Consider the following 52,231-nt stretch of genomic DNA (forward strand, 5'->3'; position numbering starts at 1 on the left):
TAAGCTCTGAAATCGTCATGTGTCGAAGCCCTCAGGGGCTTCGAACATCGGCGTTCAGGCCGCTGTCGCAAAGGTGGCGCCGGGACATCGCTTACGATCCGAAAAACCCCGGCGATACTCCAAGCGCGGACACTCGAGCCCCAAATGCGCCTCAGAACCACTCGGGCCTCGCCATCAAGCGCAATCTCGCACGAGATAGACCACCGGCAGGCTGGCTCGGCTGAACGCGGTTGGGCCCTTCGCCCGGCCTAACTTGGTTAGCGCTTGGCCAACACCGGGATTGGCCGGGTCCAAGACCATGACTTCACGATCGTCTCACCGGCACCGCTCCCGATTGGGAGCCCAACCCGCTCTCGCCATCCCATTCAGAAGGAGTCGGCATCGAGAGCCATCACGGACTCGGGGCTGGCGTTAAGCGCGACTTCCAATCCGATAGTCTCCGGCAGCACGCGCTCGGCAAAGAAGCGTGAAACCGCAATCTTTCGGCGACAAATTCGGTCGCCAGCGTCGGACATCGCCGCCGTTTTGGCCATTCTTGTCCACATCCAGCCATAGGCAACCAGTGCGAAGAGCCTGAGATAACCTGTTGAGGCGGCCCCAGCGGCGAATGGATCGAGACGGCCGGAAAGCAGCCGCTCAGTGGCTCGTTCAAGCCGCTCAAGTGCTTCGGTTGTTGCTCCGACGATAGCATCGGCATTCCGACAGGTCACGGGCGACTGAAGATCCTGCTTGATAAGGGCGAAGAAGCGGCTTGGCAGCGCCCCATCCTCCATCGGTAATTTGCGTTGGACCAAGTCGATGGCTTGAACACCATTGGTGCCTTCGTAAATCTGGGTGATGCGGGCATCGCGCACGAATTGCTCCATGCCCCATTCGCGGATGTAGCCATGACCGCCGAAAACCTGCTGAGACAACACCGCCGTCTCAAAACCGAAATCCGTGAAGGCTGCCTTGACCACCGGGGTCAGGAGCGCAACCAGGCCATTAGCACTCTTGCGCGCCCCCTCGTCTGGATGACGCGCCGCGATATCCATTTGCATGGAGGTCCAAATGGCCAGCGCGCGGGCGGCATCCGCATAGGCGCGCCCCCTCAGCAGCATATTGCGGACGTCGGGATGTTCGACGATCTGAACCGGCCCCCTGGAGCCGTCGAGCGAGCGGCCCTGTAGGCGCTCGCGGGCATACGCGGTGGCCTTCTGGTTCGCCACTTCTCCAATCCCGAGTCCCTGGATGCCAATAAACAAGCGTTCAGCATTCATCATGGTGAACATGGCATTGAGGCCGCGCCCCACCTCGCCTACGAGCCAACCAGTGGCCCCGTCATAGTTCATGACACAGGTCGGCTGACCATGGATGCCCATCTTGTGCTCCAACGAGCCAACGGACATGCCATTGCGAGCACCCAGGCTACCGTCGTCATTGACGAGGAATTTGGGCACCAGGAACAGGCTGATGCCTTTGACCCCTTTCGGCGCATCCGGAAGGCGCGCCAGCACGAGATGGATAATGTTGCCGCCGAAATCGTGATCGCCGGAAGAGATGAAGATCTTCGTCCCAGTGATTCGATACGAATCGTCTACCGAAGCTTCGGCGCGCGTGTTCAAAAGGCCAAGATCAGTGCCGGCGGACGCTTCCGTAAGCGCCATGGCGCCGGTCCACTCACCAGATATCATCTTCGGCAGGTAACGCTGCTTCAGGGCATCGCTGGCGTGAATGGAGATGGCTTCGGCTGCACCGCGGGTCAACCCGGGGAAAAGACCAAAGGACAGGTTTGCAGATGAAAGCATTTCATCGAGCAAGACTTGCATCACGCGCGGGAGGCCCTGCCCCCCGAACTCAGGGTCGCCGGAGAGCCCGCTCCAACCAGCGTTGATGAACGCCTTATAGGCTTCGGAAGTGCCATCGGGTGTAAAAACTTGGTCGTTTTCCAGTCGACAACCTTCTTCGTCGCTTGGCCGATTCAAAGGCTCAAGCACGGCGGCGCAAAACTTGCCGGCTTGCTCCAGTATGGACACAGCAAGATCAGCGTCGATCTCCTCGTACCCCGGAAGAGTTTTCATCGTTTCGTTGAAATCGAAGACTTCATTCAAGAGGAAACGGATATCATCAACCGGCGGGATATAGGCTACCATTCTGTCATTCTTTCCGTTCAATACCAAGTCATCAGCCGTCTCCGGCATTTGTGTGTCTCGAGGTTGAAAGCGTGTCGAACGGGCCGGCAGCACCGGCTTTCCGGCGCCCTCTCTGCATCATCACTCCGCGATGCGTAAAACTGCGCGCTCGCCAATTTTTCGGATCGCGTCTTGAGATAATCCGTCAAGCCGCCGAGGTGAGCAGAGCCAATGATTATGTGTTACGCTAAATAAAGCGAGACGCACAGCGTCAGAAAAACATCGATAGAAACACGTGCAGGAGCATCTCTGCACGCCTCGATCGATTTTGGACAACGATTTCATATCACGGTTTGCCAACACCTCAGTCCACGATGTCGGCGCGGTCAGGCAGTGCCATCATCGTGGCTGTCATGGTCGCGAGCAGTTTTGTGGCGCCATCCGCGGCAAATCCATATGCTTGCCCGTCAGCCACGATGATCGTGCGGCCGGGCTTGATCACCGAACCGCGAAACAAAAATCGCTCTCCTTTGCCTGGAGCGAGGAAATTAACCTTGAACTCAACGGTCAAAACCGCTGTATTCTCCGGCATAAGAGAGTAAGCTGCATAGCCGCAGGCCGAATCCAGCGCAGTTGAGAGAATTCCACCTTGAATGAATCCGTATTGCTGGGTCAGTGAATCGCAATAGGGCATCTCGATTTCCACCATGCCCGGGGTCACAACCGTCAATGTTGCGCCGATGGTAGACATCGCATTCTGGCGTGAGAATGATACTCTTACACGCTCTTCGGAGTTCCTCGATACAGTTGCAGTGGATGACATCAAGCGCTTCCCCAGTCGGAGCGGCCATTCAGAAGACGTTCGAGCTTCACGCGAAAAGATCTCGCAACACGAGGCCGATCAACGTCCTGACATTTGAGCAATGATTGGATGAGCGCCCTTGTCATTGGTCCTTTCTGTCGACCAGAAAGGGCGCATCGGCAGGGAGCTCACCTGCGGTAATAAATTCCAGATGATCGACCTTGAGTCGCGTGAGTTCCCTGAACCGGCCCAGCACCCATCCGGTTACCGTATCGCGGTCGGCGTCGGGGGCCAGAACAAGTCGCAGCGTGATCTCTTCACGATGCCCCGGCCGACTGATGACGGCCTGAGCCCGTGCAACTCCCGGACTTGCAATGGCGAGTTCATCGATCTGCCTTGGGTAGATGAAGATTTCACGCGCCTTCACAGCCTGGCCGACGCGCCCCTGCAGCATGCCGATGCGATGGACGGTGCCCTCCTCGGTCAGGGCAGTAGCAAAGGCGACGTCTCCAGTACCAAAACGGATCAGCGGCCAGCCCGGCCTCAGCGTGGTGACGACGATCTCTCCAGACTCTCCCATCGGCAGAGGAACGCCGCTAACCGGGTCACATATCTGCACGATGCGGTCTTCGTGGATTTCATAACCCTCAGAGCCATTATTCTCGAAACCGATAACGCCGAAATCAGCCGTCGCATAAACCGAAAACGTACGGATGCCATAGCGCTCTTCAAGCCGGCGCCGCTTGCCCATCCAGTCGCCGAATTCGCCGCCGAGCAGCGCTGTTTTGACGTTCCATGCCTCCGGCAAAGCGTACCCCTGGCCTTCGATCGTCTCGGCGAGCGTGATAAAAAATGCCGTCGAGCTGCAGATGCAGGTCACGCCAAGGTCCATGATCAACTTGGCCTGCGCCTCGCTGCCGCCGGTGCCGGCCGGAATGACGGAGGCTCCCCTGTCGCGCAAGCCGTCGTCGAGCAGGAGGCCTGCGGGAACCAGATGATAAGACCATGTGTTGAGCACGCGATCACCGCGCCCAACTCCAGCCGCGGCAAAAGCACGCGCAAATCCCAACCCATCATTCTCGCCTCTCATCTGCGGCTCATTGATCGGACCGGGGGATACGAAGATGCGGGCGATATCCTCGTTCTGTGCAGCAAGGAAGCCACCGAAGGGCGGACTCTCGCGCTGTCGATCAAGCAGCCGCTCCTTTTTGAGCACGGGCAAGCGCGACAGATCATCCGCCGTCCGCAGATCATCCGGCCGAATGCCGGCGCGGTCGTAAATCTCGCGAATGGCCGGAGCGCGCTTGTAGGCTTCAGCCTGGCTCTCCCGCAAATTCGCAAACATCGTTTGTCTCTTCATATCGTTCTCACCCAACTATAAGACGTTATCATGATTAGACTGACACATTTTCGAGAACAACACAGGAACGGTAACGCAAAAATAGAGAAAAATAAGTTTTTTTGGAAATTATTCTCAAATCAAGGCAAAGTTTTGCAGAATTCAAAATTCCACAAATACCTAAACCCATCTTTTCTTGCGGCGGTACCATTTGACGCTACTGAATCTGCCGCGCTCAGAAGCTCCCGCCCCCAGATAGAATTCCTGGACGTCCTGATTGCCCCTCAGCTCCGCCCCCGAACCTTCGAGCACCACCTTCCCGTCCTCCATGACATAGCCCTGGTCCGCCACAGCAAGCGCAAAGCTCGCGTTTTGCTCGACCAGGAGGATCGTCAGCCCCTCCTCACGATTGAGACGCCGGACGATCCCGCATACTTCCTGGACGAGCAGCGGCGACAAACCCATCGAGGGCTCGTCCAGCATCATGATCCGGGGGCCCGCCATCAATGCGCGGCCAATCGCCAGCATCTGCTGTTCGCCGCCGGACAGATATCCCGCGACCTGCGTGTGCCGCTCCTTCAATTTCGGAAAGTATTCATAAACAAGCTCCCGGCGCGACGCGATCTTGCGAGAATCCTTTTCCAGGAAGGCGCCGATGCGAATATTTTCTTCGACCGTAAGGTCCTGGAAAATGCGCCTCCCCTCCATCACCTGCACGAGGCCCGACGCCACTCTTCGATCAGGCGACATGTGGGTGATGTCCACGCCGTCGAAGGTGATGCGTCCGCGCGTGACCTCTCCTTCCTCTGACGCGAGAAGTCCCGACACCGCCTTCAGCGTCGTCGACTTGCCCGCGCCATTCGCGCCAAGCAATGCAGTCACTGCGCCGCTTTTCACCTGAAGGGAGAGGCCTTTCAGAACCAGAACGTAGGTATCATAGACGACTTCAATATTCTCGATTGTCAGCATTTTGTCGTCACCTGGCGAATGGATATACGTTCCAATAGGTCTTGATACGCTGCCAACGCGCTGCAAGACCTGCCGGTTCGGCAACTAGGACAAAGATAATCAATGCTCCAAAAAGCCCCTCGCGCAGGAAAGCCAGGGTGCCCGCCACAGCCGCAGGATCAGCGACAAACAGCGCGGCCCCCTCCGAGAGCGCTTCCGGAAGCAGGGTCACAAATACGGCACCGAGCACGCAACCAAGGGCGCTGCCCAAACCGCCGACAATAATCATGACCAGCAGGCTAATCGACAGCCCCAGCGTGAATTGCTCGGGCGTGACATAGCCGACATACTGCCCCCACAAGGCGCCCGCCACACCTGCCAGGAATGACCCGATGGCGAAGGCGATGAGCTTGCTGCGGAACAGGTTTATGCCCATGATCTCCGCGGCGAGATCGTGATCGCGCACTGCCATCAACGCACGGCCGGTAGCCGTTCGCGCGAGGTTTCTCACGAAGAGCAGCGACAGGGCCGCTATTGGGAGCAGGATCCAATAGAAGGCTGTGTCGCCCGACAATTCATGCCCGAACGCAGATGCCGAACCAGCGGACATGCCGTTGCTACCTCCGGTGACGGACGTCCAACTCCGGAACACGAACTCCAGAATGAACTGCGCCGCCAGCGTGGCTATCGCCAGATAGAGCCCCTTCAGTCGCACCGATGGGACGCCGAAAAAACTCCCGACGAGCGCCGTGAACAAACCCGCGATCACGATCGCTGCGAAAAAGGGAACGCCCAAGACGCTTACGAGATAGGCTGAAGTATAAGCACCGACCCCAAGAAAGGCGCCGTGTCCGATCGAGATCTGGCCGGTAAACCCGGTAATCACGTTCAGCCCTAGGGCGGCGATCACATTGATGAATATCAAGTTGGCAAGGCCGAGCTGATAACCGCTCGCCACGAAAGGAAACACAAGAACGAATGCTGCGGCTAACGCAATGCGAAACCGCGTCAATTTTGTCGGAAACAAACGAATGGCCTGCGCATGGCTGGTGATGAACTCGCCACTGCTCATTGCTCAGATCCTTTCAATATCGTGCTGGCCGAATAATCCATAAGGTCGGATCATCAACACCAACACGAGAACAACGAACGCTGCGACGTCCCGAAAGCCGTCCAGGTCAAACACGCTCTTGAAGACACCATCGGCAACGTTCTCGAGTACGCCGATGAGAACTCCGCCGACAGCCGCACCTACGATTGAATCGAGCCCACCAAGGATGACGACCGGGAAGACCTTCAATCCGAAGGCGGAAACGCCGAGGTTTACGCCGTTGATCGTTGCGATCAACATTCCGCCGACCGCCGACACGACACAGGCAATCGCCCAGGACAGCGCAAAAATCTGACCGACATTAACCCCCATCGCCATGGCCGCCTGCTGATCCGACGAGGTGGCGCGCATAGCTAGCCCCAAACGCGACCAGCGGAAGAATGCCGCGAAGGCGCACATCGCCAACACGGAAAACGCCATGCTGAACAGATAATGGTAAGACACCGGCGTTCCCCCGATGCTCACCGCTCCGTCGGGAATGGGAGTTGGAAGAACCCGCACGTCGACTCCGAAGATGGCCCCGACGATCGCCTTGAGTACGATACCAAGCCCAAGCGTGATCATGATGACCGAGACGATAGGGTCGCCGATCACCCGACGCAGAACAACGCGCTCGATCACATACCCCAACAAGGCGCAGACAATGCCCGTCATCAGGAATGCCGCCCAAAACGGCAGCTTGTAGTCGACCGTCAGAAACAGGCAGATATAGGCTCCCACCATCATCAATTCACCTTGAGCGAAATTGATAACACGTGTGGTCTTGTAGATTACGACAAAACCAATCGCTGTCATGGCGTAGACAGAACCGACAACAATCCCGCTCACACACAGCGATATTAATGCATCTAGGGACATAACATCTCCCGGATTTTTAAATCTTCTTCAAGTCTCTGCACACGACCAGACCTGTACGAAATCTCGATCGATAGACGTGCGGTCTTATTTTCGACCCCGTAAAGATCTTCGATCACGCTTCGGTATTTTTCCGAAACAGCACTGCGCCGTACCTTATTGGTGCGCGTCAGCTCGCCATCGTCAGCGTCGAGCTCCTTGGGAAGCAGAACGAACCTTTGGACGCGGAAGCTCTCCGGCAGGCGCGAATTAAGCTTGTCGAGATGCCTGGCCACGAGCTCGTATACCTTGGGATGAGCGGCAAGATCCCTATAGGTCGTGAACGCGATCTGATTGTTTTCCGCCCAGAGGCTGACCAGCCTGGCGTCGATGTTGATGAGCGCGACCAAGAAGCTTCGACCATCGCCGAAAACCACGGCCTCCTGCACGACAGGGATGAACTTGATCTTGTCCTCGACGAACTGCGGGGAGAAGCTGGTACCGTCAGCGAGATGGCAGAGATTGCGCAGCCGGTCGATCACGACCAGGTGGCCTGATGCCTCGTCGATATAACCCGCGTCGCCAGAGTAGAGCCAGCCATCGACCAGCACCTTCTCCGTCTCTGCAGGATTGTTCCAATAGCCGGCGAAAGACGCCTTGCTGCGCGTCTGGATTTCGCCACTCTCCGCAATCCGGATTTCGGTATTCGGGAGCGGCTGGCCTACAGTCTCGAAATTTATGTCGCCAGCCTGGTGCATGACCGAAATGCCACAGAGTTCGGTCTGTCCATAGACCTGCTTCAGGGGGATGCCCAAGGCATGGAACAGCCGGATGGCATCCGGCGCCAGACTGCCCCCTCCCGTCATCGGAACCCGCATGCGTGCAAGGCCCAGAGTGTCCTTGAGATGCCTGAACAGCAACAGCTCGCCCACAATGCGCCCGAGCTTCACCAGCAGAGGCACATGCCCCTTCCCGGCCCGTTCGGCTTCGACGGCCGCCGCGTAACGCTCGCCCAGCGGCAACAGAAGGTTGTAAGCCGCGCGCTTGAACGCGGTCGTATCGTCGATCCCCGAGCGAATTTGCGAGGCAAGATTTTGCCAGTAGCGCGGAGGCCCAACCAGAAACTGCGGCGAGATATCATATATATCCTGCTCAACTGTCTCCAAATTTTCTGGGAAATTGACGGTAAAATGCGCAGCAAGATGACAGCCAACGATCGTCATCTGCTCGCCCATCCAGGGCATCGGCAGCGCGGAGAGGTAATTGTCACCTCGATTCTTCTTATCGACCGAGTTCATCCCCGCAGCCATTATAGTCATCGCCGAATAGGTGATGCAGGCGAGCTTCGGCCCCCCTGTGGTCCCCGAGGTCACTGCGAGCAGCGCCAGGTCGTCGATGGAGGTTTGGCCGATCAAGCGCTCAATCTCGGCCACCGGTATGGCCGCAGCCTCCGCTTTGGCCCACAAGGCACCCAGATGCATCACACGTGGATCGCGGTATTCACCGAGCCCCTTCGGCTCGAAATAGATGATCGCGCGGACGGATGGCAGGTTCCCGCGGAGGGAAAGCAGCTTGTCGACTTGCTCCTGGTCTTCGGCAAAGACGACCGTGGCTTCGCACTGATTTATGACGTACTCGATCTCGGACGCGACCGATTCGATATAGATGCCGACAGCGACGGCGCCGACCGCGAGTGTGCCAAGTTCAGCATAGAGCCACTCCTCGCGATTTGCCGCGATAATGGCGACACGGTCACCATGCTTCAGGCCGCACGCCAGCAGGCCGCGCGCCGTGTCGATCATTCGGCGCGCATAATCCTGCCAGCTAATCTCTTGCCATATTCCGTATCGCTTCTGCCGCAGCGCCACGGCAGAAGCCGGAAGCGTCCGCGCATTGTCGAGCAACTCCTGTGGAAAGGTCTTCACGCCCGCGCCTCCACCATCGTCTCAAACATGCCCGGCTCGCCCAGATAAGAGCGCTGTACTTCGGCATTGGAAGAGATGTCATCCGGCGTCCCCTCAGCGATGACAGAGCCAAAGCTGAGAACGGTTATATGCTCAGACAGATCCATAACGACCTTCATGTCATGCTCGATCATGACGATAGTCACGCCCATGACTCGATTAACGTAGAGGATATACTTTGCCATATCCTCCTTTTCGGTCAGCGTCATGCCCGCCATCGGCTCGTCAAGCAGCAGCAACCGGGGCTTCATTGCCAGAGCGCGTGCAAGCTCGATCTTTTTTTGTTGGCCATAAGCAAGAGTGCCTGCGGGCCGGTGCCGAAGCGGCTGTAGCTCCAAAATGTCGATGATCTCCTCGACCTCGGCGCGAGCTTCGATTTCGCGTCGACGGCTCGGCCCCCAGAACACGCCATCGAGAAACACATTCGGTTTGAAACGACGATGGCGCCCCACCAGAATGTTATCGATGACATCAAGATGCTTGAAGAGCGCTAGATTCTGGAATGTCCTCGAAATCCCGTGAGACGCACGCATCGCCGGAGACTTATGGGTCAGATCGTGACCGTCGAAACTGATGCTTCCCTCGCGGGGTCGATAGCGCCCGCTGATGCAATTGAGCAGACTGGTCTTGCCGGCGCCGTTGGGTCCAATGATGGAAACAAGAGCGCCGGCCGATACTGTGATCGACGCATTGCGGAGAGCCTTGACCCCGCCGAACGACAGAACAAGGTTCCGGACATCAAGCAACGTCGTGGCCATGTCAGACTACCCGGGCTTTTTTGAAATATTCCGGCTCGCCGGCGGGCCAGACATCGCCCCACATCTGCTGCCCGCCATCCACCGTGATGACCTCGCCATTGAGAAAGGCGCCTGTTGGGCCAGCCAGATAGGCTACAGCGCCCGCGATGTCCCATGGTGACCCGCAACGCAACATGGGGTTGGAGGCAGCGAACCGCGCGGAGGCCTCGGGCGGGTAGACACGAAACCCGGTGCTCTCGATCATACCCGGAGCAACACAGTTGACCCGGATTCCATGGGGGCTCCATTCAACCGCCACCGACTTCGACAGATAGATCACACCCGCACGCGCCGCGCAGGTGTGCGCGACTTGCGGCATGCCGCGCCATATGTCGGCGACGATATTGACAATCGTCCCTGGGCGACCTTGCGCAACCCAACGCTGCGCAGCGCTTTGCATCATGTACCAGGTGCCGTTGAGATTTGTGTCCACAACAGCGTTCCATCCCTTCTTCGAGATGTTCAAAGCGTCCTGAGGAAACTGGCCGCCAGCATTGTTGACGAGAATATCAAGCCCCTGCCCGCCGCTGGCTGTATCGATCAGTCGATCCACCGCTTCCGGATCCCGAATGCTCATCGGCACCGCGGTAACGTCCGCCCCGAGACCGGTGAGAAAGTCGCTCGCATTCGTCAGCTTCGCCGGATCACGGCCACAGATAACCAGCGACGCGCCGAGGCGGGCGAACAAGGTGGCGATTGCCAACCCGATGCCGCTTCCGGCTCCCGAGACCAGAGCCACCTTGCCCTTGAAAAGCTCCGGGGCAAACGCGATCGGCAGCGATGCCAGCTCCTCGGGTGCAGGCCCGAAGGATGAGGGATTGTCAGCCATGTCCACCTTCACTCGTAGCGCTTGGCCACTTCTTCGAGCATCACCTCGGTGGCACCGCCGCCGATGGACAGGATACGCGCGTCTCGAACCATGCGTTCGATGTCGCTTTCGCGAATATAGCCAAAGCCGCCATGGAATTGCTGGCAGGCGTAGGTGACTTCATTGACGAGTTCGCCTGCCAGGGCCTTGACCATCGACACTTCACTGACGCACGGGATCTCGCGCTCCATGAGCCAAGCAGCGTGGTAGACCAGCTGACGCAACGCTTGGACACGTGCATCCATCATGGACAGCCGATTACGCACGACCTGCTTGTCCCACAGCGTGCCGCCAAAAGCTTTGCGGTCCTTGACGTAGCGACGGGTCAACTCAAGCGCACGCGCGCATTCGCCAGCAGCGATCGCTCCGATAACCAGTCGCTCGTTCTGGAAATTGCTCATCACCGCATAGAAGCCGCGGTTTTCCTCTCCGAGCAGCGCTTCCGCCGGAAGTTGGCAATCAGTGAAAACCAGTTCAGCGGTGTCCGAACAATGCCAACCAAACTTTTCGAGAGGCCGCGCCACCTCAAAGCCCGGCGTGCCCTTTTCGACGATGAACATCGATATCCCTCGCGACCCCTTTGCTTCCGGGTCCGTTCGGGCGGCAACAAAAAAGAGGTCGCCATGAACACCATTGGTGATGAACATCTTGCTGCCATTGAGCACCCAGCCATCGCCGTTCCGGCGGGCATTGGTGCGCAGAGCCGCCACATCTGACCCGGCGTCCGACTCGGTCACCCCGACGGCAGTGATCGTCTCGCCAGAGATGATCTTCGGCATGTACTTGTCGAGCTGAGCCGGATTGCCAAAATGCGCGATGTGAGGCGAGGCCATATCCGTATGGACAAGAACCGTCGCACTGAAGCCGCCAAAGCCAGATTTACCAAGCTCTTCCGCAAGAATGACCGTGGAAAGTTGGCTGAGCTCGGAGCCACCATAGCAGCTGGGGTAGCGAATGCCGAACAGTCCGAGTTCGCCCATCTTACGCAGAACATCGCGAGGAACGAACCCCGCCGCTTCCCAGGCGCGCCCATTCGGCCTGACTTCGTTCTCCACAAACCGTGCGATTTGCTCGCGTAGCGCGTGGTGCTCTTCAGTAAAATAGATGCTGTCCACTGACGTTTCCTCGATTTATCTTATTGATATGCAGCTAGAAGTGCCTGGCCTGACTTGCTGTTATTGAGTAATCCAAGTTCGTCGCACAATGACTGTCCCGCTATGGCCATCCGCTGCGCATCGATACCCGTGTCGATTCCATGAGCAGCCAACAGGACCAGCACATCTTCGCTGGCGACATTACCCGTCGCTCCCGGTGCGAACATGCAGCCGCCGAGCCCTGCCGTAGCGGCGTCGACCGCGCGGATGCCCGCGAGCAATGCGACATCCAGGTTTGCGATCGCTTGCCCATGGGTGTCATGAAAGTGGCATCCCAACCGGTCGGCCGGGACACGAGCCAGAACGCGGTTCAGGAGCTCGCGCGTTTTCGGCGGCGTTCCGTGACCGTTCGTGTCCGCGAGATAGACGTCGTCGACTCCGAGCTGGAGCAGCGTGTCACACAACTCCGCCACAACTTCGAAATCAGTTGGTCCTTCGTACGGGCAGGCGAAGCAGCAGGATACATAACCGCTGATGCGCGTCTTGCCGTCGCGGCGCATCCGTTCAATCTCGACGATGCGAGCGAGCGCGCCAGCCCTGTCGCAACGCTGGTTGCGCTCAAGAAACGTATCGGACGCCGCAATGACGACGCCGCCCCAATCGAGATCGGCTTCCAGAAGTCGATCCATCCCGCGGCTATCCAGCACCACTCCGCCATATTGGACGCCCGCGGCACGCGGCAACTGCCCGCACAACTCGTCGGCATCGGCCATTGTTGGAACCAATTTCGGATTCACGAAACTGGCCACCTCGAGCCGCGTGCATCCGGCAGCGATCAGAGCTCGAACCAGTTCGATCTTGCGCTGCGTCGGCACGACGGTTTTGAGGGCTTGCAGGCCGTCGCGCACCACGACATCGGTCAGTATGGCGGTTTCAGGCACGGCTCTGCCCCTCAGGCGTTACTGGCGAAGCTGACGAGGAGACGACCCATCTCCACGGTATCACCGGGCCGACAGGTCACCTCGCCGATCGTCCCAGGGCCTATGGCCACGAGACGATGCACCATTTTCATGGCCTCGAGGACGACGACAACGTCACCTGTTTCAACCCTGTCACCGGCCGTCACCGGCACCTCGATGACGAGGCCAGGGATCGGTGCGACAATGTCCAAACCGGCCCTGCCTTCCGGGCCGCCCGTAGCCGCCTGGGTCGGTGCTTCCACGGCCCGCAGCATGCGTTGTGCAACACCGCTGCGAATTTCATATTTGGCGCCAAACTGGTCGACATCGACCGAGTATGCCCGGTCGCCGGCACGTAACAGAATTCGTCCACCGTCGCGGCGCGCGTCGAACATCTCGTCTTCGCCTGCACCCTCGACCCGGTATTTGCCCTTCCGCCCATGCACTACGACGCGGTGGCTCTCGCCGGTGTCGTCCACGATGTTCGTGACCAGATGGGACGAACTTCCCGCCCGCTCCAGCAGACGCCACCCAGCGAGAGACCCCCATGGGTCATCGCCGTGCCGAGCCTTGAGCGCATCCTCGGCCGCAAAGGTTCCCGCCACGGCAGCCGCCACGAGCGCATTCTGCAGTTCCTCGGCAGGAACGACATCTTCCCAAGGTCGGAAGGAATCGAGAAAGCGCGTCGTTACTGTACTGGAGCGGAACTCGGCTGTTTTCAGGATGGCCTGCAGATAGGCCTTGTTTGTTTCGAGACCATGCAACTCGAACCCGTCCAGGGCCTTGAGCAGGCCGTTGCGGGCCCGTTCCCGATCTTCTCCCCAGACTAGGAGTTTCGAGATCATCGAGTCGTAATAGGGCGTTACGCTGCTGCCGGCGGCGACGCCGGTGTCCATGCGGAAGCGCTGGCCATGCCCCATCTCGGCAACTGCAGTCAGCCGCTCGATGCGACCTATGGACGGCATGAAATCGCGTTCGGGCTGCTCGGCATTGAGTCGCGCTTCAATGGCATGGCCATTGACGCGAATATCGATCTGCGCGAACGGCAGCACGCCCCCCTCGGCCACGCCCACCTGCAGAGCCACGAGATCCAGCCCGGTCACCATCTCGGTGACCGGATGCTCGACCTGGATGCGCGTGTTCATTTCCAGAAAGTAAGCTTCTCCAGACGAGGCGTCGTAGAGAAACTCGACCGTTCCGAGCGAACTGTAGCCAATCGCCTTGGCCAGACGCACCGAGCTGTCAAACAACTGATGGCGCAGCTCTTCGGAGAGATTTGGAGCAGGAGCCTCCTCCACGACCTTCTGATGTCGACGCTGCAGCGAACACTCGCGATCGAACAAATGGACTACGTTGCCATGGCTATCGCCGAGAACTTGAACCTCGATGTGCCGGCCGAAGGGAACGAAACGCTCCAAAACAACTCGCGCGTCACCGAATGCCGTCGAAGCCTCGCGGCGCACCAGATCAAGCGCGACGGAAAAGCCGCTCGCATCGTCGACGATACGAATTCCCTTGCCGCCGCCGCCGCCGCTCGCCTTGATCAGCAGAGGAAATCCGACGTCCGCGGCCGCTGCCGTCAGCGTCTCGTCGCTCTGGTCTTCCCCATCATAGCCGGGAACAGTGGCAACGCCGTGCTCCTTAGCAATCCGGCGCGCCTGGAGCTTTGAACCCATCGCCACGATGGCGTCGGGACTCGGGCCAATGAAGATCAGGCCTGCATCTGCGCAGGCCTGCGCGAGCACGGGATTCTCTGACAGGAAGCCGTAACCCGGATGGATCGCGTCCGCCCCTGTTTCGAGGGCAGCGGCAATCAATTTTTCGGGCAACAGATAGCTGCGGCTCGCTTCGGCAGGGCCGATGCCCACGGCCTCGTCGCAGGCACGCACATGCAGCGCGTCGCGGTCCGCCTCTGAATAGACCGCCACCGAGCCGATTCCCAGGCTCCGGCAGGTTGCAGCAATACGGCAGGCGATTTCGCCGCGATTGGCGATCAGGATCTTGTTTATCACGCGCGCCATGAAGGAACCGTCTTGCCGAGGAATGATTTGATGCCTTCGCGACCGCATTCTGTTTCCCACGCATCGGCGAGCCGATCGGCGGTGTAGAGAATGTTGTCCTGCTCGCTGTGCCCATCAACATAGGCGATCAGCGACTTGGTGATGCTGATCGCCTCTGGAGCGGCCTCGAGAAAGGTCGCGACTTCGCGTTCGACAGCGTCCTCCAATTGTTCGTCGGCGACGACCTCGTGAACGATACCCAGCTTCTGGGCGTCCATGGCGGAGAACCGCCGCCCCGACAGGGCGTATCTGCGCGCCTGGCTGGCGCCCATGCGACGGACGACATAAGGGCCGATGTTTGCCGGCACCAAACCGAGCCTGACCTCACTCAGCGCGAACGAGGCGCTTTGCGCGGCGACTACGGCGTCTGCCGTGCAGGCGAGGCCGACACCGCCTCCGAACGCAGCACCGTTGACCCGTGCGACCACCGGCTTCCCAACGGTATCGGCGGCGTACAGCATGTCCGCGACGGCGCGGCTACCGAGCACGCGCTCACTGCGGCTGGAATTGTTGATCGCCTGCATCCAGGCAAGGTCGCCGCCGGCGCAGAAGGCCTTCCCGGTGCCGGTCAGCACGATCACCCTTACATTCAGGTCGCGACCGCAGTCGTGAAACGCATCCTTCAGGTCGCGCAGGAGGGCATCGTTCAGCGCATTTGCGGCTTCGGGGCGGTTGAGCGTGATGCGGGCCACACCCCGTCGATCGGTCTCTACGATCAAAGTCTCGTACATTACTGCACCCTACATACGGAAAACGCGAAAGCGCGCCGGCGCCCGTGGCACGCGATCGGCAAGGCTCAAACACAATCCGAGCACGTCTCGTGTCTGCCCTGGTTCGATGATGCCATCATCCCAAAGGCGCGAGGTGGCGTAGAATGGGTCGCTCTGGGTTTCGTATTGCTGGCGCACGCCCAGCTTGAGCTCCTCAAGCTCTTCCTCGGTCCCCCCCTTGAGGCCGCTGCGGCGGATATCGACCAGCACGGTCTCCGCCGTTTCCGAGCTCATCGTCGCGATCTTCGAGTTTGGCCAGGCGAACAGGAAACGCGGCTCAAATCCGCGCCCGCACATGCCGTAGTTTCCAGCGCCAAAAGAGGCTCCGATCAGCACGGTGTATTTCGGCACGGTTGCGCAAGCGACGGCGGCAACCATCTTGGCACCATCCTTGGCGATGCCGGCCTCTTCGGCTTGCTGGCCGACCATGTAGCCAGTCGTGTTCTGCAAGAAGAGCAGCGGCGTGCCACGCTGGTTGCACAGCTCGATGAAATGTGTGGCCTTCAACGCGGATTCGGAAAACAGGATGCCGTTATTGGCAACGATCCCAATCGGATAACCATGGATAAAGGCGAAGCCGGTGACGATCGTCGTGCCGTAGGCGGGCTTGAACTCCTGGAAGTCGCTGCCATCGACAAGGCGCGCGATCACCTCGCGAACGTCATAGCCAACCTTGTAATCGGTCGGGACAATGCCGGACAACTCTTCCGGATCATACAAGGGCGCGCTCACAGGCCGACGGTCGAACGTATTCTGCCTGGGCCAATTCAGGCTCTCAAAAATGGACCGAACCGCGCTATAGGCCTGCTCCTCGGTGTCCACCATCAGATCGGAGACGCCGGACTTGTAGGTATGGAGCTCCGCGCCTCCCAGGGTTTCAGCGTCGACGATTTCCTTGAGGGCAGCCTTTACGATGGGCGGGCCACCGAGGAAAATCCGTCCAATCCCCCTTACGATAATCACCTCGTCGGATAGGGCCGGCACGTATGCGCCCCCTGCCGTACAGCCGCCAAGAACAACCGAAATCTGCGGCAAACCAGCCGTCGACATCTGACACTGGTTGAAGAAGGACTTCCCGAAATGGTCCTTGCCGGGGAACGAGCGGTCCTGCGTTGGCAGGAAAGCGCCGCCTGAATCAACCAGGTACAGACAAGGGAGGCGATTTTCCTCGGCAATCCGCTGAGCCCGAATATGCTTTTCCACGCTTTGAGGGAACAGCGTGCCACCCTTTACGGTGGCGTCATTGGCGATAATCATGACATGGATGCCATGAATCATGCCGATGCCGGTCACAATTCCCGCGCCGGGAGACTGATCGTCATACTGTCCGAACGCCGCGAGGGTCGATAGTTCGAGAAACGGCGAGCAGGGATCGACGACGCAGTTGATGCGATCGCGAACCAGCATCTTGCCCCGATCCAGATGGCGACGAATCTCCCGCTCACGATTACCCGACACCACCCAGGACTGACGCTCCCGCAGCAACTCGGCCAATGCCGTATTGTCGGCGTGGTTGCGTTGAAAATCGGCGCTGGCTCGGTCGATCCGCGTCTTCAATTTGGGCATGATACCGGTCTGATCGTGAGGGTGAGGGACCGCGAGTGGCGCGGCAACGGGCCACTCGCCTAAGAAATCGGCCAGGAGCCTATTTGCCGAGCCAGTCGGCGCGCCGTTCGAGCACCACTTCTCCCAACAGGACCGGCTTTTGATCGGCGATCCGGTAGATGAATACGGTATCGCCCGAGCGATGATCGGTTGGGGAATAGACCAACGGCGGCATCAGCCCGCCGACATCGATCGGCTTTCCGGAATCGAGCGCCGTCTTGATCCCCTCGCCAGTCAGGTTGCCGGCCGCGTCAGCGGCTTTCATGCCATCGCCAAGGGCAATCATCGCCACCCAGCCCCGCAGGAAGTTGTGATCGTCCACGTCACCTGGATTTTCGGCAGCAGCCCTCACTGCAGCCTCGACCGGCAACCCGCGCGCGCTCAGCGCGGCGATCTGAACCGAGACCAGTCCCTCGATGGCAGGGCCGGCAAGCTTGATCAGATTGGGGTCGTAGGTCCACACACCGCCGTAGAAGCTCGTGTTGAGCCCGACCTTCTTCGCATCACGCACGATGGGAGCGACCGTCGAGGCGATCTGCTGGAGCCAAATATAGTCCGGCTTCAAATCCTTGAGGCGCGTTACCGCACTGACCGCATCCAACGCGCCCGGGTTGACCACTTCCTTCCCGACGACCTTGATCTTGAGCTCGGCGGCATAGCTTTCAATCGCCGGAAGGACACTTTTGCCGAACGCATTGTCCGTATAGATGATCGCGAGCGTCGGCCGACGCGTCGTGTCGGCCCAGTTGTCTGCGATATGCTTCAATCCGGCGCGAGCCTGGCTGGAATAGTCAGCACCAGCAAAGTAATTGTAAGGAGCGCCCTTGGGATCGGCGAGACTGGCCGCGTAGGATGCCGAGAACCAGGGCATCTTGTCCTTCGCCACGGTCTCCATGAGAGCCTCAGTGTCACCGCTACCGAACCCCTGGATGGCGACAGCCCCGGCGCCCTTCAGCTTCTTATAGGCCGTGAATGCGCGCGGGATCTGATAGCCGTAATCCTCAACCAGGGCGGTGATTTTCTTGCCATTGATGCCGCCATTCAGGTTGATCGAGCGAATAGCCGCCTGCACGCCCTTTGCATACGGAACGCTTTGCGTCGCAACCGGACCGGTCGCGTCGTAAATCACTCCGACCTTCACATCCTGCGCGCGCCCCTCGGACGACATCACAGAAAGCGCCATGCTCATGCCTAGTGAGAACTTCAAGAGCCCGTTCATCGCCACCTCCCTTTGACTACCTAACGTTTGTTCTGTAGTAAAGACACACGCTGCGCTTTGTCAATCGAGCTTTTCACCCGACTGGCGGTGACAGTTGCCCAGCCGCAATTCCGAAGCCGTAGTTAAGGTCGCAAGCCCCCCCCCCCGGAGGAGACATTCAAATGAGCAACAAGGCAGCGATTCCTTGCCCTGTCAGACCTGCAGGCTACGGCGAAGCGGCTCCCCCCTCTGTGGCTGGACAACAGCCGTGAGTGGCCCGCTCGCCGGCATTCGCATCATCGAGATGGCAGGCATCGGCCCCTGCCCTTTTGCGGCAATGCTGCTCTCCGACATGGGAGCCGAAGTCATTCGTGTGCATGCAAAAGGCGCGAAGCCTGTCCTGCCATTGCTGAACACGCGCTACGACGTCCTCGCGCGCGGACGGCGTTCGATGGCGATCGACCTTAAGAAGCCCGGCGCCCGTGGGGTCCTGCTCGACCTTATCGAAAAAGCCGATGCCCTCATCGAAGGATTTCGGCCTGGCGTCATGGAAAGGCTCGGCCTCGCGCCGGACGCCTGCCTCGAACGCAACCCGCGGCTGGTCTTCGGCAGAATGACCGGATGGGGCCAGGAAGGCCCGCTCTCGTCGCGGGCAGGTCATGACATCAATTACATTGCCCTGTCGGGCCTGCTCAACGCAATCGGTCGCAAAGGCGCGCCGCCCGTCGTTCCGCTCAATGTGGTGGGCGATTTCGGCGGCGGAACCCAGTTCGCATTTGGCGTAGTCTGCGCTCTTCTTTCAGCGCGAATGACCGGCGCGGGGCAGGTCGTAGATGCCGCGATGACCGATAGCGCCGCACTTCTCGCCGCGATGGTGTTCGGGTTCAAAGCAGCGGGCGCGTGGTCGAGCGAACGACATGACAATCTGCTCGACGGCGCCGCGCACTTCTACGACACATATGAATGTGCGGACGGGAAATTCGTCGCGGTCGGCGCGATCGAGCCACAATTCTATGCAGAATTTCTCTCGCTACTCGGAACGGGAGACCAAGCCTTTGCGAAGCAGCATGACAAGGAAAGCTGGCCGCAGCTGAAGCAGCAGTTGGCTGAGATCATCCGGACCAGGCCGCGAGACGACTGGGCGGCCTTGTTCGAGAACGCGGATGCGTGCCTGAGCCCGGTGCTTGATTGGGACGAAGCCATCCAGCATCCGCACAACCGCGATCGGGGCTCGTTCATCGAGATTGCCGGCGTGGTCCAGCCGGGACCGGCCGTACGGTTCAGCGGCACGCCTACGGTGGTGCCGCGCGCACCCTCTGCCCCCAGCGAACATACCGAAGAGATCCTGCGCGCCTGGGGCACGTCTCCCGAGGCGATCTCCGCGCTGCGGCGGGCAGACGCCATCTGATCGAAGCCCGATCCCTGGAGCGATTTCGGCTGGCGCAACGACCTTGGGACGACTCCCTTCTAAGCTGTCGTCCCACCTCACTATGGAAAGAAGCAATGCGAAGGATCGACGCGAAGATGCCGCCTATGCCCCTGGAGGACGCCCCGCGATACCCGTTCGTCGACGCGCCTGGCCCCGGCCAAATATTCGAGGTAGCGCCCGGTATCTTCTGGGCACGCATCCCGCTGCCCTTCCAACTCAACCACGTCAATGTTTACCTTATCCAGGACGACGAGGGCTGGGCCATCGTCGATACGGGGATAGCGCATGATGACGCCAAGGCCGCATGGGAGGCGCTCTTGTCCGGCCCTTTGGCAGGATGGACAATCACGAAGGTGATCATCACTCATTATCACCCCGACCATATCGGGCTGGCTGGCTGGCTTTGCGAACGCTTCAACGTTCCGCTTCTGACCAGTCAGGCGTCATATCTCAGCTGCATCAATCTTGCCCTCGATCCCGGCGCGCTAGAAGCACGACCCTACCGCGACTTCTACGTGCAGCATGGCCTGACGGAGGAAATGGCGTCAATCGTCAGTACGCAGGGCCATGCGTATCAAAGAATGGTTGCGCCTTTGCCGCTAACCTTTCGCCGGCTCGTGGCGGGAGATCATCTCCTGCTGGGCGGGCGACGGTTCGACGTCCTTTCAGGCGATGGCCACGCACCGGAGCAGATCATGCTCTTTTCGCCCCAAGACCATATCCTGCTTGCTGCCGATCAGGTCATCGCAAAGATTACTCCCAACATCAGCGTCTGGGCTATCGAACCGGACGGAGACCCGCTGGGCTTATATCTGCGTTCGCTTCACGCTCTGATGTCCAGCCTGCCGGCGGATACGCTGGTTCTGCCCGGCCACCAGCTGCCATTCATCGGCCTCCATCACCGTTGCTCGGAACTGATCAGTCATCACCAGCACCGCTGCGCCCTTATCACGGACGCCTGCCGGTCCAAATTCATGACTTTGGCGGAGCTCTTGCCGGTGCTTTTTCCGCGTCCACTCGACCCGCACCAGCGCGGCTTCGCTTTCAGCGAGACACACGCGCATGTAAACCGCATGGTTGCCGAAAAAATTCTCGTCTGGAGATATCACGACAACTTGCGACAGGTCGCCGCGGCGCCGACCGGCTGCGGGCAGTTCAAATAGGTTTTTTAATCACCAAATATTCGCCTATGTGAAATTAATACATGAGTTTTACTTATCGCTATGGCCAGATTTACTTAAAAAATCGATATCGTCTCTGTCGAAATCAAATATTTTTGCAGATAATTTTTTGAAATCTCGCAATGCGCCGACTTGCTGGCGCGCTCCAAAACTGCTCTAGAGCTGAAAATGGCCGGGAAATCGAAATCCTGAGAAACTCGCTAATGATCGAAAATGGGCCCTACTTGACAGAAATTCACCAAAATCTATGTAGCCTCCAGAAAATCGGAAATGCGATCTCGACAAAATGACACTGGAGCAATCTTCACCCGATATGCGGCAGCGGATATTGGACGAATCCGCGAGACTTTTTTCGGAAAACAGTATAGCGTCTACGTCAATGCGCCAAATTGCGAAAGAATGTGGCATCCAGGCTGGCAGCCTATACTATCATTTCAAATCCAAGGATGAAATCGTTGCCGAAGTCCTCGAATTGGGTATTGAGCTCATCGCCAACGCCGTGAAAGCGGAGCTTGAGCAATTGGGCAAAGATGTCGGGTTTTCCGATAGGTTCCATGCGGCAATCCGTGCGCACCTCAACGCATTTTTTCTGCACCGTCACTATACGGCCACCCATATTCGCGAGTTCAAGCAGGCTCCGCTTGGCGCCCGAACGAAAAATATTAAAACCAGAGACGCGTACGAGCAGCTTTGGGCCGATCTGTTTGCCCAAGGTGTGCGCGAGGGTGTTGTGGCGACCGATGTCGACCTGCGCTTTGCCCGCCTCCTGCTACTCAGCTCGATGAACTGGGCGCTTGAGTGGTTCAAGCCTAAAGGGCAGCGTAGCTTTGATGAACTCGGGACGACGATCGTCCGAATCTTTTTGAACGGCTGCTCGGCGCGAACCGACGAGTAGAGCATCTTCGGTCGAAATGGCCGCCAGCTTGCCTGAAAAGAGCTTTTCCTCGTTTTAACGAAGCGCGAAAATGCTCTAGCTGAAAGCCACCCTGCCGACGTGTCGTCATTCAGCGGCAAGTCTTGACACGGCGCGGCGCCAGCCCCGGCTCACCCGATCAAGTTATCGGACGGCGCGAGGAAAGCCCGGCTGCCGCAATCCGCCGAACCACGACGCTAGTTCCGCTGCATTCCTCACGCCGACCTTTTTCATGATCCGTGATCGATGCGTCTCGGCGGTGCGCACGGATATGCCGACTTCCTGCGCAATGCCGTGATTGCTCATGCCTTGCGCGACGAGCCCGACGATCTGCAGTTGCCTTCTTGTCAGGGCCGGGCGGGCAACGGCCACAGGCCAGCTTATAGGCTGAATCAACCAGATTGCATGTGAAGTCGGGTTGTTACGGTTTAGCGCCTTTCCGTGCACACGACACCAGAATCTCTCACCATCCGACTTGCTCATGAAGCGCTCATCAACGTGGAAGAGTTTGTTTTCGAGGTTCAGCTTCCAGCTTTTTCCTCTGCTTATGTATTCATCATCATTAGGATAGATAATGCGGAAACTTTTCCCGATAATTTGTTGTTTTTCATACTCAAAAAGCTCGCAGAACGCTTGATTGCATTCCCTCATCACCCGAAACGACCCGATTACGGCGGGGAGCGGGATGTCTTCAATGCCAAGGGAAGCGTCCCGACGAAGTGCCAACATGTAGTGTTTCTACTACTCCGTCGTCCACAGGTCCATGGCTAAGTTCTCCGCATCGCATTGACGGTTGAGAGGCGCCTGACGAAGGAGCCTGCCCGATGTGATGGGGGGGGAATCGCCCATGCGCGACGCTGTTATCGTTTCGACTGCCCGCACACCGATCGGCAAGGCTTATCGCGGGGGCCTCAACGATACACCCGGCGCCACGCTCGGCGCCCACGCGATCAAGCATGCGCTCGCACGTGCAGGGCTCGACGGCGCCGAGATCGAGGACGTGGTGCTGGGCTGCGCCATGCAGGAGGGCACGACCGGCCTCAATGCTGCTCGCCGTGCGCTGCTGGCGGCTGGCCTTCCGGCAACGGTTGCGGGCACCACGATCGACCGCCAATGCTCATCGGGCCTCAATGCAATGGCAGTACTGGCCAACGCGATTCGCAATGACGGTCTGACCGCCGGTATCGCAGGTGGGCTGGAATCGATCAGCCTCGTGCAAAACGAGCATCGCAACACCTTCCGCCTGATCGACGAGAATGTGATGGCAGTGAAGCCTGACGTCTACATGCCGATGATCGACACAGCCGAGGTTGTTGCCAAGCGCTACGGCATCAGCCGCAAACAGCAGGATGAATACGGTCTGGAAAGCCAGCGACGGGTCGCCGTCGCCCGCGAGGCCGGCCGGTTTTCGTCCGAGATCGCGCCGATCACGGCGCGTATGGCCGTGATCGACAAGGAAACCAAGCAGGTCAGCCACCGCGAGGTGGAGATCGCTCATGACGAGGGACCGCGCGGTGATACGACCGCTCAGGGCCTTTCCGGGCTCAAGCCGGTGCGGGAAGGCGGCACGGTCACGGCCGGCAACGCCAGCCAGCTGTCTGATGGCGCATCGGCCGCCGTGATGATGGACGGGCGGGAAGCCTCGAAGCGTGGTCTTTCGCCGCTCGGCATCTTCCGCGGGTTTGCCGTTGCCGGTTGCGAGCCCAACGAGATGGGTATCGGCCCGGTCTTCGCTGTGCCGCGACTACTCGAACGCCACGGCCTCAGTATCGACGACATCGGACTCTGGGAGCTCAACGAGGCCTTCGCCGTGCAGGTGCTCTACTGTCGTGACCGGCTCGGGATCGCCCCCGAAACGCTGAACGTCAACGGCGGCGCAATCGCCCTCGGCCACCCCTATGGCATGAGCGGCGCGCGGCTGGCGGGCCACGCGTTGATCGAAGGCAAGCGGCGCGGCGTTCGCTACGCCGTCGTGACCATGTGCGTGGGCGGCGGCATGGGCGCTGCCGGCCTGTTCGAGATCAACTAGGGACAACCGGATGACCGCTCCGCTTTGGGAACCATCTCCTGACAGAATCGCCTCCGAACCGATGACGGCCTTCATGCGCCGTGCAGCTGAAGTATCCGGGAGGCCTATTGTCGACTACGCTGCGCTACACCGATGGTCGGTCGAGGACCGGGACGCCTTCTGGAGTCTGATTTGGGATTTCTGCGGTGTCATCGGCGAAAAGGGAACCCGCGTTCTTCAGGATGGAGCCGCAATGCGCGGCGCGCGGTTCTTCCCCGACGCCCGGTTGAACTTTGCCGAGAACCTGTTGCGCCGCCGCGGTAGCTCCGACGCGATTATATTCCGCGGAGAGAATAAGGTCGCTCGCCGCTGGTCCTGGGACGAACTTGCGGCCATGATGTCGCGCATCCGCCAGCTATTCGAGGCCCATGGCGTTAAGGCAGGCGACCGTGTCGCTGGGATGATGCCAAACATGCCGGAGACCGTGGCGGCCATGCTCGCTACCGCGTCACTGGGCGCGGTCTGGTCATCCTGCTCGCCCGATTTCGGCTCACAGGGCGTGCTCGATCGCTTCAGGCAGATCGAGCCGGTGATATTCATCGCTCCGGACGGGTACTGGTACGCCGGCAAGCAGAATGACGTGTCGGCCAAGGTCAAAGAGATCGCGACAAAGCTGCCATCGGTCCGCGCGACTATCATCGTCGACTATCTCGGCACGGCGCGGCAGGTGGCACCCACCATCCCCGGCGCGATGTCGCTGGAGGACGCAATAGCTCCCTACACGACGAAGACGATCGATTTCGCGCGACAGCCCTTCGACCACCCCCTCTATATCCTGTTCTCATCAGGCACCACCGGCATTCCAAAATGCATCGTGCATTCGGCGGGCGGCACGCTGATCCAGCATCTCAAGGAGCAAAAGCTGCATGCCGGCGTGCTGCCGGGGGAGCGCTTCTTCTGGTTCGCCACTTGCAGCTGGATGATGTGGAACTGGTTGGTATCAAACCTCGCCAGCGAGGCGACCCTGCTGCTTTATGATGGCTCGCCGTTCTATCCGCAGGCCAACGCAATGTTCGATTACGCCGAAGCCGAAAAAATGACCTATTTCGGCACCTCTGCCAAATATATCGATGCGGTGCGCAAGGCCGAGTTAAACCCGAAAAAGACCCATGATCTTTCGAGCCTGAAAGCTATCCTTTCGACCGGCTCGGCTTTGGCGCCGGACAGTTTCACCTATGTTTATTCGCACATCAAGGACGATGTTCACCTAGCCTCTGTCTCCGGCGGAACGGACATTGTGGCCTCTTTCGTCACAGGCATTCCAACCGAGCCAGTGTGGATCGGCGAAATCCAGGGACCTGCCCTCGGCATGGCTGTCGATGTTTGGAACGATGACGGGTGTCCGGTACGCGGCGAAAAGGGCGAGCTGGTCTGTACCGCAGCGTTTCCTTCGATGCCGATCGGCTTTTGGAACGACCCCGATGGCGCGAAGTATCGATCAGCTTATTTCGAGCGGTTCGACCAGATCTGGTGCCACGGCGACTTCGCTGAATGGACACAGCGCGGCGGCATGATCATCTATGGGCGCTCCGATGCCACTTTGAACCCGGGGGGCGTCCGCATCGGCACTGCGGAAATCTACAATCAAGTCGAGCAGCTCGAGGAAATCGTCGAGGCGCTCTGCGTCGGGCAAAGCTGGGAAGACGATGTCCGCGTCGTCCTGTTCGTGCGCCTTGCAGCGGGTGTTTCGTTGGATTCAGCGCTGACTCAGAAAATCCAGACCCAGATCCGCACCGGCGCGAGCCCACGGCATGTCCCCGCCCGCATCGTCGCCGTTGCCGACATCCCCCGCACTAAATCGGGAAAGGTCACAGAATTGGTGGTTCGCGACCTTATCCACGGCCGCATGGTGACGAACAAGGATGCGCTGGCAAATCCGGAGGCACTGGACTTGTTCGTGAATCTGCCAGAGCTTCAAACATGAATCATGTCATGAGAACGATACGACACGCCTTGCCCTGAGGCTCAGCTGATCCAGCTTTGCAAAGGAGGCCTAAGGCAACCCCAACCGGCCATCACAACACACAACGCAATTATGCTGCGGAGAACTGGGTTTCGTGGGAAAAGCTTGGTGGCATCATACCGGCTTCCTTCAAGATCGCCTTTTGGAGGCCAATTTGGACGACCGGATCGGCTTTTTGGATTCTGAATGGGAATTGATCGACCCGTTACTGCCGCATGAGCGCAGGCGCGGATGCCAACCGCTCCTGCGTTGCCTGGCAGCATGAGAATCCACGGCAAAGCTGGCCGAGGCGCAGTTATCGAGCGCCTCGGCCAGCTTTGCATCAGACAGATCACACCGGACCAACGGCAACAATGCCTTGAACACCGCAGAGGCGGCCCGGAAGGACGGCGCCGGCCTTACTTGCCGGCTTTGGCGAGTTCGGCGTCGAGTTCCGGCAGGACGGTGAACAGGTCACCGACGAGGCCGTAATCGGCGATCTGGAAGATCGGGGCTTCCTCGTCCTTGTTGATGGCGACGATGACCTTGGAGTCCTTCATGCCGGCGAGATGCTGGATGGCGCCAGAAATGCCGACCGCGATGTAGAGCTCGGGCGCCACGACCTTGCCGGTCTGGCCGACCTGCCAGTCGTTCGGGGCGTAGCCGGCATCGACCGCGGCGCGCGAGGCGCCCATCGCGGCGCCGAGCTTGTCGGCGACGGGCTCGATCACCTTGCCGAAATTCTCGGCGGAGGCCAGCGCGCGGCCGCCCGAGATGATGATCTTGGCCGAGGCCAGTTCCGGACGGTCGGACTTCGCGACCTCCTCGCCCTTGAAGGACGAGTTGCCGGGGTTCTCGGCCGCCGAGACGCTCTCGACCGTAGCCGAGCCGCCTTCGCCCGCCGCCGCGAAGGAGGCGGTGCGGATGGTCAGCAGCTTCTTGGCGTCGGTCGACTGCACCGTCTGGATGGCGTTGCCGGCATAGACCGGGCGCTCGAAGGTGTCGGGCGAGACGATCGCGCTGACATCCGAGACCTGCATCACGTCGAGCAGGGCGGCGACGCGCGGCAGCACGTTCTTGCCGGTCGTGGTCGAGGGCGCGACGACGGCGTCGTAGCCGTCGGCGAGCTTGGCGATCAGCGCGGCGAGCGGCTCGGCCAGGGCATGGCCGTAAATCGCGTCATCGGCGAGCAGCACCTTCTCGACGCCGGCGAGCTTGGCGGCCGCATCGGCCGCGCCCTTGGCGCCCTCACCAGCGACGAGGATGTGGACGGGCGCGCCGAGCTTGGCGGCAGCCGTCAGCGCCTTGGCGGTCGCGTCCTTGACGGAGGCGTTGTCGTGTTCGGCGATCAGCAGCGTGGTCATCAGATCACCCCGGCGGTCTTGAGCTTGGAGACGAGTTCGGCAGCATTGGCCACCTTGACGCCGGCGGAGCGGCCGGCGGGCTCGACCGTCTTCAGAACTTTCAGGCGCGGCGCGACATCGACGCCGAGCGCTTCGGCCGTGGTCTCGTCGAGCGGCTTCTTCTTCGCCTTCATGATGTTCGGCAACGAGGCATAGCGCGGCTCGTTGAGACGCAGGTCCGTGGTGACGATCGCCGGGAGCTTGAGCGAGACCGTCTGCAGGCCGCCATCGACCTCGCGGGTGACGTCGACCGAATCCGTGCCGAGCTCGACCTTCGAGGCGAAGGTTCCCTGGCCCCAGCCGAGGAGGGCGGCGAGCATCTGGCCGGTCTGGTTGCAGTCGTCGTCGATCGCCTGCTTGCCGAGGATGACGAGGCCGGGATTCTCCTGCTCGACGACCTTCTTCAGGAGCTTGGCGACGGCGAGCGGCTCGACGATCCCGTCGACCTTCACCAGGATGCCGCGATCGGCACCCATGGCGAGGCCGGTGCGGATCGTCTCGGCGGCCTGCGCCGGGCCGATCGAGACCACGATGACCTCAGTCGCCTTGCCGGCCTCCTTGAGGCGCAGCGCCTCCTCGACGGCGATCTCGTCGAACGGGTTCATCGACATCTTGACGTTCGCGAGCTCGACGCCGGACCCGTCCGCTTTCACGCGGATCTTCACGTTGTAATCAACCACCCGCTTCACGGGCACCAAGATCTTCATCAAAGTATTCTCCTACTCTGCCGCGGTTCGCTGGGCGTAGCCGAGGCGCTCGTTCAGTTCCTGCAGCAGCTTCTCGGCGGCGTCCGCAATGACCGTTCCGGGCGGGAAGATCGCCGAGGCGCCGGCTTCGATCAGCGCTTCGAAATCCTGCGGCGGGATGACGCCGCCGACGACGATCATGATGTCGGGCCGGCCGGCCTTGGCGAGCGCGGCCTTCAATTCCGGCACCAGCGTCAGATGCCCCGCCGCCAGCGACGAGACGCCGACGATATGCACGTCGTTCTCGACCGCCTGCCGCGCTGCTTCGTCGGGCGTTGCGAAAAGCGGGCCGATATCGACGTCGAAGCCGAGATCGGCGAAGGCCGAGGCGATGACCTTCTGGCCGCGATCGTGCCCGTCCTGGCCCATCTTGGCGACGAGGATGCGCGGGCGGCGCCCGTCCGCCTCCTCGAAGGCCTCGCACATCAATTGGACGCGCGTGACGGCTGGGTTCATCTCGCCGACCTCCCGCTTGTAGACCCCCGAGATCGCCTTGATCTCGGCCCGGTGGCGTCCGAAGACCTGTTCCATCGCCATGGAAATCTCGCCGACGGTGGCCTTGGCCCGGGCGGCCTTGACCGCAAGATCGAGCAGGTTGCCGTTGCCGGCCGCGCCATTGGTCAGTGCGGTCAGCGCAGCCTCGACCTCGGTCTCGTTCCGCTCCGCCTTGAGGCGTTTCAGCTTGTCGAGCTGCTGGGCGCGTACCGCGGCATTGTCGACCTTGAGCACGTCGATCGCCGCTTCGTTGTCGGGCTTGTAGCAGTTGACGCCGATGATCGCCTGCTGGCCGCCATCGATGCGCGCCTGCGTCTTGGCGGCGGCCTCCTCGATGCGCAGCTTCGGGATGCCGGCCTCGATCGCCTTGGCCATGCCACCCAGTTTCTCGACCTCCTGGATATGGCCCCAGGCCTTCTCGGCGAGCTCGGCGGTCAGCCGCTCGACATAATAGGAGCCGCCCCAGGGATCGATGATCCGAGTCGTGCCGCTCTCCTGCTGCAGCAGAATCTGGGTGTTGCGGGCGATGCGGGCAGAGAAATCGGTCGGCAGCGCCAAGGCCTCGTCGAGCGCGTTGGTGTGCAGCGACTGGGTATGCCCCTGCGTCGCCGCCATCGCCTCGATCATCGTGCGTGGCACGTTGTTGAACACGTCCTGCGCCGTCAGCGACCAGCCGGATGTCTGGCAATGGGTGCGCAGCGGCAGCGACTTCTCGTTCTGCGCGCCGAAATCCTTGACGAGCTTGGCCCAGATCAGCCGGGCGGCGCGCATCTTGGCGACTTCCATGAAGAAGTTCATGCCGATGGCCCAGAAGAACGACAGGCGCGGCGCGAAGACGTCGACCGAAAGCCCAGCCCGCTGGCCGGCGCGGATATATTCGACGCCATCCGCCAGCGTGTAGCCGAGCTCGAGGTCCTGCGTCGCCCCAGCCTCCTGCATATGGTAGCCGGAGATCGAGATCGAATTGAACTTCGGCATATTCGCCGAGGTGAAGGCGAAGATGTCGCCGATGATCCGCATCGAGGGCGAGGGCGGGTAGATATAGGTGTTGCGGACCATGAACTCCTTGAGGATGTCGTTCTGGATGGTCCCCGAGAGCTTGGCCTGCGGCACGCCCTGTTCTTCCGCGGCGACGATATAGAGCGCCAGCACCGGCAGCACCGCGCCGTTCATCGTCATCGACACGCTCATCTGGTCGAGCGGGATGCCGGAGAACAGCGTGCGCATGTCGTAGATCGAGTCGATCGCGACACCGGCCATGCCGACATCGCCGGCGACGCGCGGATGGTCGGAATCATAGCCGCGATGCGTCGCAAGATCGAAGGCGACCGAGAGCCCCTTCTGCCCGGCGGCGAGGTTCCTCCGGTAGAAGGCGTTCGAATCCTCGGCCGTGGAGAAGCCGGCATATTGCCGGATCGTCCAGGGCTGGTTGACATACATGGTCGGGTAGGGGCCGCGCAGATAGGGCGCGACGCCGGGCAGCGTCTCGACGAAGGGCAGGCCGTCACGGTCGGCGGCGGTGTAGACCGGCTTGACCGGGATATCCTCGGGCGTCTGCCAACTCTCGCCCGTGGGCAACGCGCTGGCGGCGGGGCGAGCCCCGGCAAAGGCGAGCTTCGTGAAATCCGGGATCGCGGTCATGACTGACTCCCGCTTCGGGCGAATGCCTGTGCCCATTCAAGAGCTTCAGGTGCATCGCAGCCCGTAAAAATCGTCCAAGTTACCCCGCTCTTTTTCAGCCGTTGGCCGTCTTCCGGCCGGCCGGCGAGCCAGACGGTGGCGCCGGCCGTGGCGAGAGCCTCGGCAGCCGCCGCGCCCTCGGCGGCATAGGCCGCATCCGAGCCGCAGAGGCAGGCGAGCTTCGCGCCCGAGGCACGGAAGGCGCCCACAAGCGCATCGAGATCGGTCACGCCCTCCTTGGCAAAGCCGTCGCCGCTAGAGGCCGCCAGACCGCCCGCCTCGAACAGATTGCGGGCGAAGCCGGCCTGCGCGGTGAAATCGGCGATCGGGCCTAGCGTCGCCAGGAAGACGGCCGGGCGCTTCGGCTGGGCGTCGGCCTTGTCGCGCAGCGCCTCGAACGGCTCCGCCAGCCGGAGCGAGGGCAGCCGCTCCGCACGCAAGCCGTCAGCGGGTCCGGCCAGAGCGTCGGCACGGCCGGCGCCGTCGACGAAGGAGCGGATGATCTCGCCCTGGTTGCGCTCGGCCAGGCTGCCCTGCACGCGCTTGCCGTCGAGCTTGACCGGCGCGACGGCGAGCACCTTGGCGATTTCCTCGCGGATATTCGGGAATTCGCTAGTTCCGGTGATCGGTTCGCGACGCGTGGCCACGGCCTTGGCGCGAGCGGCGCGCTGTTCGGCGAGCACCTTCTGGAGATGGCCTTCGACCAGGGACGCGACGATGCCGCCGAGATTGCCGCTGCGCCGCCGCTCGATCTCCTGGAAAGCCTGCCAGCCTTGTTCGCAAAGCGCCTGCGTCAGTGTCTCGAAGCCGCCAGCGCCGGCGGCGGGATCAGCGACGCGCCAGAGATTGCTCTCCTCCAGCAGGATGAGCTGGGTGTTGCGGGCGACGCGGCGCGCGAAGGCATCGGGCAGGCCGAGCGCGGCGGTGAAGGGCTGGACGGCGATCGAATCGGCACCGCCGACCCCGGCCGCGAATGCGGCGACGGTGCCGCGCAGCAGGTTGACGTTCGGATCGCGCTTCGTCAGCGAGCGCCAGGCGGTCTCGGCATGGATGCGGGCCGGCTTCGGCGTCAGGCCGCAGGCTTGCTGGATGCGGTTCCAGAGCAGGCGGGCGGCCCGGAATTTCGCCACCGTCAGGAACTCGTCGGTATCCGCGACCAGCGTGAAAGCCAGCGCATCGCGCGCCTCGGACAGGGGCATGCCCTGCATTTCGAGCGTACGCAGATAGGCGACGGCGGTCGCGAGCACTGCGCCGAGTTCCTGCGCCTCGCTAGCGCCAGCCTCGTGATAGGGGCGGCTGTCGACTTCGATGAACGGCCCGGCGAAGCCGCGCTCCTTCAGCGTGCGGATCGTCGCCGCCAGCCGGCGGCCCAGCTCCGGCCAGGGCGCGGCGAGCGTGCCGCGGCCGGCGAAGACGCCGATCGGATCGAGGCCGAAGGAGACCGAGAGCTCGCTCGGCGCATGGCCGCGCTTCTGGATCAGGGCGGCGAGCAGGAGGGCGTTGATACGGGCCTGCGGGGCAGGGTCGAGCCGCAGATGGATCAGGTCCAGCATCATGCCCTGCAGCGCGGTATCGAGCGCCGCGACATCGTCGGCGAGAAGGCCGTAGCCGCGGGCTGCCTGCGCGCCGGCAAAGCTGATCGTCAGGGTGTCGGCTCCTCCCTCAAGATCGGCGAGGGCCAGCGTGCGTGCCTCGCTCGGCTTCGGGTGATCAAGCCGGGCAGCGACTTGCCAGCGCCCGGCCTCGGCCCGCAGGGCGCGTTGGGGCGCGGCGGCGGCAAGATAGAGCGGCTCGATGCGAATGCCGTCGGCAGTGCGCCCAACGAGCTTCTTCTCGAAATCGGCGCCTTTCAGGACCTTGTCGACCGCTGCACGCCACGCGTCATGAGACGGCGCCGCGAAAGCGTCGAGATAGGGAAGGTCGGATGGAGCAGCCGAGTTCATGCGAATTCCATGATCACGGCATCGACCGCGAGCGAGTCGCCCTCCTTCGCCAGGATCTTGGCGATGGTGACGTCCTTCTCGGCGCGCAGCACGTTCTCCATCTTCATCGCCTCGACCATGGCGAGCGGCTCGCCGGCCTTGACCTCCTGCCCCCCGGTCACCGAGATCGCCTTGACCAGCCCCGGCATCGGGCAGAGCAGGAACTTGCCGGTATCGGCCGCGACCTTCTCGGGCATCAGCGCGGCCAATTCGGCCTCGCGCTGCGTATAGACATGGGCGTTGGCATAGGCGCCGGCATGGCCGAGCGCGACGCCATTCAGGATCGGCCGGACCTGCGCCGCGACCTTCACGCCGTCGAGCGTGCCGTGCCAGACCGGCTCGCCCGGCACCCAGTCGCTGACGACGCTGATGCTGCCGGCCGGGAAGGCGATGACGACCGCCCCGCCCTGCTCCGTGACCTCGCCCTCGAAGCGCTCCGCCCCGAGCTGGACGATGCGCTGCCGATCGAAGGAGACCTTGCGCCAGCCCTCCATCTGCGCCGAGACGTTGCGCTTGCGCTGGTTCATGCGGTGGTCGCAGGCGATGGCGATCGCCGCCATGTGCTGCGCGGTTTCGCCCTGCGGCACCGGCGGCGAGAAGCCCTCGGGGAACTCCTCGGCGATGAAGCCGGTCGAGAGATTGCCGGCGATCCAGCGCGGATGCTGCATCACCGCGGCGACGAAGGGAATGTTGTGGCGGATGCCGTCGATGGCGAAGGCATCGAGCGCGCGCGCCTGCGCCTTGATCGCGGCCTCGCGCGTCGGCGCATGGGTCACGAGCTTAGCGATCATCGGGTCGTAATAGATCGAGATCTCGCCGCCCTCGAAGACGCCGGTATCGTTGCGCACCATGGCCTCGCCATCCGGCCCCTCGCTCGGCGGGCGATAGGTCACGAGCCGTCCGGTCGAAGGCAGGAAATTGCGCGTCGGGTCCTCGGCATAGACGCGGCTCTCCACCGCCCAGCCATCGAGCTTCACATCCGCCTGCGCGATCGCGAGCTTCTCGCCGAAGGCTACCCGGATCATCTGTTCGACGAGGTCGATGCCGGTGATCATCTCGGTCACGGGATGCTCGACCTGGAGACGGGTGTTCATCTCGAGGAAGTAGAACGACTTGTCCTGCCCGGCGACGAACTCGACCGTGCCGGCCGAGTCGTAGTTCACGGCCTTGGCCAGCGCGACCGCCTGCTCGCCCATCTTGCGACGGGTCGCCTCGTCGAGCAGCGGCGACGGCGCCTCCTCCAGAACCTTCTGGTTGCGGCGCTGGATCGAGCATTCGCGCTCGCCGAGATAGATGACGTTGCCGTGCTTGTCGCCGAGGACCTGGATCTCGATATGGCGGGGATCGACGATGAACTTCTCGACGAAGACGCGATCGTCGCCGAAGGAGGACGCCGCTTCCGACTTGGCGCGGGCGAAGCCCTCCGCCACCTCGCCGGCCGAATGGGCGATGCGCATGCCCTTGCCGCCGCCGCCGGCCGAGGCCTTGATCATCACGGGATAGCCGATCTCGTCGGCGATGGTCACGGCATGCTCGGGGCTCTCGATGATGCCGAGGAAGCCCGGAACGGTCGAAACCTTGGCGGCAGCCGCCGCCTTCTTCGATTCGATCTTGTCGCCCATCGCGGCGATCGCGCCGGGATTGGGGCCGATGAAGACGATGCCGTTATCCTTGAGCGCCTGCGCGAAGGCCTCGCGCTCGGAGAGGAAGCCGTAGCCGGGATGCACGGCCTCGGCACCGGTTGCCTTGCAGGCCTCGATGATCTTGTCGATCAGCAGATAGGACTGGGCGGCGGGGGCTGCGCCGATATGCACGGCCTCATCGGCCATCTCGACATGCAGCGCATCGCGATCCGCGTCGGAATAGACGGCGACGGTCTTGATGCCCATCCGCCGCGCCGTCTTGATGACACGGCAGGCGATCTCGCCGCGGTTCGCGATCAGAATCTTCGAGAACATGCGCTGGTCTTCTTCAACTAAGGAAATCAACAAGAGGTCGAACTCAGCTCAGGTCGCCACGCCCGCTCTGTGAGAGATAGCGTGATCGGCTCATCTGGTTTTCAGCCGCGGGGTCCAAGCTGCTCGCGAGCCAGAGGAGCTCGGACACTTCATCGAGCATGTCTGCGGCCTGACGTGGGTCCGATGCCCGGTCGACCACCTCGATCAGCCTCTCCGCCAAGTTTTCGACGTTTGCCTCAGGGACGGGGTGACGATCGGTCATCGGCTGCCTCATCTCAGAGCGGAATGTTGTCGTGCTTACGCCAGGGGCGTTCGACGCTCTTGGTGCGGAGCATGGCGAGTGCCCGGGCGATGCGGCGGCGGGTCGAGTGCGGCATGATCACCTCGTCGATATAGCCGCGCTCGGCCGCGACGAAGGGCGACATGAAGCGGTCTTCGTATTCCTTGGTCTGGCGCGCGATGGTTTCGGCGTCGCCACCGCGGAAGATGATCTCGACCGCGCCCTTGGCGCCCATCACCGCGATCTGCGCCGTCGGCCAGGCATAGTTCACATCGGCGCCGATATGCTTCGAGGCCATCACGTCATAGGCCCCGCCGAAGGCCTTGCGCGTGATGATCGTGACCAGCGGCACGGTGCATTCGCTATAGGCGAAGAGCAGCTTGGCGCCATGCTTGATCAGCCCGCCATATTCCTGCGCCGTGCCGGGCAGGAAGCCGGGAACGTCGACGAGCGAGACGATCGGGATCTCGAAGGCGTCGCAATAGCGCACGAAGCGGGCGGCCTTGCGCGAGGCGTCGGAGTCGAGCACGCCGGCCAGCACCATCGGCTGGTTGGCGACGATGCCGACGGTGCGGCCTTCGACGCGGCCGAAGCCGGTGACGATATTGCCGGCATAGGCCTGCTGGATCTCGAAGAAGTCGCCCTCGTCGACCGTCTTCAGGATCAGCTCCTTGATATCGTAGGGCTTGTTCGGATTGTCCGGAACCAGCGTGTCGAGGCTCATGTCGACGCGATCGGGCACGTCGAAGGACGGCCATTCCGGCACGCCGGCCGTGTTGTTGGCGGGCAGGAAGTCGAGCAGGCGGCGCACCTGCAGCAGCGCCTCGACATCGTTCTCGAAGGAGCCGTCGGCGACCGAGGACTTGGAGGTATGGACCTTGGCGCCGCCGAGCTCCTCGGAGGTCACCGTCTCGTTGGTGACGGTCTTCACCACCTCCGGACCGGTGACGAACATGTAGGAGGTGTCGCGGACCATGAAGATGAAGTCGGTCATCGCCGGGGAATAGACGTCGCCACCGGCGCAGGGGCCCATGATCACCGAGATCTGGGGAATGACGCCCGAAGCCTGCACATTCCGCTTGAAGACCTCGCCATAGCCGCCGAGCGCCGCGACGCCCTCCTGGATGCGGGCGCCGCCGGCATCGAACAGGCCGACGATCGGCGCGCGCATCTTCAGCGCCATGTCCTGGATCTTGATGATCTTCTGGGCGTGGGTCTCGGAGAGCGAGCCGCCGAAGACGGTGAAGTCCTTGGAGAAGACGAAGACGGTGCGGCCGTTGACGGTGCCCCAGCCGGTGACGACGCCGTCGCCGGGGATCTTCTCGGCCTTGTCCATGCCGAAATCGACGGCGCGATGCTGCACGAACATGTCGAACTCCTCGAAGGAGTCCTTGTCGAGCAGGAGCACGATGCGTTCGCGGGCGGTGAGCTTGCCGCGCTTGTGCTGCGCCTCGATGCGTCGCTCGCCGCCGCCCTTGCGGGCGCCCTCGCGGCGGGTTTCGAGCTGTTCGAGGATGTCCTTCATGGCATAATCGCAGTCCGGCAGTGGTACGTTTCGCCTGAAATAGGGCACGCGGCGTTGCTCGTCTCGGCAATCCGTGCCAATTTGCAAAATTGCGAAACAGGCAAATTTGCAAAATGAAACGCAAGATTTTCGCCGGCCCGGCCGTCCGCAGATTGCGGGAGGAAGCGGGCTGGCCACAGCAAATCCTAGCCCGGAAGATCGGCATTTCACCGAGCTACCTGAACCAAATCGAACGGTCGCAGCGACCGCTCAGCGCCGCCGTCCTCGTGGAGCTGACGCGGGTCTTTCGCGTAGACGTCTCGCAAATCTCGAACAGCGACGGGGACCGGCTGCTGATCGATTTGCAAGATGCCCTATCCGATCCGATCCTCGCTCACCCTGCCCCCCCATCAGTCGAATTGCAGGCGGCCATCCAGCATGCGCCCAGCATCGCGAAGGCCGTTATCAGACTCCAGGCCGCCCATCGGGCGCTGGAGGACAAGTACCAGGCATTGGACCAGACCTTGTTACACTCGGAAGCGAGCCCCGCGGCCAGCACCCTCGCCTTTCCCTATGACGAGGTGCGCGATTTCTTCCACCGGATTGGCAATTATGTCGATGATCTGGACCGGCAGGCGGAGACGACCCAAGTGGAGCTCGGCGCCGATGTCTCCGCCCTGCCCGGCGCCCTGATCGACCGGCTCGAGTTGCGCCACCGGCTCTCGGTCGAAATCGACCGGTCCTTAGGGTTGGATCGGCCGATCAGACAGTTCGACCGGGCTTCCCGAACCTTGCGCATCGACGGCTGCACCGACGCTCCCAGCCAAACCTTCGCGCTTGCTCACCAACTAGCCCTGTTCGAGGCGCAGGACGTTACGACGGAGGTTCTGGCGCAGGCCGGCTTCCGCAGCGCGAGCGCCAACGCCGTCTGCTCGGTCGCCCTCGCCAACTACTTCGCCGGCGCGCTCATGCTGCCCTATCGGAAATTCCTGGATGACGCCCGGCTGCATCGACACGACCTCGGCGTCCTGATGCATCTTTTCGGGGCGAGCCTCGAACAGGTGGCGCACCGCCTCTCCACCTTGCAGCGGCCCGGCGCGCGGGGCGTGCCGTTCTATTTTCTTCGCATTGACCGCGCCGGAAACATCACCAAGCGCCACAGCGCGACCCGCCTGCGCTTTGCGCGCTATGGTGGAGCCTGCCCGCTCTGGAATGTGCACCAGGCCTTCGAAACGCCTGACCGCATGCTCGCGCAGATCGCGGAGATGCCCGACGGGACGCGGTATCTCTCGCTGGCGCAAGCAATCACGAAAGCTGGGATCGGACATAGCGCCGCGCGTCGGCGCTATGCGATCGGGTTGGGCTGCGAATTGGCGGACGCCGGCCAGCTCGTCTATGCGGACGAGCTCGATACCAAGAACCTCAAATCCATCGTCCAGATTGGGACGAGCTGCCGGCTCTGTGAACGGTCCACCTGCTCGCAACGGGCTTTCCCGCCGGCCGGTGCGTCGATCCAGATCGATCCCGACATTCGCAAAGCCGTCCCGTACCGGCTGATTGATTAAACAACCAAGAACATCCAACCGTTAAAGCAGAGCTGTTCACTGAATAGCTCCGAGTTTCGTGGACGCCATCGGGCTAGCGCCCGTGGACAAATGGTATCCATAGTTTGACTGCGGCAATAGCGACGAAGCCGAGGTAGGATTCTTTGGTCTTGTCGTAGCGGGTCGCGACGCGTCGCCAGTTCTTGAGCTTGTTGAAGAGCCGCTCGATCTGGTTGCGCCATTTGTATTTGGCTTTGTCGTGCGGGATGGGCTCGCGCCGATTGCTCTTTGCCGGGATGACGGCTTCGATGTCGGCCTCAGCGATCTCCTCGCGAATGGCGTCTGCATCATAGCCCTTGTCAGCGAGGAACGCCTCGATCCGGTCGGAAATCATCCGGAAAAGGGGCGCAAAGCCCTGGATGTCGTGGGTTTGCCCGGGCGTCAGGAGGAAACCGAGCGGACGGCCTTTTGCATCGCATCGGGCATGGAGCTTGGTGGTGAAGCCGCCGCGCGATCGGCCAAGCGCCTCGGCCTCCTGAGACCCCTTTTTATGCCGACCGCACAATGATGCGCCCGGACAATCGTGCTGTCGATCATGTCGGCGCTTCGATCCCGCTCGACCAGTTCGGCCAGGGTTTCGAGCATCGCCTCGAATACGCCGGTCTCGACCCAGCGGCGGTAACGGCGGAAGACGCTGTTCCACTTGCCATATTCGTCAGGCAGATGCCGCCATTGTGCGCCGGTGCGCGCCATCCACATCATGCCTTCGAAATAGCGTCGATTGTCCTGGGCAGGGCGGCAGCCGCGCCCTCGTTCAGCAGGAAGAAGCGGACCGATCAGCGCCCATTCCTCGCCCGTCAAACCAATCCATTCGCCCAAGGCTGCCTCCAAAGAGGAGCCTTGAATCAAAACCGGATTCCGCAGTCAACCTTTGTCCACGAGCGCTAGATAACGTGCTGTCGTCCGAACTCGACGGGTGACAGCATCCCGTTCGCGTAAAGCGTCTTCACGTCGATCACCGGAGCTGGCGCTGCGACCTTCGCCTCGCCATCGAAGACGCCCACAGCCCCGTCGAGAAGCGGATTGCGCCACGGCATGATCTGGCTCGGATGAACATCGAACTGCCGTGCCAGCTCGACGATCGTCTTTCCGAGGACGCGACATGCGGCATCGAAACAACGATGCTCAGGCATCGAGATTCAGCTCGCTACTGCGCCGTCAGAGACTGCAACTGGCCGCATTCAGCGTGGCGTATTGCGAGCCAAAAAAGAGCAGCGGGTCTGGCAGATCCCCCAGACGGGCCAGTGTCAGCTCCCCGAGAAGAATGGAATGATCGCCAGCCTTGACGGCGATGTGCCGACGACATTCCAGGACCGCTACGCTCGGCTCGATAACTCGGATGCCCAGTTCGGTCGTCCGATAGGGTACATCCTCCCACGCTTTGTCACCGGCCTTTGCAAACCGTTGCGAGATCGCCCGTTGCCCGGCTCCCAGGATACTGATGCAGAAGTGTGGCGCCGTCTCCAGAGCCGGACCGCAGCGCAAATGCTTACCCAGGCAGATCGAGATCAAAGGCGGATCGAGCGATACCGACGAAAAGGAGTTCATCGTGACGGCCAAGTGCTCGTTGCCCGTGCGCGCTGTGACGACTACGACACCTGTCGCAAATCGCCCGAGGACCTGTCTGAGATCCGGGAGCGGGTTCAAACGTACGCTGTCCTGGCTGGAATCGCCCATGCTCGTTTCCCCATGAAGCTTTTGCGTGGCGGTTGGCGCCATCGCCTCATTGGGTAATTATTTATATAAGTTAGTTATATATGTCTATCTCATTTTTCCTGCGATCTTTGCCAGGGACCGCGCGCTGAAGGCTCCGGCTTCCATTGCGGCGATTCCAGATGATGAACAGCGACCTCAAGGTCCCTGACGAGCGCTTTCACGAGGCGCTGGAGCGATTGAGCGTCAGCGGCGTCGAACGAACCAAAGATGGCATCGTTCGTCATCATGCGGATGGTTGAGACCTTTTTGACGTGTTCAACTCCTTCTTCCGTCAGCGATAGCAAGGAACTGCGCCTATCATTGTCGTCCGGCCGCTTGGCCACATATCCAGCTTTGATCAGCTTATTGATCTCGACGGTGATAAATGGACCGGAGACGTGCAGCTTCGTCGACAGGTCGCGTACGGTGGTCTCGCGCAGTTCGGCGATAGCGACCATCATGCTGTATTGCGGTCCCGATACGCCGATATAGGCGCCGTAGTATTCTCGCGCCTTCAGCATCAGCGCTGAAACCTGGAGCAGGCCGTAGATCGTCTGTCGGAAGCCCGCGTCGCAGCCATCCTTCAAGAAGGTCGGAAGCGAGGTGCTGAGCGGGGGGAAGCGTTCGTGCTTCTCTTGTGGTTCGACTTTTTTCACGACACCGTATTCTCTGATTTTGGCTTCGTGTCAGCGAAGCCCTACGTCCACGTCGATCAACCATACTTCAAGCGCCTCTTTGGCGCCAGAAAGTTATCAAACCTACATAATTTAGTTTCCTAGCTTTCTCCTCTTGAGTGAGAGTCCGCGACCGCGCAGCGCGTCACTGCCAGCGCCCTAAAAAATAGATTGAAATTATATAATTTACCTATCTAATAGCCCCTGCAGACACCTGCCATGAGAGCAGCGAAACACGAAGGGGATGGACATGATACTCACCCACAGATTGGTCGGGCTTGTGGCCTTGTGTGCGCTTGCAGCGCCATCCGTCAGCGCGGATACCGTCGTAAAGGTTGGATCGGTGCTTGCGTTGACGGGGCCCTTTGCCTCGATGGGCGAGGGCGTCGACAGAGGCGCGGCGCTCTACATGAAGCTGAACAGGGACAAGCTGCCCAAAGGAGTCAGCATCGAACTTATTCGGCGGGACAATGCCGGGCCCAATCCGACAGCAGCGAAGCGCCTGGTCCAGGAAATGGTTGTCCGGGATCAGATCAAATACCTGACGGGGGCGATTTTCACGCCTGATGCCGCAGCCATCGCTCCGCTCGCGACGGAGGCGAAGCTGCCCTTCATCCTGCCGAATGCGTCGACGTCCAGTCTGACCAGGATGTCGCCGTATATTGTCCGCGTCTCCCTGACCCAGTGGCAGCTTGCCTATCCCATGGGCGAGTGGGCTGCCAAGAAAGGCTACAAAACAGCTTACATCGTGGTGGCTGATTACGCCCCCGGACACGACACCCAGGAAGCCTTTACCCGAGCCTTTGTCGGCAAGGGAGGGCAGATTACCGGCGTGCTTCGTATACCGCAGAACGTGACGGATTTTGCTCCCTACATGCAGCGCATAAAGGACGCTAAGCCCGATATGGTTTTCATGTACATCAACTCCCGCATCGCTGCCCTCAAGGCATATGAAGCGGCTGGATTGAAGGCGGCCGGAATCCAGTTGATGGGGCCAGGCGACCTTCTGAACGACGACGAGATGCCAGCGATCGGCACCGCCGCGGAGGGGGTGATCACAGGCGGTATCTACACTTCCAATCTGGTCGACCCGAGTCCGCAGAACGTCGCTTTTCTCAAAGCCTGGGCGACCGAGTACGGAGCGGACAACAAGCCAAGCTATCTCGGTGTCACCGGTTGGGATTCGATGGATATGATCTTCAGCGCCATCGCCAAGCTCGGACCGGACGCCAAGCCGGAAGCCATCCTGGAGTTTCTTTCCAACTGGAAGAGTGACTCGGGAGCCCGCGGGGCGATCTCGATTGATCCGAAAACGCGCGATATCGTTCAATCCGTCGTCGTCAATCGAATGGAAAACATCGACGGGAAAATGATGAACCGGCGAATTGATGTCATTCCCGACGTCAAGGATCCGTGGAAAATCATCAATCCTGAATAGGGCTCCTCGTCATGGCTCTGTTCCAAACAGTGCTCGGCGTGCTTCTGCACGGCCTCGCCTATGCGATGGTTCTCTACCTGATCTCCGTTGGCCTGTCGGTCACGATGGGCCTGCTCGGGATTGCGAATCTTGCCCACGGTATATTCGCCATGGCAGGCGGCTACCTAACGATGACACTTTTGTCTGCGCAGGGATGGTCTCTGCCGCTTGCGCTGGCAGTCTCGTTTCTCGGCATCGCTACGCTCGGAGCGATCATGGAGCGTTTGCTTTATGCAAGGCTCCATGGAGCTTCCGAACTGGATCAGGTTCTCTTCTCGATCGGGCTGATTTTCATCGGCACGGCCGCTTTTCAGTATGTCTTTGGCCCGCTCGCCATTCGTGTTTCGCTGCCAGCAGCTTTGCGTGGTGCGATCAGTTTCGGGGAATTCTCCTTCCCGACCTACCGTGCCTTGTTGATCGTCAGCGGCGTTGCGGTTTTCGCGGCGCTTTGGCTTTCGATCGAGCACACACTCATTGGCGCCCGGGTGCGGGCCACGGTCGAAAACCCGACGATGGCCAAGACCCTCGGAGTCAACACGCGACTCCTCTACACTGGGGTCTTCGCGCTCGGCTCCGGGCTGGCGGCACTGGGAGGCTCCCTCGGCGCGGAGCTGATCCCGCTGTTCCCGAACTATGCCAGCGTGCATCTCGCGAGCTTTCTGATCGTTGTCGCCGTTGGCGGGCTGGGAACGATCAAGGGGCCGTTCTTTGCGGCGATCTTGCTCGGTGTGGCCGATACGGCCTGCAAACTCATCGCGCCGGACATGGCGGCATTTTTCACCTACGCGGCTGTTTTTGCGATTTTGACCGTCAAGCCCAACGGCCTCTTTGGAATAGCCAAATGAACTCGTCTCTGAAGGCTTCGATCATTGACGCCCATCAGCGCCGTGACAGGCTTCACCCGTACGAGGTGCTGCCCTGGCTCACTGCCGCGTTGATTTTCTTTCTGTTCCCGCAGTTTCTGAACCTTGGCGCCCACGTCCTCGTCACGATCATATTCGTCCTGTCGATGGATCTTTTGATCGGCTATGCTGGAATTGTGACGCTCGGACACGCCGCATTCTATGGTGCCGGCGCCTACGCTGCGGGCATCCTTTGTGTTTCGGCCGGGATCAACGAACCTTTCACCGGACTGGCTGTCGGGACAATTGTCGGCGGGGTCGTCGGCATTCTGTCAGGGCTCATGATCCTGCGGACCCGAGGTCTTGCCCTTCTGATCTTGAGCTTGGCCCTGCTGTTGTTGCTCCAGGAAGCGGCGAACCAAGCTTCGGCCTGGACCGGCGGAGCCGATGGGCTTTCGGGAATGTCGATGGCCCCCCTGTTTGGAAAATATCGCTTCGGCCTCGACGGAAAGGTCATCTACCTCTACTCCCTCGGCGTCCTCTTCGTTTGCTGGCTGTTTCTGCGAATGCTGCTGGCGACGCCCTTTGGACGTTCTGTCGTCGGGATTCGCGAGAATGCGGTTCGGATGGCCGCGATCGGTGCCAACGTGAGACGCCGCGAACTCGCGATCTTCACGATTGCGGCTGCCATGGCTGGCCTGGCGGGCGCATTGGCGGCCCAGATCGATCAGTTCGTCTCGCTCAACATGTTGAGTTTCGAATTGTCCGGAATGGTTCTGGTCATTCTGGCACTTGGCGGAGTTAGTCGGCTGTACGGGGCATTTCTCGGGACACCCGTATTCTTCATCGCGCAGGATTATCTATCCAAGGACAATCCCGTATACTGGAATTTTTGGCTTGGGTTGCTGCTTGTCGCGATCGTCCTGTTCGCGCGTGGCGGAGTTTTGGGAATTCTCGCCCGCGGTTTTGGCCGCATGCGGTTGCAACCTGCCGCGTCTTCCGCGCTAAGCCAGGCTCGGTCATGACCGCTTTGCTTGCGACACAGGCCCTCTGTAAGAGCTTCGGCCCGCTGGTTGTCACGGATCATGTCGATTTCGTCCTGTGGCCCGGCGCAAGACACGCGCTGATTGGGCCGAATGGCGCTGGAAAGACCACTTTCGTCAACCTGCTCACCGGGAATCTCAGGCCAACGAGTGGCACGATCTCCCTCCTCGGCGAGGATGTGACGTCCCTGTCCTTCGACAGCCGCGTCAGAAAGGGCTTGGTCAGGACATTTCAGATCAACCAGCTCCTGATGGCCCTGAGCGTTCTTGAGAACGTCCAGCTGGCAGTTCTCGAGCGCGAGCGTGTCGGCTCACGGCCGCTTCCCGCCGTTGCCGTCCAGAGAAGAGCAGCCGAAGAGGCGCTGGACCTGCTGGAAGCCTTCGGCCTGGCAGAAGTTGCCCTCGATCGCGTCGCGACTTTGCCCTACGGCCGGCAACGTCTGGTTGAAGTCGTCGTTGCGATGGCCATGCGCCCCAAAGTGCTCCTCCTGGACGAGCCCGCGGCCGGCGTGCCTCCATCCGATTCCCGAAAAATGATGGAACTCATCGGCAGTCTTCCTGGCGACATGGCCGTCCTGATTATCGAGCACGACATGGACCTGGTGTTTCGTTTCGCCCAGGAAATTACCGTCCTCGCGCAGGGAGCCGTGCTTTGTCAGGGCAATCCTGGTCAGATCGTGGACAATCCCCTCGTCCGAGAAGTTTACCTGGGGACCCAATCTCATGGCTGAGCGCGGCGAACTTCCCCTCCTTGCATGCGAAAACCTGCGTGCCGGATGGGGCGAGACGGAAGTGCTGAACGGCGTCGGCTTCGATCTGAATGCCGGCGAAACGATAGCGATTCTCGGGCGCAACGGCGTAGGCAAGACCACGTTGCTGTCGACGATTATGGGGCGTGCCCGCTTTCGCGGTGGGTCTGTACGCTTTGACGGCGTCGCGCTGGGCAATCGATCGATCGAGGCGCGGAGCCGCAGCGGGATTGGCCTCGTCCCGCAAGAACGCGAGATCTTCCGAAGCCTCACCGTCGAAGAGAACCTCCGTATTGCAGGGCGCTCCCGCGCTGAAGGCATCGATCAGGTGTACGATCTGTTTCCACGCCTCGCTGAGCGCCGCCGCAACATGGGCGGCCATTTGTCCGGAGGCGAACAGCAGATGCTGGCGATCGCGCGTGCGCTCATGGCCGAACCCAAGTTGCTCATGCTGGATGAGCCGATGGAGGGGCTTGCACCGGTCATCGTCGAGATGTTGATCGCTGCGATCAACAAGATCAGGGACGAGCGCCGGATCGCGATCCTGTTGGTGGAACAGCATGTCTCGATCGCGCTGTCGCTTGCGCATCGCGCCGTGGTTCTCGATCACGGCACGATTGTCTACGACAACGGCCGGGACCGCGATCCCGATCATGACCAGATCGAACAGCTGATCGCACTTCGTCACGCGGCCTGAAGCGTCACAGGCGATTTTGCGCTGGACGTCCTTTATCAATTTATATAACTAAGTTATATAATAATGATATCCAACTAACCAGGCACTACGACGGGGAGCATGCGATGATTCTGAGCGGCCGGGACTATCTGGAGAGCATCAGGGACGGGCGGACGATCTATGTCGGTGGCGAGCAGATCAAGGACGCGACGACCCACCCGGCATTTCGCGGGGCGGCGCAGACTTTCGCAGCCATCTACGATCTGAAGGCCTCGCCCGAACTCCGCGACGAGATGACTTTCGAGGAAGGCGGCGAGCGCTTCTCGATGCACTATCTGCAACCGAGAACCCAGGAGGATCTGCGCCGGCGTCATCGTGCCCATCGCCGCATCACCGATTTCACGCTTGGTCTGATGGGGAGGACGCCGGATACCGTTGCCAGCAGCATCACGGGCATGACGCTCGCCCGCGAGGTGTTTGAGCGGCCAGGCGGCTATGCCGACAACCTCGAAAACATCTATCGGCATATGCGCCGCAATGACGTCTTCTGCACTTACGCGATCGTGCCTCCGCAGGGCGCGCGCAGCAAGGAATTCTACAACAACAAGGTGCGGCAACCGGCCCTTCAGGTCACTGCGGAGGATGACCGCGGCGTGACGTTGAATGGCATGAAAATGCTCGCAACCAGCGCTGCATACGCGCATGAAGTTCTCATCGGCAATGTGATGCCGCTGGACGCGGCCCGCCGGAAGGAAGCTATCACCTGCGTCATCCCCCTGAATTTGCCGGGGCTTTCACTTTGGGCCCGCCGGCCGTTCAACCGCAGCGGCGAAGCTGAGTTCGATGCCCCGCTGACCGCAAGATACGACGAATCCGACTGCATGCTCGTCTTCAAGGATGTACATGTGCCGTGGGAGAAGGTCATCGTTCACGACGACGCGGAACTCTCTCGTAATATTTACCATCATACCCCCGCGCATGTGATCGCCAACCATCAGTGCATGGTCCGGTTTTCGACCAAGATGAGGACGTTCCTCGGAATGGCGAACCTGATCACGCGAGCCACCGGAGCGCATGAGATTCCCGCTGTTCGCGAAGTTCTGGGCAGACTGGCCGCGGCCGAGGCGGGCTTCAGCGCGATGGTAGCCGGTCAGATCGAGAATTACGAGAAGGTCGGCGACTCCGGTGTAATGTACGGGCGGCGCGAGCTCTACGGGGCAATCCATTGGGCCATGGAGCAGCACAGCGCCATCATCGACACGCTTCGAGAGTTGATGGGGGGCGGGCATTTTCAGTTCCCCGCGGACATCGGCATTCTTCAGAATGAGGAATTGGCCGAGACTTTTCAGGAGCTCTGGGCCTCCGGCGCAATCTCCGCCGTCGATCGAATGCGCGTGTTCAAATTCGCGTGGGATCTCATCGGATCGGATCTCGCCAGCCGGGCTACATCCTATGAAAAGTTCTTCGTTGGGCCGGCCTTCGCCGTCAGGAACTACAATTTCATCTATACGCCCTGGGATCGCTTCAGCAGCTCCATCGAGGACGCCATGGCTCGCTACGACGCGCCTATGCCCCTTGGAATTGCCGCTCAGTAAATCGCGTGAACCCAGTTAAACAGCGGAGTGATCGATGACCACGCAACAGAGCGAGAGCAAAGCGATCGTCTTGGGACCCGATGACGGGGACAGCTTTTGGCAACCTCTCCCCGCCAACGGCTTCGTTCGCAATCTCCTGAACACGGCGAAAACCGGTGGCGCTGCCCAATTCTCGATGGGGACCCAGACGGTCGCAGCAAACAGCTTCATCCGTGAACACACGCATGAGGATCATGAAGAGATCATCTTTGTTCTCCAGGGGCGGGGCATTGCCAGGATTGAAGGCGTCGATCATCCGCTGGAGGCAGGATCCTGCGCCTACATCGGATCGGGGATAAAGCACCATTTCCTCAACCCCAATGACGAGCCGCTAAGCTTCACAGTCTTGCTGATGCCGGGTGGTTTGGATGATTTCTTTGCCAGAATCGGACGGGCAAAGACGCCTGGAGACACGGCGCCCGAACCCTTTCCGCGCCCAGAGAACATCGCTGAAATCGAGCGGGAAACCGTGTTCGGGTGGGTCGATTCCAGCTTCAACCAGAAGAAATAGGCAATTCGCATTGGGCGCCGGAACGGCGCCCAATGTTCTTGGAGACCGGGAATGAATCTCCGGCAATGGGCAGATGACGTAGCCGTGGAGGCTGTCACCCCCGATGGCGCCAACCTCAAGGGGTGGATGCGAGGATCGAGCTCGCGGACCTTGCTTCTTGTCAGTGGCCTGGGTGGAAGCGCAGCATTCTGGCGTGCAGCTTCCGCTGCGCTCGCACGCGACTTGCAGGTCCTGCGCTTTGACCAGAGAGGCATCGGGCACAGCACGCGCGGAACGGCAGAGTGCACGATCCGCACACTGGCGGAGGACTGCCTGACCATGTTGGATGCAGCGGGCATCGAGCGCTGCGTCGTTCTCGGGCACTCGACTGGCGGCTGCATTGCCCAAACATTGACTTGCGTCGCACCCGACAGATTCGAGGGGGCGATCCTGAGCGGGACCTGGCTGAAGCCCGGCGCCTACATGCAGAGCCTTTTCGATGCGCGCCGGGAACTCCTGACTGTTTCTCCGGCAGCCTACGCGGTCAACGCGACGCTAATCTCCTATCCGCCGGACTGGCTTCAGAAGAACATGCAGGTCGTTGCAGCATCTCGCGCAAACGCCCCGGCCTCGGCTGAGGCCCGAGCCATCGTCGAGCAGCGAATTGAGGCGTTGCTGGCATTCGACGGGACCGAACAAGCCTCTCAGCTTCAGCTTCCCATCCAAGTGTTCAGCGCCCGCGACGATCTCGTCATTCCGTCGTTCATGCAAGACGAATTGGTCGCTGCGTTGCCGCAGGCGAGTCTCGTGAACTTCAGGCAAGGAGGGCATTTTTTCCCCGTGTCGCGTCATGACGCTTTCGTCAGGAAAGTCCGTTCTTGGATCAAAAAACTATGAAGAAGAACATCGTAACAATAGGTTTTGGATCGATAGCTGCCGACCTCATTCAACAACTGCAAGCCCAGAGCACGCGCTACGCCGTTGCAGTGCTGTTGCGGCCCGGGTCTCAATCTCGAAGCCGTGTGCCAACTGATATCGCAGTTCTCGAGGATATCGCCCAGGTCTGCGAATTCGCACCTGATCTTGTCGTAGAGGCGGCAGGCCACCAATCGGTACGCGACACCGTCCCCGCTCTGCTGGCCGCCGGTTTCCCGGTTCTACTGTCATCAATTGGCGCGCTAGGTGATGACGAATTCCGCAGCCGCCTCGAATGGACGGCAATGGAGCATGGAACTCGTATCATGCTCGCGTCCGGGGCTCTTGGCGCGCTTGACTACGTTCGAGCTGTTCGAGATGCGCGAGAGCCCGTCATTACGTACGAGTCCCGCAAGCCGGTGAAGGCGTGGGAAGCCGAACTTCGGCAACTCGGGCAGGAGCCCGAAACCTTGTCCGAATCGATCACCCTTTTTGAAGGAAGTGCGCGTCAGGCAGCGGCCGCGTATCCGCAGAACCTAAACGTCGCCGCCGCCCTTGCTCTCGCTGGGACCGGTTTCGAAGGAATACGGGTCAAGGTGGTCTGCGATCCCGAGTTGCAAAGCAACGTGCATCTGGTGCGTGTCGATAGCGAGCTGGGATCATTCGAGGCGAGAATCGCCAACTCCCCGTCGAAGTCGAACCCCAAGAGCTCACAAATCGTTGCTCACTCGCTCCATTCGGCGATTGGCCAGTTCTTTGCTCCGATAGTCATTCTATAGGGTATGGCGATCAGCACTGCCCGAACGAGCTATACTCTGGAACGTTTCCGGTTTAATCTGGGTCGTAGGCTGCGGCTTTGAAGTAATTTTCGCATTCGGCTGGCGAGAACAGGTCCACGATGGTGCCGACGGCATCCCAAAGGGCGCTGATCGAGCGCTCGGCTCTGGCTCGGAGCATGGCCTTGAGCTTTGCGAAGGCATTCTCGATCGGGTTCATGTCTCGGCTGTAAGGCGACAGGAAGGATAGCGTCGCGCCGGCGTGTTCGATCGCCTCGCGAACGCCGGCGGGCTTGTGAGCAGGCAGGTTATCCATCACGACGACATCGCCCCGTCTCAAGGTCGGAACCAGGACCTGCTCGACATAAGCCAGGAAGGCTGTGCCGTTCATGGCTCCTTCGTAGACGAAAAGGGCGGTCATGCCGCCGAGGCGCAGGGCTCCGGCGAAGGTCGTCGTCTTCCAACGCCCGTGAGGAATGACAGCCCGGCAGCGCTCGCCGCGCGGGGCACGGCCACACAGGCGGCCCATCTTGGTCGACAGGCCAGTCTCGTCGATGAAGACGAGGCGTTGCGGATCGAGATCGGGCTGGGCCTCGAACCAGTCCCGGCGCCGTCTCAGGACGTCGGGGCGCTCCTGCTCCAGTACATGGGCGGACTTTTTTGAACGTCCAGGTATGTGATCGCAGCCGCGCCATCATCTCGTTCAGCGTGATGTCCTGGCGGTCCTCGGTCAGCCCCACGATGAAGGCTTCTTGCGCATCGAGGCGTGATGCACGCCACCGGCCTTGAACACGCGCCGTCGTCTCGCCTAGCCGGGCCCTCGCGATCCAGCGGATCGCCGTCGAGTTTCCGATCCCTAACCGGGCCGCCTGCCGGGCTGAAAGCCCCGTGCTTGAAGCCGTCAAAACACGTCCACGCAGATCATCGCTCAGTGCTCGTGCCATCGCCCACCTCATCAACGATCACGTTGAATCAGCCGGCCGGCGCCACGTCACATCACACTCGATTCAACCAAGTCCGGAACCGCTCTAGCTGGGCAAAGCGAGCATCGGATTGTCCGGAAGCGGACGTTTCGAGAGTCCGTAAAGGGCCCCGACCGGAAGCGTCGAGACGAGGCGGCCTCGGCTTGCGGCAGACTAAATCATATCGCTATTTCAAACACATAAGTGTTCGCAGTTTTATCCTGAATGGCGCGCCATTTTCGGTCAAAGCTGGGCACCATGGTGCCAGCGTTGACGTTTCCCTGAACGAGACCTTCCGCGAGAGCCTGCTTCGGGCCGAGAATGCGGATTTCGTCGGGGCCGATGACCACGCGATCGACGAACAGATGCAGCCAAGCGCGGCGGAATGCCGGGTCAGCGTTGCGCAACCTCCCCCGTACCTGAGTTGAGAAGGCGGCGACCTGCTCATCTGAGATGCGCGTGCTATGGATGAAGCGCCGGTCCTTCAGTTCGCCACGCTGAGCTGGGTCGACTGGTTCAACAATCGCAGGCTGCTGGAGCCCATCGGCAACATCCCGCCGGCCGAGGCCGAGGAACGCTACTATGCCATGCTGGACGAGCCAGCCATGGCGGCGTGACTCAAACGAAATGGCCTCCGGAAAACCCGCACTGTCCGCTACCTCGGCAGCGAGGTTGATGACGCTCTGATTTTGTCTGAACAGACCGATATCTGATCGAGACGGCGCGGCGGCTCCCGCCGCGCCGCGGCGGGCCAAAAAACCAGTTGTCTCCGCCACAGAGCAGGATGCTTGCGGTGTTTTGAACGTCCGCTCTTTGGCAGAGCGCCAACGTCAGGACGTGGCGCATCGCGCCCGGACCACCGGCCAGGGATTTTGGCCCATGGCCGACGTCCAGAATGTCGGGTTTCCGACTACCAGTAAGGCGCTCTTTGCCGGAGGTCACGACCACGCATTTACGCTCCGCTAACCATACCGGATGGCAAATCGCAGGGAGAGCCGGGGCTGCTTCCCGGTGATTCGGCCGGCCTGGCGATGCGCCCTCCGGTGCCGGGGGGCAGGATGGCAATCGCTGGATTTGATAGAATAGCCGCATTCGGTGTGGCGGGCGCGTATCGAAAACCACTCGCCCGGTCGCGGCTGCGGGCCGCGATGTTGGGCAGCGCGGGCCGGCCTGCTCTTCTGGTCGCCTGCCTCCCAGTGCTGCTGCTGGGCGATCCTTCATCGCCGGGCGCTGCGCGTGCCGCGGACGTGACCATCAGCACCCCGACGACCGGAACACCCGGAACGGGTGGCGGTATTCCCATCGCCGGCGGGGATGGCGCCCAGTACACATCGGGCGAGACGGTCAACGTGAATGCGACGGTCGCTGGCGGTGCGGGCGGAGCAGGCCCCACCTTTCTAGGACAGGGTCTGCGCGGCAGCGCGGGCGGCACCGGCCTCGGATTCGATGCCGGTGGCACGGCCAATGTCAACGCCGCGATCACTGGCGGAGCAGGCGGCGCAGGTGGCAATACCGTCAGCGGCAACGTTAGCGGAGGCGCCGGTGGCGCCGGCGGCGAGGGTCTCGCGTTCAGGGCCGGCGCCGGCACGGCAAATATTGCCGCAACCGTTACGGGAGGCAGTGGCGGCGATGGCGGCACCAGCACTGGTCCCGGCGGCAGCGGCGGCGCGGGCGGCGCGGGTCTGGTGCTGACACAGGGTGGAGCGGCGACCATCAACGCCGCCGTCAGTGGTGGCACGGGGGGCAGCGGCTCCGGTGTTGGTAACGGCGGTGCCGGCGGCGCGGGCCTCGTGCTGACCCAAGGCGGAACGGTGACCATCAATGCCGCCGTTACCGGTGCAAGGGGCGGCAGCAGCGGAGGCGGTAGCGCCGGTACAGGCGGTGTGGGCATCACCGGAGCCGACATGAACCTCACGCTGGGCGGCGGCGCCATCGTCTCCGGCGGCTTCGATGGAGGCGGCTTCACCAGCTCCAACGCAATCACCTTCACCGGCGGCACGAACCGCCTCGAACTCACTTCGGGCGCCACGGTGCTGGGCAATGTGCAGGCAAGCGGCGACAGCACCTTCGTGCTCGGAGGCGCGACCGACGGCACCTTCACCATCAGACAACTCGCGAGCACCTATCAGTTCAAGGGCTTCACCCGTTTCGAAAAGGCGGGCACATCGACCTGGACCCTGACCACGACAGGCAGATTTACCGGTCCAGGTGTCGTCAGCGGCGGCAAGCTCGTCGTCTTGAGCGACATTCACTCTTTCTCCAGCCTGACGGTGAATCCCGGCGGCACGCTCGGCGGCACGGGCACAGTCGGCACGACGACGATTGCCGGCGGCACGCTGGCGCCGGGCAATTCGATCGGCACGCTCAGCGTCGCCGGCAACCTTTCCTTCAGCGCCGGCTCGACCTATGCGGTCGAAGTCTCTCCGACGGCCTCAGACCGCGTCAACGTCACCGGCACGGCGGCGCTCGGCGGCGCCACGGTGGCGGCGTCCTTCGCCGCGGGAACCTATGTCGCCAAGCAGTACACCATCCTCAACGCCACGGGCGGGGTGAACGGCACCTTCGGCACCAAGGCCGACACGAACCTGCCTGCGGGCTTCAAGTCCAGCCTCGGTTACGACGCCAACAACGCCTATCTCACCCTGGCGCTGGA

The 52,231-nt window shown here is 61.2% G+C and carries 43 protein-coding genes and 4 pseudogenes; 17 read left to right on the top strand and 30 right to left on the bottom strand.

Going from position 1 to position 52,231, the window contains the following annotated elements:
- Window positions 1-365: 365 nt before the first annotated feature.
- The 15 genes from BW981_RS19665 to BW981_RS19735 all read right to left on the bottom strand — a co-directional run bounded on the left by BW981_RS19665 (window position 366) and on the right by BW981_RS19735 (window position 18,481).
- Entirely contained in the window at window positions 366-2,132 is a 1,767-nt protein-coding gene (locus tag BW981_RS19665; RefSeq protein WP_076442307.1) for an acyl-CoA dehydrogenase C-terminal domain-containing protein, read from the bottom strand.
- 343 nt (window positions 2,133-2,475) lie between these two features.
- On the bottom strand, window positions 2,476-2,934 hold the full coding sequence (locus BW981_RS19670) for a PaaI family thioesterase (RefSeq protein ID WP_076442308.1): 459 nt from the start codon (window positions 2,932-2,934) through the stop codon (window positions 2,476-2,478).
- A gap of 121 nt (window positions 2,935-3,055) precedes the next feature.
- Complete coding sequence (locus BW981_RS19675) at window positions 3,056-4,258, bottom strand: phenylacetate--CoA ligase family protein (protein ID WP_210188707.1); 1,203 nt, start codon at window positions 4,256-4,258, stop codon at window positions 3,056-3,058.
- Between the two features lie 174 nt (window positions 4,259-4,432).
- The gene (locus BW981_RS19680) at window positions 4,433-5,221 is read right to left on the bottom strand and encodes an ABC transporter ATP-binding protein (RefSeq protein WP_076442312.1); all 789 of its coding nucleotides are present in this window, start codon (window positions 5,219-5,221) and stop codon (window positions 4,433-4,435) included.
- Between the two features lie 7 nt (window positions 5,222-5,228).
- Entirely contained in the window at window positions 5,229-6,272 is a 1,044-nt protein-coding gene (locus tag BW981_RS19685; protein ID WP_076442314.1) for a branched-chain amino acid ABC transporter permease, read from the bottom strand.
- 3 nt (window positions 6,273-6,275) lie between these two features.
- Window positions 6,276-7,169: a branched-chain amino acid ABC transporter permease gene (locus BW981_RS19690; RefSeq protein WP_076442316.1), complete on the bottom strand. Its 894-nt coding sequence runs from the start codon at window positions 7,167-7,169 to the stop codon at window positions 6,276-6,278.
- On the bottom strand, window positions 7,160-9,070 hold the full coding sequence (locus BW981_RS19695; protein ID WP_076442318.1) for an AMP-binding protein: 1,911 nt from the start codon (window positions 9,068-9,070) through the stop codon (window positions 7,160-7,162). Before BW981_RS19695 ends, BW981_RS19690 begins: the two co-directional genes overlap by 10 nt.
- Complete coding sequence (locus BW981_RS19700) at window positions 9,067-9,867, bottom strand: ABC transporter ATP-binding protein (protein WP_076442319.1); 801 nt, start codon at window positions 9,865-9,867, stop codon at window positions 9,067-9,069. Before BW981_RS19700 ends, BW981_RS19695 begins: the two co-directional genes overlap by 4 nt.
- 1 nt (window position 9,868) lies before the next feature.
- The gene (locus BW981_RS19705) at window positions 9,869-10,735 is read right to left on the bottom strand and encodes an SDR family oxidoreductase (protein WP_076442374.1); all 867 of its coding nucleotides are present in this window, start codon (window positions 10,733-10,735) and stop codon (window positions 9,869-9,871) included.
- An 8-nt stretch (window positions 10,736-10,743) separates the two neighbouring features.
- A complete protein-coding gene (locus BW981_RS19710; protein ID WP_076442321.1) occupies window positions 10,744-11,889 on the bottom strand; it encodes an acyl-CoA dehydrogenase family protein in 1,146 nt (381 codons plus the stop codon).
- Window positions 11,890-11,909: 20 nt separating this feature from the next.
- Window positions 11,910-12,809, bottom strand: coding sequence for a hydroxymethylglutaryl-CoA lyase (locus BW981_RS19715; protein ID WP_076442323.1), 900 nt, complete (start codon window positions 12,807-12,809; stop codon window positions 11,910-11,912).
- Window positions 12,810-12,820: 11 nt separating this feature from the next.
- Window positions 12,821-14,848, bottom strand: coding sequence for an ATP-binding protein (locus tag BW981_RS19720; RefSeq protein WP_175624179.1), 2,028 nt, complete (start codon window positions 14,846-14,848; stop codon window positions 12,821-12,823).
- Window positions 14,836-15,579: an enoyl-CoA hydratase-related protein gene (locus tag BW981_RS19725; protein WP_210188708.1), complete on the bottom strand. Its 744-nt coding sequence runs from the start codon at window positions 15,577-15,579 to the stop codon at window positions 14,836-14,838. Before BW981_RS19725 ends, BW981_RS19720 begins: the two co-directional genes overlap by 13 nt.
- A 48-nt stretch (window positions 15,580-15,627) precedes the next feature.
- Window positions 15,628-17,223: an acyl-CoA carboxylase subunit beta gene (locus BW981_RS19730; protein WP_076442326.1), complete on the bottom strand. Its 1,596-nt coding sequence runs from the start codon at window positions 17,221-17,223 to the stop codon at window positions 15,628-15,630.
- 79 nt (window positions 17,224-17,302) lie between these two features.
- A complete protein-coding gene (locus BW981_RS19735) occupies window positions 17,303-18,481 on the bottom strand; it encodes an ABC transporter substrate-binding protein (protein ID WP_076442328.1) in 1,179 nt (392 codons plus the stop codon).
- A gap of 247 nt (window positions 18,482-18,728) precedes the next feature.
- Between BW981_RS19735 and BW981_RS19740 the strand changes: the two genes are divergently transcribed.
- The 3 genes from BW981_RS19740 to BW981_RS19750 all read left to right on the top strand — a co-directional run bounded on the left by BW981_RS19740 (window position 18,729) and on the right by BW981_RS19750 (window position 21,965).
- Window positions 18,729-19,868, top strand: a complete 1,140-nt coding sequence (locus tag BW981_RS19740; protein WP_076442330.1) for a CaiB/BaiF CoA transferase family protein — start codon at window positions 18,729-18,731, stop codon at window positions 19,866-19,868.
- A gap of 125 nt (window positions 19,869-19,993) precedes the next feature.
- Window positions 19,994-21,052 (top strand): MBL fold metallo-hydrolase, encoded by a 1,059-nt coding sequence (locus BW981_RS19745; protein ID WP_076442378.1) that lies wholly within the window; start codon window positions 19,994-19,996, stop codon window positions 21,050-21,052.
- A 304-nt stretch (window positions 21,053-21,356) separates the two neighbouring features.
- The gene (locus tag BW981_RS19750) at window positions 21,357-21,965 is read left to right on the top strand and encodes a TetR/AcrR family transcriptional regulator (RefSeq protein WP_076442331.1); all 609 of its coding nucleotides are present in this window, start codon (window positions 21,357-21,359) and stop codon (window positions 21,963-21,965) included.
- 162 nt (window positions 21,966-22,127) lie between these two features.
- Here BW981_RS19750 and BW981_RS19755 read toward each other — a convergent pair whose 3' ends face one another.
- On the bottom strand, window positions 22,128-22,712 hold the full coding sequence (locus BW981_RS19755; RefSeq protein ID WP_076442333.1) for a PAS and helix-turn-helix domain-containing protein: 585 nt from the start codon (window positions 22,710-22,712) through the stop codon (window positions 22,128-22,130).
- A 118-nt stretch (window positions 22,713-22,830) separates the two neighbouring features.
- Here BW981_RS19755 and BW981_RS19760 point away from each other — a divergent pair, with 118 nt between their 5' ends.
- Both BW981_RS19760 and BW981_RS19765 read left to right on the top strand, forming a co-directional pair.
- The gene (locus BW981_RS19760) at window positions 22,831-24,012 is read left to right on the top strand and encodes an acetyl-CoA C-acyltransferase (RefSeq protein WP_076442334.1); all 1,182 of its coding nucleotides are present in this window, start codon (window positions 22,831-22,833) and stop codon (window positions 24,010-24,012) included.
- Window positions 24,013-24,022: 10 nt separating this feature from the next.
- Window positions 24,023-25,975 carry an acetoacetate--CoA ligase gene (locus BW981_RS19765; protein WP_076442336.1) on the top strand — a complete coding sequence of 651 codons (1,953 nt, stop codon included), beginning with the start codon at window positions 24,023-24,025 and terminating at the stop codon, window positions 25,973-25,975.
- A 437-nt stretch (window positions 25,976-26,412) separates the two neighbouring features.
- Here BW981_RS19765 and BW981_RS19770 read toward each other — a convergent pair whose 3' ends face one another.
- The 7 genes from BW981_RS19770 to BW981_RS19800 are packed head-to-tail and all read right to left on the bottom strand — an operon-like array spanning window position 26,413 to window position 36,062.
- A complete protein-coding gene (locus BW981_RS19770; protein WP_076442338.1) occupies window positions 26,413-27,357 on the bottom strand; it encodes an electron transfer flavoprotein subunit alpha/FixB family protein in 945 nt (314 codons plus the stop codon).
- A complete protein-coding gene (locus BW981_RS19775; protein WP_076442339.1) occupies window positions 27,357-28,103 on the bottom strand; it encodes an electron transfer flavoprotein subunit beta/FixA family protein in 747 nt (248 codons plus the stop codon). Before BW981_RS19775 ends, BW981_RS19770 begins: the two co-directional genes overlap by 1 nt.
- Before the next feature lie 12 nt (window positions 28,104-28,115).
- Complete coding sequence (gene scpA, locus BW981_RS19780) at window positions 28,116-30,278, bottom strand: methylmalonyl-CoA mutase (RefSeq protein ID WP_076442341.1); 2,163 nt, start codon at window positions 30,276-30,278, stop codon at window positions 28,116-28,118.
- Complete coding sequence (locus BW981_RS19785) at window positions 30,275-32,260, bottom strand: methylmalonyl-CoA mutase subunit beta (protein WP_076442342.1); 1,986 nt, start codon at window positions 32,258-32,260, stop codon at window positions 30,275-30,277. Before BW981_RS19785 ends, scpA begins: the two co-directional genes overlap by 4 nt.
- Complete coding sequence (locus BW981_RS19790; RefSeq protein WP_076442344.1) at window positions 32,257-34,257, bottom strand: acetyl-CoA carboxylase biotin carboxylase subunit; 2,001 nt, start codon at window positions 34,255-34,257, stop codon at window positions 32,257-32,259. The genes BW981_RS19785 and BW981_RS19790 overlap by 4 nt, the downstream gene beginning before the upstream one ends.
- Window positions 34,258-34,300: 43 nt before the next feature.
- A complete protein-coding gene (locus BW981_RS19795) occupies window positions 34,301-34,519 on the bottom strand; it encodes a hypothetical protein (RefSeq protein ID WP_139333861.1) in 219 nt (72 codons plus the stop codon).
- 13 nt (window positions 34,520-34,532) lie between these two features.
- Complete coding sequence (locus BW981_RS19800; protein ID WP_076442347.1) at window positions 34,533-36,062, bottom strand: acyl-CoA carboxylase subunit beta; 1,530 nt, start codon at window positions 36,060-36,062, stop codon at window positions 34,533-34,535.
- A 113-nt stretch (window positions 36,063-36,175) separates the two neighbouring features.
- Here BW981_RS19800 and BW981_RS19805 point away from each other — a divergent pair, with 113 nt between their 5' ends.
- Window positions 36,176-37,606, top strand: coding sequence for a helix-turn-helix domain-containing protein (locus tag BW981_RS19805; RefSeq protein ID WP_076442348.1), 1,431 nt, complete (start codon window positions 36,176-36,178; stop codon window positions 37,604-37,606).
- Window positions 37,607-37,679: 73 nt separating this feature from the next.
- Here the strand turns inward: BW981_RS19805 and BW981_RS23530 are convergent, their stop codons facing one another.
- From BW981_RS23530 to BW981_RS19830, 5 genes and pseudogenes are all read right to left on the bottom strand, one after another.
- Window positions 37,680-38,150 (bottom strand): IS5 family transposase, encoded by a 471-nt coding sequence (locus BW981_RS23530; RefSeq protein WP_076442350.1) that lies wholly within the window; start codon window positions 38,148-38,150, stop codon window positions 37,680-37,682.
- Window positions 38,151-38,155: 5 nt separating this feature from the next.
- Window positions 38,156-38,494 (bottom strand): annotated as a pseudogene (locus BW981_RS23535) (IS5 family transposase); the annotation flags it as partial.
- Window positions 38,495-38,577: 83 nt separating this feature from the next.
- Window positions 38,578-38,733, bottom strand: a pseudogene (locus BW981_RS19820) (IS3 family transposase); the annotation flags it as partial.
- A gap of 70 nt (window positions 38,734-38,803) precedes the next feature.
- A complete protein-coding gene (locus BW981_RS19825; protein ID WP_076442353.1) occupies window positions 38,804-39,322 on the bottom strand; it encodes a flavin reductase family protein in 519 nt (172 codons plus the stop codon).
- Between the two features lie 89 nt (window positions 39,323-39,411).
- Entirely contained in the window at window positions 39,412-39,996 is a 585-nt protein-coding gene (locus BW981_RS19830) for a MarR family winged helix-turn-helix transcriptional regulator (protein ID WP_076442355.1), read from the bottom strand.
- Window positions 39,997-40,264: 268 nt separating this feature from the next.
- Between BW981_RS19830 and BW981_RS19835 the strand changes: the two genes are divergently transcribed.
- The 9 genes from BW981_RS19835 to BW981_RS19875 all read left to right on the top strand — a co-directional run bounded on the left by BW981_RS19835 (window position 40,265) and on the right by BW981_RS19875 (window position 48,619).
- On the top strand, window positions 40,265-41,452 hold the full coding sequence (locus BW981_RS19835) for an ABC transporter substrate-binding protein (protein ID WP_076442382.1): 1,188 nt from the start codon (window positions 40,265-40,267) through the stop codon (window positions 41,450-41,452).
- 11 nt (window positions 41,453-41,463) lie between these two features.
- The gene (locus BW981_RS19840; protein WP_076442357.1) at window positions 41,464-42,336 is read left to right on the top strand and encodes a branched-chain amino acid ABC transporter permease; all 873 of its coding nucleotides are present in this window, start codon (window positions 41,464-41,466) and stop codon (window positions 42,334-42,336) included.
- Window positions 42,333-43,358, top strand: coding sequence for a branched-chain amino acid ABC transporter permease (locus BW981_RS19845; protein WP_076442358.1), 1,026 nt, complete (start codon window positions 42,333-42,335; stop codon window positions 43,356-43,358). The genes BW981_RS19840 and BW981_RS19845 overlap by 4 nt, the downstream gene beginning before the upstream one ends.
- Window positions 43,355-44,107 carry an ABC transporter ATP-binding protein gene (locus BW981_RS19850; protein ID WP_076442360.1) on the top strand — a complete coding sequence of 251 codons (753 nt, stop codon included), beginning with the start codon at window positions 43,355-43,357 and terminating at the stop codon, window positions 44,105-44,107. Before BW981_RS19845 ends, BW981_RS19850 begins: the two co-directional genes overlap by 4 nt.
- On the top strand, window positions 44,100-44,822 hold the full coding sequence (locus BW981_RS19855) for an ABC transporter ATP-binding protein (protein WP_076442362.1): 723 nt from the start codon (window positions 44,100-44,102) through the stop codon (window positions 44,820-44,822). The genes BW981_RS19850 and BW981_RS19855 overlap by 8 nt, the downstream gene beginning before the upstream one ends.
- Window positions 44,823-44,926: 104 nt before the next feature.
- Window positions 44,927-46,396: a 4-hydroxyphenylacetate 3-hydroxylase family protein gene (locus BW981_RS19860; RefSeq protein WP_076442364.1), complete on the top strand. Its 1,470-nt coding sequence runs from the start codon at window positions 44,927-44,929 to the stop codon at window positions 46,394-46,396.
- A 34-nt stretch (window positions 46,397-46,430) separates the two neighbouring features.
- Complete coding sequence (locus BW981_RS19865) at window positions 46,431-46,946, top strand: cupin domain-containing protein (RefSeq protein WP_076442366.1); 516 nt, start codon at window positions 46,431-46,433, stop codon at window positions 46,944-46,946.
- A gap of 51 nt (window positions 46,947-46,997) precedes the next feature.
- Entirely contained in the window at window positions 46,998-47,822 is an 825-nt protein-coding gene (locus tag BW981_RS19870) for an alpha/beta fold hydrolase (RefSeq protein ID WP_076442368.1), read from the top strand.
- A complete protein-coding gene (locus tag BW981_RS19875; RefSeq protein ID WP_076442370.1) occupies window positions 47,819-48,619 on the top strand; it encodes an aspartate dehydrogenase in 801 nt (266 codons plus the stop codon). Before BW981_RS19870 ends, BW981_RS19875 begins: the two co-directional genes overlap by 4 nt.
- Window positions 48,620-48,671: 52 nt before the next feature.
- On the opposite strand, the gene BW981_RS19880 is transcribed toward BW981_RS19875, so the two are convergent.
- Window positions 48,672-49,560 (bottom strand): IS630 family transposase gene (locus tag BW981_RS19880; protein WP_280174209.1). Its coding sequence is split into 2 segments (ribosomal slippage): window positions 48,672-49,277 and window positions 49,279-49,560, totalling 888 coding nucleotides; the frame shifts between segments, so codons are not numbered across the junction.
- 197 nt (window positions 49,561-49,757) lie between these two features.
- Entirely contained in the window at window positions 49,758-49,985 is a 228-nt protein-coding gene (locus BW981_RS22750; RefSeq protein ID WP_139333862.1) for a hypothetical protein, read from the bottom strand.
- Window positions 49,986-50,060: 75 nt separating this feature from the next.
- On the opposite strand from BW981_RS22750, the pseudogene BW981_RS19885 reads away from it, so the two are divergent.
- Window positions 50,061-50,195: pseudogene (locus BW981_RS19885) on the top strand (IS3 family transposase); the annotation flags it as partial.
- Between the two features lie 441 nt (window positions 50,196-50,636).
- Window positions 50,637-52,231, top strand: a pseudogene (locus BW981_RS22755) (hypothetical protein); the annotation flags it as partial.

The organism is Allobosea sp. TND4EK4 (genome assembly GCF_900156025.1).
Lineage (GTDB): Bacteria > Pseudomonadota > Alphaproteobacteria > Rhizobiales > Beijerinckiaceae > Allobosea.

Excerpts from the sequence above, each read along its gene's own strand:
- BW981_RS19870 (WP_076442368.1), top strand. The coding sequence starts at position 46,998 with ATGAATCTCCGGCAATGGGCAGATGACGTAGCCGTGGAGGCTGTCACC.
- BW981_RS19735 (WP_076442328.1), bottom strand. The coding sequence starts at position 18,481 with ATGAACGGGCTCTTGAAGTTCTCACTAGGCATGAGCATGGCGCTTTCT.
- BW981_RS19700 (WP_076442319.1), bottom strand. The coding sequence starts at position 9,867 with ATGGCCACGACGTTGCTTGATGTCCGGAACCTTGTTCTGTCGTTCGGC.
- BW981_RS19675 (WP_210188707.1), bottom strand. The coding sequence starts at position 4,258 with ATGTTTGCGAATTTGCGGGAGAGCCAGGCTGAAGCCTACAAGCGCGCT.
- BW981_RS19865 (WP_076442366.1), top strand. The coding sequence starts at position 46,431 with ATGACCACGCAACAGAGCGAGAGCAAAGCGATCGTCTTGGGACCCGAT.
- BW981_RS19845 (WP_076442358.1), top strand. The coding sequence starts at position 42,333 with ATGAACTCGTCTCTGAAGGCTTCGATCATTGACGCCCATCAGCGCCGT.
- BW981_RS19760 (WP_076442334.1), top strand. The coding sequence starts at position 22,831 with ATGCGCGACGCTGTTATCGTTTCGACTGCCCGCACACCGATCGGCAAG.
- BW981_RS19855 (WP_076442362.1), top strand. The coding sequence starts at position 44,100 with ATGGCTGAGCGCGGCGAACTTCCCCTCCTTGCATGCGAAAACCTGCGT.
- BW981_RS19840 (WP_076442357.1), top strand. The coding sequence starts at position 41,464 with ATGGCTCTGTTCCAAACAGTGCTCGGCGTGCTTCTGCACGGCCTCGCC.
- BW981_RS19730 (WP_076442326.1), bottom strand. The coding sequence starts at position 17,223 with ATGCCCAAATTGAAGACGCGGATCGACCGAGCCAGCGCCGATTTTCAA.
- BW981_RS19690 (WP_076442316.1), bottom strand. The coding sequence starts at position 7,169 with ATGTCCCTAGATGCATTAATATCGCTGTGTGTGAGCGGGATTGTTGTC.
- BW981_RS19805 (WP_076442348.1), top strand. The coding sequence starts at position 36,176 with ATGAAACGCAAGATTTTCGCCGGCCCGGCCGTCCGCAGATTGCGGGAG.
- BW981_RS19875 (WP_076442370.1), top strand. The coding sequence starts at position 47,819 with ATGAAGAAGAACATCGTAACAATAGGTTTTGGATCGATAGCTGCCGAC.
- BW981_RS19670 (WP_076442308.1), bottom strand. The coding sequence starts at position 2,934 with ATGTCATCCACTGCAACTGTATCGAGGAACTCCGAAGAGCGTGTAAGA.
- BW981_RS19850 (WP_076442360.1), top strand. The coding sequence starts at position 43,355 with ATGACCGCTTTGCTTGCGACACAGGCCCTCTGTAAGAGCTTCGGCCCG.
- BW981_RS19705 (WP_076442374.1), bottom strand. The coding sequence starts at position 10,735 with ATGGCTGACAATCCCTCATCCTTCGGGCCTGCACCCGAGGAGCTGGCA.
- BW981_RS19745 (WP_076442378.1), top strand. The coding sequence starts at position 19,994 with ATGCCCCTGGAGGACGCCCCGCGATACCCGTTCGTCGACGCGCCTGGC.
- BW981_RS19765 (WP_076442336.1), top strand. The coding sequence starts at position 24,023 with ATGACCGCTCCGCTTTGGGAACCATCTCCTGACAGAATCGCCTCCGAA.
- BW981_RS19860 (WP_076442364.1), top strand. The coding sequence starts at position 44,927 with ATGATTCTGAGCGGCCGGGACTATCTGGAGAGCATCAGGGACGGGCGG.
- BW981_RS19835 (WP_076442382.1), top strand. The coding sequence starts at position 40,265 with ATGATACTCACCCACAGATTGGTCGGGCTTGTGGCCTTGTGTGCGCTT.
- BW981_RS19775 (WP_076442339.1), bottom strand. The coding sequence starts at position 28,103 with ATGAAGATCTTGGTGCCCGTGAAGCGGGTGGTTGATTACAACGTGAAG.
- BW981_RS19680 (WP_076442312.1), bottom strand. The coding sequence starts at position 5,221 with ATGCTGACAATCGAGAATATTGAAGTCGTCTATGATACCTACGTTCTG.
- BW981_RS19685 (WP_076442314.1), bottom strand. The coding sequence starts at position 6,272 with ATGAGCAGTGGCGAGTTCATCACCAGCCATGCGCAGGCCATTCGTTTG.
- scpA (WP_076442341.1), bottom strand. The coding sequence starts at position 30,278 with ATGACCGCGATCCCGGATTTCACGAAGCTCGCCTTTGCCGGGGCTCGC.
- BW981_RS19790 (WP_076442344.1), bottom strand. The coding sequence starts at position 34,257 with ATGTTCTCGAAGATTCTGATCGCGAACCGCGGCGAGATCGCCTGCCGT.
- BW981_RS19750 (WP_076442331.1), top strand. The coding sequence starts at position 21,357 with ATGACACTGGAGCAATCTTCACCCGATATGCGGCAGCGGATATTGGAC.
- BW981_RS19785 (WP_076442342.1), bottom strand. The coding sequence starts at position 32,260 with ATGAACTCGGCTGCTCCATCCGACCTTCCCTATCTCGACGCTTTCGCG.
- BW981_RS19755 (WP_076442333.1), bottom strand. The coding sequence starts at position 22,712 with ATGTTGGCACTTCGTCGGGACGCTTCCCTTGGCATTGAAGACATCCCG.
- BW981_RS19665 (WP_076442307.1), bottom strand. The coding sequence starts at position 2,132 with ATGGTAGCCTATATCCCGCCGGTTGATGATATCCGTTTCCTCTTGAAT.
- BW981_RS19800 (WP_076442347.1), bottom strand. The coding sequence starts at position 36,062 with ATGAAGGACATCCTCGAACAGCTCGAAACCCGCCGCGAGGGCGCCCGC.
- BW981_RS19795 (WP_139333861.1), bottom strand. The coding sequence starts at position 34,519 with ATGACCGATCGTCACCCCGTCCCTGAGGCAAACGTCGAAAACTTGGCG.
- BW981_RS19770 (WP_076442338.1), bottom strand. The coding sequence starts at position 27,357 with ATGACCACGCTGCTGATCGCCGAACACGACAACGCCTCCGTCAAGGAC.
- BW981_RS19720 (WP_175624179.1), bottom strand. The coding sequence starts at position 14,848 with ATGGCGCGCGTGATAAACAAGATCCTGATCGCCAATCGCGGCGAAATC.
- BW981_RS19825 (WP_076442353.1), bottom strand. The coding sequence starts at position 39,322 with ATGGGCGATTCCAGCCAGGACAGCGTACGTTTGAACCCGCTCCCGGAT.